The sequence below is a fragment of the Clostridium sp. UBA2485 genome (assembly GCF_002341865.1).
Classification (GTDB): Bacteria; Bacillota; Clostridia; order Clostridiales; family Clostridiaceae; genus Clostridium_J.
Window position 1 is genome coordinate 1 of sequence record NZ_DDOV01000047.1, and the last position, 54729, is coordinate 54729.

61 protein-coding genes are annotated in these 54729 nt (G+C 29.7%); 59 read left to right on the forward strand and 2 right to left on the reverse strand.

The genetic code is table 11. The annotated features are described in order from the left end of the window. The 10 genes from B3603_RS08960 to B3603_RS09005 all read left to right on the forward strand — a co-directional run. Window positions 1-448, forward strand: a 448-nt coding sequence (locus tag B3603_RS08960; protein ID WP_291563595.1) for a sigma-70 family RNA polymerase sigma factor, incomplete at its 5' end; no start/stop codon positions are given. A 333-nt stretch (window positions 449-781) separates the two neighbouring features. Continuing rightward, window positions 782-4696 carry a cell wall-binding repeat-containing protein gene (locus B3603_RS08965; RefSeq protein ID WP_291563598.1) on the forward strand — a complete coding sequence of 1305 codons (3915 nt, stop codon included), beginning with the start codon at window positions 782-784 and terminating at the stop codon, window positions 4694-4696. Window positions 4697-5081: 385 nt separating this feature from the next. Then, window positions 5082-5303: a hypothetical protein gene (locus B3603_RS08970; protein ID WP_291563600.1), complete on the forward strand. Its 222-nt coding sequence runs from the start codon at window positions 5082-5084 to the stop codon at window positions 5301-5303. 508 nt (window positions 5304-5811) lie between these two features. Further along, entirely contained in the window at window positions 5812-6705 is an 894-nt protein-coding gene (locus B3603_RS08975; protein WP_291563602.1) for a hypothetical protein, read from the forward strand. A 1186-nt stretch (window positions 6706-7891) separates the two neighbouring features. Continuing rightward, window positions 7892-11101: a cell wall-binding repeat-containing protein gene (locus tag B3603_RS08980; RefSeq protein ID WP_291563604.1), complete on the forward strand. Its 3210-nt coding sequence runs from the start codon at window positions 7892-7894 to the stop codon at window positions 11099-11101. Window positions 11102-11485: 384 nt separating this feature from the next. Further along, window positions 11486-11710 carry a DUF1659 domain-containing protein gene (locus B3603_RS08985; RefSeq protein WP_291563606.1) on the forward strand — a complete coding sequence of 75 codons (225 nt, stop codon included), beginning with the start codon at window positions 11486-11488 and terminating at the stop codon, window positions 11708-11710. Window positions 11711-11895: 185 nt separating this feature from the next. Continuing rightward, window positions 11896-12117: a DUF2922 domain-containing protein gene (locus B3603_RS08990; RefSeq protein WP_291563608.1), complete on the forward strand. Its 222-nt coding sequence runs from the start codon at window positions 11896-11898 to the stop codon at window positions 12115-12117. A 319-nt stretch (window positions 12118-12436) separates the two neighbouring features. Beyond that, entirely contained in the window at window positions 12437-13864 is a 1428-nt protein-coding gene (locus B3603_RS08995; protein ID WP_291563610.1) for a cell wall-binding repeat-containing protein, read from the forward strand. A 361-nt stretch (window positions 13865-14225) separates the two neighbouring features. Continuing rightward, window positions 14226-16856, forward strand: a complete 2631-nt coding sequence (locus B3603_RS09000) for a cell wall-binding repeat-containing protein (RefSeq protein WP_291563612.1) — start codon at window positions 14226-14228, stop codon at window positions 16854-16856. Between the two features lie 430 nt (window positions 16857-17286). Continuing rightward, on the forward strand, window positions 17287-18342 hold the full coding sequence (locus tag B3603_RS09005) for a YifB family Mg chelatase-like AAA ATPase (protein ID WP_291563614.1): 1056 nt from the start codon (window positions 17287-17289) through the stop codon (window positions 18340-18342). Here B3603_RS09005 and B3603_RS09010 read toward each other — a convergent pair. Together B3603_RS09010 and B3603_RS09015 are read right to left on the reverse strand one after the other, a co-directional pair. Then, window positions 18308-19870: a recombinase family protein gene (locus B3603_RS09010; protein ID WP_291563616.1), complete on the reverse strand. Its 1563-nt coding sequence runs from the start codon at window positions 19868-19870 to the stop codon at window positions 18308-18310. The genes B3603_RS09005 and B3603_RS09010 overlap by 35 nt on opposite strands. Further along, window positions 19870-20253 (reverse strand): helix-turn-helix domain-containing protein, encoded by a 384-nt coding sequence (locus B3603_RS09015; RefSeq protein WP_291563617.1) that lies wholly within the window; start codon window positions 20251-20253, stop codon window positions 19870-19872. The genes B3603_RS09010 and B3603_RS09015 overlap by 1 nt, the downstream gene beginning before the upstream one ends. 282 nt (window positions 20254-20535) lie before the next feature. Here B3603_RS09015 and B3603_RS09020 point away from each other — a divergent pair, with 282 nt between their 5' ends. The 49 genes from B3603_RS09020 to B3603_RS09260 all read left to right on the forward strand — a co-directional run. Then, window positions 20536-20745, forward strand: coding sequence for a helix-turn-helix domain-containing protein (locus tag B3603_RS09020; RefSeq protein ID WP_291563618.1), 210 nt, complete (start codon window positions 20536-20538; stop codon window positions 20743-20745). Then, a complete protein-coding gene (locus B3603_RS09025) occupies window positions 20735-20890 on the forward strand; it encodes a hypothetical protein (protein ID WP_291563620.1) in 156 nt (51 codons plus the stop codon). The genes B3603_RS09020 and B3603_RS09025 overlap by 11 nt, the downstream gene beginning before the upstream one ends. A 165-nt stretch (window positions 20891-21055) precedes the next feature. Then, window positions 21056-22039 carry a hypothetical protein gene (locus B3603_RS09030; protein ID WP_291563622.1) on the forward strand — a complete coding sequence of 328 codons (984 nt, stop codon included), beginning with the start codon at window positions 21056-21058 and terminating at the stop codon, window positions 22037-22039. Continuing rightward, on the forward strand, window positions 22040-22438 hold the full coding sequence (locus B3603_RS09035; protein WP_291563624.1) for a hypothetical protein: 399 nt from the start codon (window positions 22040-22042) through the stop codon (window positions 22436-22438). A 21-nt stretch (window positions 22439-22459) separates the two neighbouring features. Continuing rightward, complete coding sequence (locus B3603_RS09040; RefSeq protein ID WP_291563626.1) at window positions 22460-22783, forward strand: hypothetical protein; 324 nt, start codon at window positions 22460-22462, stop codon at window positions 22781-22783. A 72-nt stretch (window positions 22784-22855) separates the two neighbouring features. After that, window positions 22856-23086, forward strand: coding sequence for a hypothetical protein (locus B3603_RS09045; RefSeq protein WP_291563629.1), 231 nt, complete (start codon window positions 22856-22858; stop codon window positions 23084-23086). Between the two features lie 2 nt (window positions 23087-23088). Next, window positions 23089-23724 carry an ERF family protein gene (locus B3603_RS09050; protein ID WP_291563632.1) on the forward strand — a complete coding sequence of 212 codons (636 nt, stop codon included), beginning with the start codon at window positions 23089-23091 and terminating at the stop codon, window positions 23722-23724. Further along, on the forward strand, window positions 23725-24636 hold the full coding sequence (locus B3603_RS09055) for a DUF1351 domain-containing protein (protein WP_291563635.1): 912 nt from the start codon (window positions 23725-23727) through the stop codon (window positions 24634-24636). A 12-nt stretch (window positions 24637-24648) separates the two neighbouring features. Further along, complete coding sequence (locus tag B3603_RS09060; RefSeq protein ID WP_291563638.1) at window positions 24649-25254, forward strand: HD domain-containing protein; 606 nt, start codon at window positions 24649-24651, stop codon at window positions 25252-25254. Window positions 25255-25266: 12 nt separating this feature from the next. Next, on the forward strand, window positions 25267-25680 hold the full coding sequence (locus B3603_RS09065) for a single-stranded DNA-binding protein (protein ID WP_291563668.1): 414 nt from the start codon (window positions 25267-25269) through the stop codon (window positions 25678-25680). An 18-nt stretch (window positions 25681-25698) separates the two neighbouring features. Next, on the forward strand, window positions 25699-26148 hold the full coding sequence (locus B3603_RS09070) for a sigma-70 family RNA polymerase sigma factor (RefSeq protein WP_291563671.1): 450 nt from the start codon (window positions 25699-25701) through the stop codon (window positions 26146-26148). A 276-nt stretch (window positions 26149-26424) separates the two neighbouring features. Beyond that, window positions 26425-26598 (forward strand): hypothetical protein, encoded by a 174-nt coding sequence (locus B3603_RS09075; protein WP_291563674.1) that lies wholly within the window; start codon window positions 26425-26427, stop codon window positions 26596-26598. Window positions 26599-26632: 34 nt separating this feature from the next. After that, complete coding sequence (locus B3603_RS09080) at window positions 26633-26833, forward strand: hypothetical protein (RefSeq protein WP_291563676.1); 201 nt, start codon at window positions 26633-26635, stop codon at window positions 26831-26833. Window positions 26834-26951: 118 nt separating this feature from the next. Further along, on the forward strand, window positions 26952-27086 hold the full coding sequence (locus tag B3603_RS09085; protein ID WP_291563678.1) for a hypothetical protein: 135 nt from the start codon (window positions 26952-26954) through the stop codon (window positions 27084-27086). Between the two features lies 1 nt (window position 27087). Continuing rightward, complete coding sequence (gene spoIIID / locus B3603_RS09090; protein WP_291563680.1) at window positions 27088-27348, forward strand: sporulation transcriptional regulator SpoIIID; 261 nt, start codon at window positions 27088-27090, stop codon at window positions 27346-27348. Between the two features lie 16 nt (window positions 27349-27364). Continuing rightward, complete coding sequence (locus B3603_RS09095; RefSeq protein WP_396152645.1) at window positions 27365-27940, forward strand: ERCC4 domain-containing protein; 576 nt, start codon at window positions 27365-27367, stop codon at window positions 27938-27940. Window positions 27941-27971: 31 nt separating this feature from the next. Continuing rightward, the gene (locus B3603_RS09100) at window positions 27972-30533 is read left to right on the forward strand and encodes a CHC2 zinc finger domain-containing protein (RefSeq protein WP_291563684.1); all 2562 of its coding nucleotides are present in this window, start codon (window positions 27972-27974) and stop codon (window positions 30531-30533) included. A gap of 429 nt (window positions 30534-30962) precedes the next feature. Then, the gene (locus B3603_RS09105) at window positions 30963-31388 is read left to right on the forward strand and encodes a hypothetical protein (RefSeq protein WP_291563686.1); all 426 of its coding nucleotides are present in this window, start codon (window positions 30963-30965) and stop codon (window positions 31386-31388) included. A gap of 3 nt (window positions 31389-31391) precedes the next feature. After that, window positions 31392-31553: a hypothetical protein gene (locus B3603_RS09110; RefSeq protein ID WP_291563688.1), complete on the forward strand. Its 162-nt coding sequence runs from the start codon at window positions 31392-31394 to the stop codon at window positions 31551-31553. Between the two features lie 9 nt (window positions 31554-31562). Further along, complete coding sequence (locus tag B3603_RS09115) at window positions 31563-31985, forward strand: siderophore-interacting protein (RefSeq protein ID WP_291563690.1); 423 nt, start codon at window positions 31563-31565, stop codon at window positions 31983-31985. A gap of 243 nt (window positions 31986-32228) precedes the next feature. Further along, window positions 32229-33158 (forward strand): hypothetical protein, encoded by a 930-nt coding sequence (locus tag B3603_RS09120; RefSeq protein WP_291563692.1) that lies wholly within the window; start codon window positions 32229-32231, stop codon window positions 33156-33158. Between the two features lie 14 nt (window positions 33159-33172). Further along, complete coding sequence (locus B3603_RS09125; RefSeq protein ID WP_291563694.1) at window positions 33173-33694, forward strand: helix-turn-helix transcriptional regulator; 522 nt, start codon at window positions 33173-33175, stop codon at window positions 33692-33694. After that, window positions 33687-35099: a phage terminase large subunit gene (terL, locus tag B3603_RS09130; protein ID WP_291563696.1), complete on the forward strand. Its 1413-nt coding sequence runs from the start codon at window positions 33687-33689 to the stop codon at window positions 35097-35099. The genes B3603_RS09125 and terL overlap by 8 nt, the downstream gene beginning before the upstream one ends. A gap of 12 nt (window positions 35100-35111) precedes the next feature. Then, the gene (locus B3603_RS09135) at window positions 35112-36554 is read left to right on the forward strand and encodes a phage portal protein (RefSeq protein ID WP_291563698.1); all 1443 of its coding nucleotides are present in this window, start codon (window positions 35112-35114) and stop codon (window positions 36552-36554) included. Beyond that, entirely contained in the window at window positions 36544-38301 is a 1758-nt protein-coding gene (locus B3603_RS09140) for a minor capsid protein (RefSeq protein WP_291563700.1), read from the forward strand. The genes B3603_RS09135 and B3603_RS09140 overlap by 11 nt, the downstream gene beginning before the upstream one ends. Further along, window positions 38298-38465 carry a hypothetical protein gene (locus B3603_RS09145; protein ID WP_291563702.1) on the forward strand — a complete coding sequence of 56 codons (168 nt, stop codon included), beginning with the start codon at window positions 38298-38300 and terminating at the stop codon, window positions 38463-38465. Before B3603_RS09140 ends, B3603_RS09145 begins: the two co-directional genes overlap by 4 nt. Before the next feature lie 149 nt (window positions 38466-38614). After that, on the forward strand, window positions 38615-39061 hold the full coding sequence (locus B3603_RS09150) for a hypothetical protein (protein ID WP_291563703.1): 447 nt from the start codon (window positions 38615-38617) through the stop codon (window positions 39059-39061). A 123-nt stretch (window positions 39062-39184) separates the two neighbouring features. Beyond that, entirely contained in the window at window positions 39185-39751 is a 567-nt protein-coding gene (locus tag B3603_RS09155) for a phage scaffolding protein (protein ID WP_291563704.1), read from the forward strand. A 22-nt stretch (window positions 39752-39773) separates the two neighbouring features. Continuing rightward, window positions 39774-40847, forward strand: a complete 1074-nt coding sequence (locus B3603_RS09160; protein ID WP_291563706.1) for a phage coat protein — start codon at window positions 39774-39776, stop codon at window positions 40845-40847. Between the two features lie 15 nt (window positions 40848-40862). Next, window positions 40863-41207, forward strand: a complete 345-nt coding sequence (locus B3603_RS09165) for a phage head-tail connector protein (protein WP_291563708.1) — start codon at window positions 40863-40865, stop codon at window positions 41205-41207. Further along, window positions 41208-41597, forward strand: coding sequence for a hypothetical protein (locus B3603_RS09170; protein ID WP_291563710.1), 390 nt, complete (start codon window positions 41208-41210; stop codon window positions 41595-41597). Then, a complete protein-coding gene (locus B3603_RS09175) occupies window positions 41597-42031 on the forward strand; it encodes an HK97 gp10 family phage protein (RefSeq protein ID WP_291563711.1) in 435 nt (144 codons plus the stop codon). Before B3603_RS09170 ends, B3603_RS09175 begins: the two co-directional genes overlap by 1 nt. A 12-nt stretch (window positions 42032-42043) precedes the next feature. Then, a complete protein-coding gene (locus B3603_RS09180; protein WP_291563744.1) occupies window positions 42044-42475 on the forward strand; it encodes a phage tail terminator family protein in 432 nt (143 codons plus the stop codon). Continuing rightward, the gene (locus B3603_RS09185; protein WP_291563713.1) at window positions 42468-42644 is read left to right on the forward strand and encodes a hypothetical protein; all 177 of its coding nucleotides are present in this window, start codon (window positions 42468-42470) and stop codon (window positions 42642-42644) included. Before B3603_RS09180 ends, B3603_RS09185 begins: the two co-directional genes overlap by 8 nt. Then, window positions 42645-43955, forward strand: a complete 1311-nt coding sequence (locus B3603_RS09190; RefSeq protein WP_291563715.1) for a phage tail sheath family protein — start codon at window positions 42645-42647, stop codon at window positions 43953-43955. A 3-nt stretch (window positions 43956-43958) separates the two neighbouring features. Continuing rightward, a complete protein-coding gene (locus B3603_RS09195) occupies window positions 43959-44423 on the forward strand; it encodes a phage tail tube protein (RefSeq protein ID WP_291563717.1) in 465 nt (154 codons plus the stop codon). 17 nt (window positions 44424-44440) lie between these two features. Next, window positions 44441-44854, forward strand: coding sequence for a phage tail assembly chaperone (locus tag B3603_RS09200; protein WP_291563719.1), 414 nt, complete (start codon window positions 44441-44443; stop codon window positions 44852-44854). A 237-nt stretch (window positions 44855-45091) separates the two neighbouring features. Continuing rightward, a complete protein-coding gene (locus B3603_RS09205) occupies window positions 45092-45592 on the forward strand; it encodes an SHOCT domain-containing protein (protein WP_291563721.1) in 501 nt (166 codons plus the stop codon). Between the two features lie 65 nt (window positions 45593-45657). Beyond that, window positions 45658-47646: a hypothetical protein gene (locus tag B3603_RS09210; protein WP_291563723.1), complete on the forward strand. Its 1989-nt coding sequence runs from the start codon at window positions 45658-45660 to the stop codon at window positions 47644-47646. Further along, a complete protein-coding gene (locus tag B3603_RS09215) occupies window positions 47646-48308 on the forward strand; it encodes a LysM peptidoglycan-binding domain-containing protein (protein WP_291563725.1) in 663 nt (220 codons plus the stop codon). Before B3603_RS09210 ends, B3603_RS09215 begins: the two co-directional genes overlap by 1 nt. Before the next feature lie 11 nt (window positions 48309-48319). Next, window positions 48320-49294, forward strand: coding sequence for an XkdQ/YqbQ family protein (locus B3603_RS09220; protein ID WP_291563727.1), 975 nt, complete (start codon window positions 48320-48322; stop codon window positions 49292-49294). 2 nt (window positions 49295-49296) lie between these two features. After that, window positions 49297-49629: a DUF2577 domain-containing protein gene (locus tag B3603_RS09225; RefSeq protein WP_291563729.1), complete on the forward strand. Its 333-nt coding sequence runs from the start codon at window positions 49297-49299 to the stop codon at window positions 49627-49629. 3 nt (window positions 49630-49632) lie between these two features. Then, a complete protein-coding gene (locus tag B3603_RS09230; RefSeq protein ID WP_291563731.1) occupies window positions 49633-50031 on the forward strand; it encodes a DUF2634 domain-containing protein in 399 nt (132 codons plus the stop codon). Next, complete coding sequence (locus B3603_RS09235; protein WP_291563733.1) at window positions 50032-51114, forward strand: baseplate J/gp47 family protein; 1083 nt, start codon at window positions 50032-50034, stop codon at window positions 51112-51114. It begins immediately after the preceding gene. Beyond that, window positions 51107-51730 carry a putative phage tail protein gene (locus tag B3603_RS09240; RefSeq protein ID WP_291563735.1) on the forward strand — a complete coding sequence of 208 codons (624 nt, stop codon included), beginning with the start codon at window positions 51107-51109 and terminating at the stop codon, window positions 51728-51730. Before B3603_RS09235 ends, B3603_RS09240 begins: the two co-directional genes overlap by 8 nt. A gap of 2 nt (window positions 51731-51732) precedes the next feature. After that, the gene (locus B3603_RS09245) at window positions 51733-52926 is read left to right on the forward strand and encodes a phage tail protein (RefSeq protein ID WP_291563737.1); all 1194 of its coding nucleotides are present in this window, start codon (window positions 51733-51735) and stop codon (window positions 52924-52926) included. 19 nt (window positions 52927-52945) lie between these two features. After that, entirely contained in the window at window positions 52946-53302 is a 357-nt protein-coding gene (locus B3603_RS09250; protein WP_291563738.1) for a hypothetical protein, read from the forward strand. Beyond that, entirely contained in the window at window positions 53302-53466 is a 165-nt protein-coding gene (locus tag B3603_RS09255) for a hypothetical protein (protein ID WP_291563740.1), read from the forward strand. Before B3603_RS09250 ends, B3603_RS09255 begins: the two co-directional genes overlap by 1 nt. 95 nt (window positions 53467-53561) lie before the next feature. Then, window positions 53562-54729, forward strand: a 1168-nt coding sequence (locus B3603_RS09260) for a hypothetical protein (protein ID WP_291563742.1), incomplete at its 3' end; no start/stop codon positions are given.

Consider the following 54729-nt stretch of genomic DNA (forward strand, 5'->3'; position numbering starts at 1 on the left):
AAATGACGTAGAAGATCTAGAACAGGTTGGTTTTTACAGCTTATTAAAAGCGATAAGAGCTTGTGATATAACCAAATATTCTTTTACACCTTATGCAATTGCTTCAATTAAAAATAATTATTATTCACTTATAAGAAGCAAAGTAAAAGAAGGGTATAACCTTAGCTTAGAAGCAGATCATAATGGATTAAAAATACTAGATGTATTAAATTCTAGTGATAACATAGAAGAAGATTATATACTTAAAGAAACCCTACAGCAACTTAAAGGATTAATAGACAGCCTATCCCCCATAGAAAAAGAAATATTAGAAAACATATTCTTTCAAGAAAAAACCATAAGACAATATGCAGAGGAAAAGAATTTAAAATATCATAATGTGGTATATAGAAAGAAGTCAATTATAAGCAGATTAAGAAATGAAGAGCATATAGGAATTAAGAATTAAGTATGAAGAATGAAGGATTATGGTTGAAATTAGTTTTGATAAAACTAATTTCTTTAAATAGATATTTGTAGCGGCGAACACTGTTCGCCGCTACGATTAGGAAATTAATATGAATATTAATTTTTACTAGCAATGTAATTGCTAGTTTTTTTATTATAAAAAGTTACTATGTAACTTAAAAAGAAAATAAATTTACAACTTCTCCCATAAAGGAGAAGTTTCCACAATTGTCCATTGTCCATCGTCAATTGTCAATTGAATTAGTGTCATATCCTCCCATAATTTCATATATTAATTATATCGGTAAATTGATAAAAATAGGGAGAGGATATGGTGAAGAAGAGTTTTAAAATTGTTTCAACTTTGATTCTTGGGTTAACTTTTACAATGAGTAACTGTAGGGCTTTTGCTGTTCAGTCTAGGGATACAATTGAAAAGAAATATTTAGGTGGAAATGACAGATATGAAACTGCTGTTAAGGTCAGCGAAGAGGGATGGAGGTCTTCAGATAATGTGGTTTTAGTTAATGGAACTGCTATAGCTGATGCACTTTCTGCTGCACCTTTTGCTAGAGAAAAAAATGCACCAATATTATTAACAGGTAAAGATAAATTGACATGGACAACTAAAGATAGAATAAGAGAACTTGGAACTAGAAAAGTTTATATTATTGGTGGCACAGGTGTTGTAAGCAATTCTATAGTTAGAGAACTTGAGAATATGGGAATATCTGTGGAAAGAATTCATGGATTAGACAGATATGAAACTTCTGTAGAAGTAGCTAAAAATTTAAATACCAATAGAGCTTTTGTAGTTAATGGTATAAAGGGACTCGCAGATGCATTATCTATTGCAGCACCAGCTGGAGAAAATAATATGGCAATTATTTTGACTAATGGTAGTAATATAGGTAATGCTAGAAGAGTAGTTGAGGGAATGGATATTACTGTTGTTGGAGGAACTGGAGTAGTTAGTGAAGGGCTTCGCCAACAGTTAAGAGCTGAAAGAATATATGGAAATAACAGAAATGAAACTAATGGAGAGGTCTTAAAGGCTTTTTATGGCAGCAAAGAAGTTAAGGAAATATATATTACTAAAGATGGAACTTATAAGGAAAATGAATTAGTTGATGCATTATCAGCAGGACCTCTTGCCGCTAAGAATTCTTCTCCAATATTATTAGCGGGAGATAGACTATATTATGAGCAAGAAAGATTTTTAAAATCACAGGAGAAAATTAATAAGGTTTATGAAGTAGGTGGAGGAGTAAACTACAGAACAGTAAATTCTATACTTAATGCTTTAGAATATAAAGCTGTAGTGGATAAAGACGAGGTTACTTCAGTGAAAGCTACAAATGTAAAGGAAGTTATAATTACCTTTGGAGCTAGAGTAAATAAAGAAAGTGCAGAGGATAAAGATAACTATTCTATAAATAAAGATATAAAGATTGAAAGTGCAACTTTATTGGAAGATGAAAGAACAATTATTTTAAATATTAAAGAAGTGAACGATAGGGTTTTAAAAAATCAAGAAAAATACACTTTAGAACTTTCTAAGGTATATTCCTATAGTAATAGAGAAATCTATGGAAAATTTGACTTTACTCCATTAGACAACACATTACCAGCAGTGGAAAAAGTGGTCTCTCTTGGAACTAAAGCTATTAAGGTTATATTTACTGAGCCAATTAAAAAAGCTAGTTCTAATAATTTCACATTAGATGGTAAAAACTTTTATGGTTCAGTGACCAACAATGGAAGAGAGTTAATATTGACAGTTTTTGATAGGGATTTATTAAAACCAGGAGAGCATAAGCTTGCAGTTGATGGAGTAGCTGATTATGTTGGGTTAAGAACAGTTTATTCTGAAAATAGGTTTTTGGTAGAGGAAGACAATACCCCTCCAAGAGTAGAACATGTTACTGCAACCTTAGAAAGATTAGTATTAACCTTTAGTGAAGATGTAGATCCAGATACTATGAGAGCTGAAAATGTGTACTATAAATCTGGAGGAAATAAAATAAGAGCTAATAAAATGAATAAATTAGCAGGAAACAAATATGAATTTTATTTCTCAGAGAGTTCTAATAGACTTCCAGCTTATGAAGTTATGTTATATGTAGAAGATGTTAAAGATTATAGCGGAAATAAAATTAGAGAGACAAACGTAAGAGTAAAGCCAGAAGTAGATGTTAGTAGACCACAGGTTAAATCTGTTACTGTAGATTCAAATAACAAGACAATAATTGTTAGATTTAATAAAATTCTTCATAAAGATTCTAGAGATAGTAGATTTTTTACTATAAAAGATAAAGATGGAAAGGTACTTGGAATTAAGGATATAAATTGGGGAGCGGACGATTACAAAGTTTTAGAGGTAGTTATGTATGATAAGCTCCCAGAAGGTAGAAATTCAATAAGAATATTTGGCATAAAAGATGGAACACATCTTCAAAATACAATGATAGACTATAATGAAGATTTTGTGGTAGGGGATACAACTCCTCCTAGAATTTTATCTATTGCAACTAATAGGGAATATAGAAGAATAGTTATAACCTTCTCAGAAGTGATGAATTCAGCTACTTTGGAGGATAGATCTAACTATTATGTGTATCTTGATAATAAAATGACTCCATTACCATCATCAACAGATATAACTGCTGTGCAAAATGGAAGAGGAGTTATGATAACTTTACCAGAGAGAATAGATGGTAAAACCGTATATCTAGGAGATAATCTTACAGAGATACAAGTTATGGCAGNNTTGGCAGGTAATATATTGGAAGATATTTATAAAAGAGAACCTATCGATAGAGATTCAAAGGGAAAAGTAGCGGAAAGATATTCAGAGACAATTAGAGAGGGCAATGCTGTTGCGGAAGATAGAAGAACTATAAAGGTTAGATTTGATAAATCAATTGAGAAAGCATATAGTGATGCCTTTAGATTAGATGTAAGATACAATAATGAAGATATAAGAATATCAGAGGTTTATACTGATGGTACAGATATCGTAAAAATTCGTACTAATAGAGACATGCCAACAGATATTAGAGAAGATGCGTTAATAATAACTGACGGATATAAAATTAAAACATCAGCAGGTAGTTCAGTAGATACCTCAAGACCAATTAAAATTGTAGATAAAATTTCTCCAGAAGTAGTTTTAGAATCTTCAAGAGGATATAGAATAGAAAATGGTAATGAGATAATCATACCATTTAGTGAAAACCTAGATACAACAGTAAGTCCTCTTTTCATAAAAACAGATTTGGATATTTTCTCACAATATGAACCTAACTATCCTCTTAAAGTAACAGAATTTGAAGTGGACTTTATTAAAGATAGTAATGGTAACTCAAATAAACTTAAAGTTACAATAAACCCGAGTGAAAGTGCAGTAAAAGCAAGATATGTAATTAAGTTTAATAAGGATGATAATGGTAAAGTGAGAGTTATAAAAGATTTAAAAGGTAATAGAGCTTTAGCAAAAGAACCAACATCAACAGATGGAGAAATTGCAGGAACACATTTAGTAAACCTAATTACCAATTATAAAGTCTTACCTGGCAGTGGCAATGGAACAATAAAAATTGATTATAATGTTATAAATAGCAGAAATAAATTGGCCTATGAAATAAGTGATAATCCGCTAGCAACACCAACAGTAGGTAGTAAAAAGATAGTAGGTAATAAAGGAGTAATAGGATATAATAGCGGAGACAATATAAAAGTTAATTTAGGTAAATATGTATCTCTATATGAACTTGATTTAGAAAATAAAATAACTAAATTTGTATGTTTTAAAGTAGAAGATGTTCACAGAATTCCAAATGTTACAATAACTAAAGTAACTTATGAAAATGGAAATATCCAAAATCCAAAAGGGATATTAACTATAACAGGAACAAATTTTAATGAAATAGGTACTGTAGGTAAAGATATAAAATCTCAAATAGATTGGAGTAAACTTTTAATAGTAGCTAATGATGGAACAAGAGATGTTAACCATAAATTTAATTTTTCTAACAATGGAAATGTTGTTAATCATATAGAAGAAGCTAAAATAGAAAATGAAACAACAATTAAAATAACGTTAACCATTGATAAAACTATTTTGCTAGATACAGATTTAGGTGTTTTAGATGGAAAAAATAAAGTCATTATAAACTCTGGTTTCTTAAAAAATACGAAATTAATACCGACCTTTGTCAATGGAGAAACTATGATAATTAAGAATTAAGTATGAAGAATGAAGAATTATAGTTGAAATTAGTTTTGTTCAAACTAATTTCTTTAACTGATTTTTAACTAGCAATGCAATTGCTAGTTTTTTTATTTCACCTCTGGGGAAGTTTATCAATGGAGAATGGAAATTTGACAATTGACAATTAATGATGAAATTACTTTTAAACAAAATAATTTCTTTAATATATTCTTGTAGGGGCGAACATCGTTGGCCTTTTCTTATTAGGAAAGTAAATGTCAACATTAAAATAATGATAGTCAAAAGATACTCATGTACGTGAGTATCTTTATATGTTATTACAAATCAATGATGTATTTATTGGTTGGGATGTAATATAATGGTCTTAGGTTTCACAACTAATACAAATGGGGGGATCACATTGAATACAAATTTCATGAAGATAGTTACATATATACTTTTTGGTGTTATGTTTTATTCTAGTAAAAAAGATTTTGAAAACTTTAAGAAAAATGAATGTGATTTAGATTCAAATAAAAATGAAATAATTAGATATATCCATAGATGTGAAATGAGGATAGGTATTATATTATTTTTCATTATGCTAAATATAATGGTTATAACAGTACAAATATCTAAATAAATCTTGAATCGAACAAAGTTATACCATCCATATTAAACATGTTCCTTTCAAATAAATTATTTAGAGCTATTATATGCTCTTGCAGAAAAATTTGTAGATGATGAAGAAAATATGATAATTAAAAATTAAGTATAAAGAATGAAGAATTCTGGTGAAAATTAATTTCTTCAACAGATTTTTGTAGCGGCGAACATTGTTCGTCACTTTTTTTATGCAAAATTACTTTGTAAATTTAAATAAAGAATCAATTTTAAATTTCTCAGTTTTAACTGAGAAATATCCACAATTGTGAATTTTGTATTGTGAATTATGAATTAAATTAAGTTCGTCTCTACAGTTAATCAATTTAAAATTTCTTAGCTTTTATTGAGAAATATCTATAAACCCTTCATTCTTCATTTTTATTATCTGCTTCTATAATATAATAAACTTTCCATAATTTTTCACGATATAAGAAGTGTAACAAGATATATTGTGATTACAAATTTATAGGAAAGGGTGGCTATATATGAGAATATCTTTTTCATCACAACAGTACGTGAGACCAGTAAGTTTACGTCATTCTTCTAATAGTAGTTTTATTAAAAATTCTAATGATAACAATGGAAGAACTGAAAAAAATAATACTATGAATAAAAGTAGTATGGCTGTATCTTTAGGACAAAAGTCAAAGAAAAACAATATGCTTGAAAATCTAATTGAGCGGAAAGTAAATTTAATGGACAGAAAAAATGATATTATTGAAAAAGCTTTAGAGAATGGTGAAAGTCCGTCAGCAACAAAAGAAAAGCTACATGATATTAATAAGCAAATTAATGAAATCAATGAGCAAATAAGTAAAATTCAATGTGAAGAACAACGTAAATCACTTGGTACTGAGGATGTAAGTAAGAAAAAAGAGAAACTTAAAGAAAAATCAAATAAACTTTCTGCTAAAGAAAGTAATGGAGATAACTCTGAAGAAAAAATGACTAGTGTTTTAAGTCTTTCTAATAATTTATCTCAAGCTAAAGCTTTATCTTCTCAAAGAACTTCAATGTCTGGTGAGGTAAGAGTTTTAGAAAATGAGATAAAGCTAGATGAGTCAAGAGGAATTGAGACTATTGAAAAGAGAAAATCTGTTGCTAAGATAAAGGAGAACATTGAAAATATTACTGAAAAAATTAATGACAAATTAACAGATACAAATAATAAATTTGAGAATAGTGTAGGAAGTAATAGATTAAATAATATTACCTACAAAAGCGAAGAAAGTAAGAATACTAGCAACAATGATAATACACAAAATGATGATAAGCTATTAATAAAGCAACAACAAACTGCCCAAAATATTAAGCATTATAGTGAAAATATCAATGATAAAGATAAATATGAAGGAGAAAAAATTGATGCTATAGCTTAAAAGGTATATAAATATGTACTTTTTAAATTTTGATTAAATTAATTTTTTACTGACTTTTAACTAGCAATAGAATTGCTAGTTTTTTTATTGTAAGGAAACTTAATCAATGCACAATGCACAGTTCACAATTCACAGTTAAGGAGGAAATTAAATCTTTGTGAATTAATTTCTTTAAATAGATTTTTTAGCTGGCAATGCAATAGATGGTCTCTTTTATTAAGGAGTTACTACGTAACTTCAAAAAGAAATCAATTTTAAATTTCTCAGTTTCTACTGAGAAATGTCCATAATTCTTCATTGCCAATCGTCAATTCTCAATTGTATAAGGGTTCCCCTGAGGTGCAGTATAGTTTGGAGAAAAAACCAGTGAATCTATCTGTCATTATGGAGATAACCAATGTAATTAGAATATTGTTTAATGATGTAAGTAGTGTGGCATATCATACTGTACCCCAGGGGTCTACATAGAAATTAGTTACAGATTTAAATTTCGTAGATGATTTAATTTTATTTCAATTCTATAGTTTTCATATAGACCCCAGGGGTGGAAATTAATGCTGTGAAGCATCCTTCAGACTTAAGGAACAGTTACCAATGAAATAATAGTATGGCCAACATTGTTCGCAGCTACGATTAGGTAATTAAAAAATTAAGAATAAAGAATTATGATTGAAATTAATTTCTATTTAAAATTAGTAAAAAATATAAAATTTTAACTATTTCTTAATAAATTTCAAAGCTTTTATGAGTATACTAAAAGAAATTAAATTATTTATATAGAATGCTTTAATTAAAATTTATATACTTTATTAAATTTTTGTAGTGAATCTTTAGCAGTAACTCTATGAAATTTACATTTAATTACAGTATAACATAGTATATTTTCGTATTTTTTGGTATAATTAAACTGTTAAAAAATTATATCATTGGGAATAAAATCATTAAGTGCAGATGATGATAAATTACGATTTTAAATTTTAATTTAAAGTAGAGATTATAATAATTTTTTATTGATTAAATAAGATAGACTTTTAATAAAAAGCAGATTATTTATTACTTAAATAAATGTGTAATTTTAATTACTTGGTAGGTTTATATAGTGAAATTAAATAAAAGATTAATATATAAATTAATTAACTATATATTACACATTTGAATTTAAAAAGATGAAAAGGAGAATAAAAAGATGAAAAAGAGTTCAAAGGTTATTTCAGGGTTGTTACTTGCTTCTACTTTTGCAACAATGAATTCTAATGTTTTTGCTGTAGAGACAAATAAGACTATTGAGAAAAAATTATTAGCTGGAAATAATAGATATGAAACAGCTGTAAAAGTTAGTTCAAAATGGAGCAAAAGCGATAATATAGTTTTGGTTAATGCTATGGCTATTGCAGATGCACTTTCTGCTACACCTTTTGCAAAACTAAAGGATGCACCAATATTACTAACAGACTCAGGAAAATTAACAGAAGCTACAGGAAAAAGAATTAAAGAATTAGGTGCTAAGAATGTTTTCGTAGTGGGTGGAGAAGGTGTAATCTCTAAGGATGTAGTTAGAGAATTAGAGCAAAATGGATTAAAAGTTGAAAGAATATCAGGAGCAAATCGTTTTGAAACTTCTGTAAAAGTCGCAGAAAAACTAAATCCTAAAAAAGTTGCTGTTGTTAATGGATTAAATGGTAGACTTGCAGATGCACTATCTGTGGCAGGAGCGGCAGCTGAAAATAATATAGCAATACTTTTAACAAATGGTACAAGCCTTGGAGAAGTTAAAGATATGGCTAAAGGCAAAGAAGCTATTGTAGTTGGAGGAGAAGGTGTTGTTTCAAATTCTATAAAAGATGATTTAAAAGCTGAAAGGCTTGGTGGAGCTAATAGAAGTGAAACTAATGCTGAGGTTGTTAGAAAGTTTTATGGTGGAAAAGCGCTAAAATCTGTTTATGTAGCTAAAGATGGGGCAGTTCAAGAAAATCAATTAGTTGACGCATTAGCAGCAGGACCAGTAGCTGGAAAAGAAGGTGCTCCAATAATATTAGCAGGAAGTAAACTATCTCTATCTCAAGAAACATTCTTAAAGTCTCAAAGTAAGGTAGAAGAAGTTACATTAGTAGGTGGAGGTATAGGTGATAATACTACAGAAAGTATTGCTAGCGCTTTAGGTGGCAAGTTTAGAGATCCATCTCAAGTTGTTGAGAAGGCAGAAGTTAGTTCAGTAAAGGCAACTAATTTAAAAGAAGTAGATGTCACTTTTGGAATTAAAGTAGATAAAGATTCTGCAGAGGATGTATCAAACTACTCTATTAATAACAGTGGAGAAATAGAAAGCATTGAGTTGTTAGAAGATGAAAAAACAGCTAGATTAACTATGAAAAAGCCACTAGCAAATCAAGAGAAATATAAAATTAAAGTGGAAAAAATTCTAGCTAAAAATAATGAAATGATATATGCAAAGGATATTGTGTTTACTCCAATAGATAGTACCTATCCAGAAGTAAAACAGGTAATAAATTTAGGTACTAAAGCAATTAAAATAGTGTTTAGTGAGCCAGTTAATACAGTACCTATAAACAACATTCAATTGAATGGAAAGAAATTTTCAGGCTCTGCCAATATTACTGGAAGAGAAGTGGTGTTAACTCCATATGATAAAGATTTATTGAAACCAGGTGAGTATAAGTTAACAATTGAGGGAGTTACAGATTTTAATAGCTTCAAGTCAATATATTCAGAACATAAATTAAATGTAGTTGAAGATAAAACACCACCTAGAATTGATAAAGCTGTTGCAACTTCAGAGAAGTTAGTTATAACTTTTAGTGAGGATGTGGATCCAAGCACTGTAAAAATAGATAATGTTTATTATAAAGTAGCTGATCGTAAAATAAAAGCTAATGATATGAAAAAATTATCAGGAAATAAATATGAGTTTTATTTCTCAACTTCAGCTAATAGGCTTCCAGGTTATGAAACTACAATGTATATAGACTATGTGGAAGATTATAGCGGAAATAGAATAAGAGAGAATACTGTAAAGGTTAGACCAGAGTTAGATCAAACTAAACCAGAGGTTAAAAATGTAACCCTATCTCCAAATAGAAAGCAAATAACAGTTATTTTTAATAAAAATATGCATGATGATTCTCAAAGTACAAAATACTTTACTATAAAAGATGAAAAAGATAATGGGGTATCAATTAAAGGAGTTAAATTTGCAGATGGTGATAGAAAAATTATAACTATTGAACTATATAATGAGTTACCACAAGGAAAAAATATAATTAAAATTTCTGGTTTAAGAGATGCTACTCAAAATCAAAATTTAATTAAGGATTATAGTAAGGAGATTGTAGTTAGAGATACTACTCCTCCAACTTTAGAGTCAATATCAAGTGATGGAAGAACTAGAACAATAGTTTTAACTTTCTCAAAGAAAATGGATATTTCAACTCTAGAGAGTACTTCAAGTTACTTAATTAATTTTAATGGCATAATGATACCTTTACCTGGAGATACTAGCATAACTCCTATACAAGGTGGTAAAGGGGTAAGATTAATATTACCTGAGGAAATAGATAATCAATATGTTAATTTTGGAAGTAATCTTACAGAAATCCAATTGACTACTCTTAAAGACGAAGCAGGAAATATATTAAAAGATTATATGGTTAAAAAGCCTGTGGTTAAGGAATCAAAGGCTAAGGTAGCTAATATATATTCTGAGGATATTAAAAACGGTAATGCAATTACAGAAGATAAAAGAACTATAAAGGTTAAATTTGATCAAACTATACAAGGTGCTTCTAAGAATGACTTTAAGCTGAATCTTAAAGGAATAGAGATACAAGATGTTATAACTAATGATTCAAGTATAGTTACAATTAAAACTGATAGAGATATGCCAACGGATACACAAGATTTAACAGGTAATGATTTAATACTAAGAATTAATGATGGTAATAGCATTAGGACTTCAGCTGGTTCAGGAGTAGACAATTCTAATAAAATAAAAATTGTTGATAAAACAGCACCAGAGGTGCCAGAAGATAGGAGAGAGTATAGTGTTGATATAGCTAATAGCGATAGAGCTGAGGTATGGATGCCGTTTTCAGAAGAGTTGTATAGAGAAAATCAAGTTTTATTTGCTCACGACTTAATTATAACTAGCTCTTTAGATGAAAAGGTAAGATTAACTCCAACTATTGACTATACAACATCATTAAGCAGTGATGGAAAGACTATAAAAGTACTTATTAAAAATACAGAGGCAACTAAAGGAAAGCAAACAAGATATAAAATAGAAATAAAAGAAAATGCAAACTTTATACAAGACTTAAATAAGAATAAGGCAAATAGAAAAGAAGCATTAGAAACAGATAGAAACATAGATTTTTCATAGTCCTTAAAAACTAGCAATTTTGTATTGCTAGTTTTTTCATTTTCAACTCTGGGGATTTATCAATGCACAATGCACAGTTCACAATTCACAATTGAGGTGGAAATTATTTTTTAGCAAAATAATTTCTTTAATGTACTTTTTGACTAGCAATGTAATTGCTAATCATTCATGAAAAGTTACTTTGTAACTTCAAGAAATAATCAATTATAAATTTCTCAGTGGTAACTGAGAAATATCCACAATTGTGAATTATGCATTGTGCATTGTGAATTAAGTTAAGTTCGCCACTTTTATATATTACATAAAAAACATAAAATCTTTAAATTAACTTTATAAACTTCACTAATCTATGCATATTTAATTAGTGAAAGGAGTGATTAGAACATGGCAATATCGTCAATTAAAACAAGTTCATCAGTTTTATTAACTTATAAGGATGGCCTTAACTCAAAGGGGGAGGATCTTTACAAGAATCAAAGATTTTCTAAAATTAAAGTTACAGCTAAGGATGAGGAGGTTTATTCTGTTGCTGGTGTTATGGCAAATTTACTAATGAATGATGTAACAGAAATAACTAGAGAAGATAAAAGTAAGCTTATAGAGGCATAGACTATGATAAAGAGGATAGTGGAGTTTTTAAATAATATTCTATCCTCTATAATAGCAAAAACTTTTCGAACTAATTTTTCTTATGAAATTAATCATGAAGGAAATAAGATCAAAAGAATGATTTTTTTCTTAGGAAAACATGTAAAGATTATTATTATGTTATAGAAAGAATAGGGGGAATTTTTATGGCAAAAGATTTAGTTATGACATTTATAACAACTAAAGGTAGTAAATCTAATATGACAGTTAAAAATGTTAAAGATAGTTTAACCACAGAGCAGATTAGTAATGTTATGGACTTAATTGTAGGAAAAAATATTTTTGAAACTAAGCAAGGAGATTTTATTTCTAAAAGCGGTGCTGTCTTAGTTGAAACGACTAAAACAAAATATAATATAGAGAATTAATTAGTAATAAAGGCCTCTAAAAAGGGGCCTTTTTTTAATTGAGAATTGACAACGGACAATTGACAATTAAGGAGGAAATTATTTTTGATAAAAATAATTTCTTTAAATATGTTTATAACTAGCAATGTAATTGCTAGTTATAATGTGGCGAACACTGTTCGCCGCTACAAAATCAATTCTAAATTTCTCAGCTTCTGCTGAGAAATATCCACAATTGTCCATTGTCAATAGTCCATTCTCAATTGTATAAGTATGGAGTTATAATGTTCAATCTCACTAATTTATAGTATAGTAGTATATTGAAGGAGGGATTAATACAATGAAAAATAAGAAAGTTCGTACTTTCTTTTTTCTTGCTTTGATATTAATATGTTTTAGTATTAAAACTTATGGTTTTGGAGAAAGAGTGGATTATATTATTGGTATGGATAGATATGAAACATCTGCCCTATTAAGTGAGGCTAACTATGCAAATTCTCCATATGCTGTTATTGCTAGTGGAGAGAGTTATATAGATGCTCTAGCTTCTTCACCTTTAGCCTTTAGTAAAAAAGCACCAATTTTATTAACAAACAAAAATAAGTTAAATGAATTTACTAAAGGAGAAATTTTAAGATTAGGAACTAAAAATGTATACATAGTTGGTGGTAATGGTGCTGTATCTGAAGGTGTCGAAGAAGAAATTAAAAATTTGGGGATTCAAGTTACTAGATTAGGTGGAATAAATAGATATGAAACTAGTGTGAAAATTGCTAAAGAACTTGGTGATATAGAAAATATTATAATATGTAGTGGAAATGATTATAAGGATGTGACCTTAATTTCTAGCCATGCTTCTATGAACAAAAATCCAATTATTTTATATGATGATGACAAAAGTTATTTAGAGAATTATATGAATGAAAAGGGTATTAATAGTGGATACATTATAGGAGATTTAAATTTGAATTATGATATTTTTTCTGCCTTTAAAAAGGTAGATAATAAAAGGACTGGAGATATATTAAAAAGTTTTTATGGAGATATAGATGTTGAAGAAGTACTTTTAACTACTTCCTCTAATTTTGCAGATGCATTATCATCAGCTCCTATTGCAGCAATGAAAAAATCCCCGGTAATACCTTTAGGACAATATGCTGAAAAAGAAACAATTAATTTTGTGAAAAATAAAGGATATTTTGATGTTATTGTAGTTGGTGGAACAGTATCTAAAGATGCGGTACAAGCAGTAGTTAACAGAACATATATACCACCAGAATTTACTGAAGAAAACTCTAAGATAAAACCATTACCAGATAAATATGAAATGGTATATTTAGAACAGTTAGAAAAAGAATTATTTAATTTATGTAATAAAGCAAGAGAAGAAAGAGGCCTCACACCATTAGTTTGGGATGAGGAATTATATGAGATATCAAAATATAAATCAAGAGCAATGATGCAGTTAGAATACTTCGGACATAACAATATAAATTATGATAATAGAATGGCTCAAGCATTAGCTGAAGCTTTTGATTACACACCTACATCCATAAAGGAAAATATATTATATACTACTAAATATTTATCAGAAATTGATGCTAATCATATATTTAATCTTTGGATGAACTCTGAAAGTCATAGAGAAAATATACTTTATTCCAAACATACTAAAACAGCTATATCTGTAGCTTATAGCGATAAATATTATAGTAAGTACAAAAGAAATAATATATTATTTGCAACACAACATTTTTCTAATAAATAGTTAGGCAATTGAGAATTGACAATGGACGATTGACAATTATGGTGGAAATTAGTTTTAATCAAACTAATTTCTTTAATTGATTTTTAACTAGCAATACAATTGCTAGTTTTTTCATTATAAGAAGTTACTACGTAACTTCAAAAAAAGAATTAATTTTAAATTTCTCAGCTTCTGCTGAGAAATATCCACAATTGTCCATTGTCAATTTTCCATTCTCCATTGTAAAAGTCTAAACTGTAAATTATTTAAAAATAATTTACAGTTTTTTTAGTTATTTTCAAGTATAATTTTAACATTAATTACCATATGTGTTAAAATTAAAATATATGAAAAATTTTAGTTGAATAGTGGGGGAGAGGCTGTGTTTAAAGGAAAAAGGTTAGCTATGATAATAGCGCTATCCTTAATATTATGTAGCAAGAAGGTTTATGGAAGATCTTTTGAAAAGCTTGAGAATATGGATAGATATGAATTATCTATCACTGTGGCAAAAGAGCTTTGGGATAATGCCTATAAGGGTGAAAAAACAGCAGTTTTAGCTTTAGAAAAGGATGAAAATTTAGTTGATTTACTTTCTATTTCTACTTTAGCCTATAAGAAAAAAGCTCCTATTATATTAATCAATAATGGGGAAAAAATTGAAGATGAGCTTATAGAAAAGTTAAAAATTAAGGGAGTTAATAAAGTTTATTTACCTTCTGGTGAAGGAATTTTAAAAGAGGAATTGGCATTTCAATTGAAAAGTCATGGAATAGATGTAATGAGGCTAGGGGGGATGAATAGAATTGAAACAAGTATTAATATTTCAAAGGAATTAGGAGAATATAAATCAGTAGCAGTTATAGGATATAACGGCTTGCCAGATTCTATTTCTTTAGGTCAAATTGCAGTAAGAGAAGAAACGGCTATTTTAGTTTCAGATAATAATGGGAATATAAAAGAGAATTTTTATTATGATAATAAAAATAATTATGTAGTTGGTGGGGAAAAGTTAGTTAGTAGTGAAAGTGAGAACAAGTTAAAAGCAAAACGGATATATGGAGAAAATAGGTATGAAACAAACTTAAAAGTAGTTGAACATTTTAAGGACAAGCTAAGTTTTAATAAGATATATATTTCTAATGGACAAGATAATCAATTAGCTCAAGCTCTAATAATAGGACAATTAGCTACTGTAGATAAAGCACCGTTAATTCTCTTGGATAAAGATAATGAGGCTAAAGCAGAGAAATTATTTAAAAATAGTATTAATAAATATACAGAAATAAACTTTTTTAATTATGAAAATAAGAATTTGTTTAAAGATATATTAAATAAGCATAATTCATTTGCAGATAGGAAAGAAGTGAACAATAAAGATGGACAAGATATTGGTCCAGTTAAGGATGATGAAAAAAGTATAGACAATAAAAATGAAGAAAAAGATAAAGAAATTGAAAAAGATAAATTAGAGAAGCTACCTTATAAAGGGTATAAAAAGATTAATGATAATGAAATTAATATAGAGTTTGATAGTGAAATAAAAATTAATAATAAAGAAAAAATTGAAGTAATAACAAAAAATAATAAAGAAATAAAAGAGTTAGCTATAGAAAAAGAAAACTTATTGATAAGTTTACAAGAACAAGGAGATTTTAGTGGAATAAGAATTAAAGATGAAGCTATAGCATCAAAGGATGGAGCAAAAGTCTATAAAGGAGTAGATGTGATTTTAGAAGACGATAATACACCAGAAGAAAATTTAATAGCACCTAAAATGTTAAATTATAAAGTTCACGATGGAGAAATTGCATTAGAATTTGATAGGGAAGTTGAAATAGATAAAAATATAAGTGAAGAAATTTGCATAGATGGAGAAGATATAATTATTCAGCAAGTTAAAGTTGAAGGTAAAATAGTTACAATAAATTCTAAAGGAGAAGTGAACTCTTTAACTATACCTAAAGGATTGATAAGATGTGGTAATTTAGCTTCAGAAGAAATAAAGATATGTATAGAAAATAAATATATTAGAAATCCTAGTATAACAGTAGTAGATAAAACTATTAAATTGAGTTTCTCTGAAGATATTGAGCTAAATACAAAGGACTCATTTTGGAAATATATATCATTAACTTTTAAAGAGAAAGAAGCAAGTAATGATATTATAGTAGACATTGTAAAAAATCAATTAGTTGTAATAGTAAAAACAGGTGGTATAGTTGAAAAAATTAATATTAAAGAAGGTTTTATAAAAGGTAAGAATTCTAATAAAATAAATAACAATATTGAAGAAAATGTTAAGGTTATAATTCCTTACAATGAAGTAAAGATAAGAAATAAGGAAGAATTTGAAAAGGCTATCAATAGTAAAGTGACACAAAAAATACATGTGGAAAACGATATTGAAGGCTTAGGAGAAATAATTTTGGACAGGCCTATGATAATTAGTGGCAATAGAAATAATCCTAAGATAGAACTAGAGAATTTGATAATTACCAATAAATCTGTAGTATTAAATCAAATCACTGTTAAGGGGACAAATAATGAAAAGCCTACTGTAAGTATAAATAACGTAGAAATGACTAAAAATGAAGGTATTATGTTCAATACTATTAAAATAGAAAGTAGTGGCACAGCATTAGAAATTAATAATTCAATAATAAGATTAAAACATGTAAATTTAGAGTATGAAGAAATTGGATTAATTATTAATAATTCTGATGTGCGTTTTTTAAGATATTCAGATGGAAACTATTTTTTAACTAAGAATACATTGGAGAATAATCGCAATCCTGCAATAATGATAAATAGAGATAAAAGATTTAATAATTATATCTTATTTTTAGCTGAAAAAACAATTCATGAAGGCATAAATAATAATCCAGTTATTATAATACATGCTTCTTCAACAATGGATATCTTAAATGGTAATATAGATAGCTACACTGAGCTGATAAAGGAAAATAATTTTGATGAAAAGAGAGAGTATAAAATACACTTAGTCAATTGANNATTGACAATTATGGTGGAAATTAATTCTTTGTGAATTAATTTCTTTGAATAGATTTTTGTAGCGGCGAACAGTGTTCGCCATTTTTTTATATTTAATATTATCAAGTTTTCCACTCAATTGGACAAATATGATTTGGAATATAATATATTTATCAATTTTGATATTAGGATAATATTTTGAAATATTATTTATTAAAATATTAACTATCTGTCCGACATCTAATAATGGAATGGATTTGGACCTTATGGCGAACACTGTTCGCCACTACAGTTAATTAATTCTAAATTTCTCAGCTATCGCTGAGAAATATCCACAATTGTGAATTTTGCATTGTGAATTGTGAATTGAGTAAAGTTGTCTATTGAATAAATAATTTAAGAGTGGATATAAATTACATATAAGATAGGGTTAAAGGAGGAGTATAGGAATGGCTTCAGTGGTTAATAGTTTTGCTATAAGCGGCGTTGATGGATATTTAGTAAATATAGAAACGGATGTTATAGGTGGGCCAGCATCCATAAATATTGTAGGTCTAGGTGATGCTGCAATTAAGGAAGCTAAGGAGAGACTTCAAGCATCAATTATAAATTCTAGATTTCATTTTCCTAATAAGAAAATTATTATAAATTTAGCTCCAGGAGATATTAAAAAAAGTGGTTCTCATTTTGATTTAGGTATGGCAATAGGATTAATAGTTCAAAGTAAACAGGTTACATTTCCCCACCTTGAAAGCTATGGATTCATTGGAGAACTTTCATTGAATGCAGATTTACGTCCTTGTAGTGGAGTATTGCCTATGGTTATGGAGGCAAAGAGAATAGGAATTAATAATATTATTTTACCTAAAGAAAATATAAGGGAAGCATCTTTAGTTAGTGATATAAATATATTTGGCTTTAATAAGCTTTCTGAAGTTGTTGATTTTCTTCAAGGGGTCAGCACTTATACAATGGAAGATTATAAAGATGAACATATTATAAGATCCGAAAGCATTCTAGATTTTAAAGAGGTAAAGGGACAAGATGATGTTATTGAGTACATAATTGCAGCGGCAGCAGGAGGACATAATATATTGATGTCAGGTACTCCAGGTTGTGGAAAGTCCATGATAGCAAAGCGATTTCCTACCATATTACCTACCCTTTCAGAAGAAGAAGCTTTAGAAGTTACGAAGATTTATAGTGTAGCAGGGCTTATAAAAAGCAAGGGAGACTTAATAAAAGAAAGACCTTTTAGATCACCACACCATAATGCTTCTACAAACTCTTTAATTGGTGGTGGGAATAATGCTATTCCTGGTGAAATATCTCTTGCTCATAATGGAGTTTTATTTCTAGATGAAATTGCGGAATTCAATAAGAAAACTTTAGAAGCATTAAGGCAACCTATGGAGGATAAAGTAGTTACCATATCGAGAGTTAAGTATACTCATACATATCCCGCTAGCTTTATGCTGGTTTCTGCCATGAATCCATGTCCGTGAAGGTTTCAAGTTTGATTAGGTTGTAAACTACACGGGTCTTAGGTAATCTTTCACCATTTTCTACAATAGTCTCCACTTCTATCCCTTTAACAAGTAACCTAATTAAATCATGTTTATCTTCAAAGCTTAAGTCGATTAATCGCTCAGCATATGATTTAAGTTTATTTGACATGCTGCTTATTAGTTCATCCTTATGTTTTACTTCGTTAAATCTATTATTAAAAGCTTCAATTAGATTTGAAATTTTTTCTTCCTCTTTTCTAATATCTTTTAGCTGCACTCCTAATTCATCTTCTGTTATTAGGCTTTTTCTAAAAAGAGTTAATATATTATTTTTTTCATTCTTTTTATCATTTAGGGATTTATTTAATTTATTTAAATCTTCTTCAATATCTGTATTATTGTCTTTACTATCATTTTCAATTGCATCTATATATTTACTATAATTTTTTAATATATCTAAGCAATCTCTCCAGATATCTTCTTCCAACAACTCTGCTTTAATATTTAAACTTTCACACTTCCCAAATATTTTAACAATGTCACCTCGTTTACCGCTGCAAGAATATACAGAACTGCTATTTTTATAACTTATACCATAAAAAGAGCGACCACAATGTTTGCATTTAATTAGTCCTTTTAGCAAGAAAAATCTTCTTTTAGTATTTCTTTTACACATTATCGTGTTTTCTTTTCTTTGTCTTTGTGCTTCTTCCCAAATTTCTTCTTTTATTATCGCGGGTACTTCTCTTAATATAGGTTCTTTTCTCCTAGTGGCACGTTTACCGTATAAATGTATCCCTTTATAGGTTGTACTGCTCAAAATTCTGATTATACTATTAGCTCTCCATTTTTCAGTAGGGTTTTTACGATGCCTATTGTTATATTTGGACATCGAACTGGTAGGAATATTTAAATTATTTAAGTATACAGCTATATCGCTAGAAGGCATTTTTTCTTCTATGTATAATGAGTATATTTTTTTTATAATTTGTGATTCCTTTGGGTCTATTTCTAAATAACCATCATCATTTACAATGTATCCGTATGGCACTATGCCGCCCATCCACTTACCCTTTTTTGCCGCTCTGCTAGCACCCATGTACATTCTATCCAGTATATTATTTCTTTCTAATTCTGCCATATTCAAATAGTTTATGAATTGGTATCTTCCTATCGGTGTATTTAGGTCGAATGGTTCAGTTACACTAATTATTTCAATGCCATATTCTCTTAATACCTCAACTGCTTGCAATCCAGTTAAAGTATCACGACCAAATCTATCGACTTTCCATACAAGTATAATATCAAATAATTTGTTTTTAGCATCTTCCACCAATGCACTACCATATGGTCTTTCATAGAGTGGTATAGTTCCAGTTATACCATCATCCAAATACGTATCATAAATTTCAAAATCTTCTTTAAAATCTATATAACTTTCAAGGATCTCCACTTGATTTTCTATTGTTTTTCTTTCTTTTTGTTCATCGGAGCTAACCCTACCATATAGGGCAACTTTTTTCATTAATTATCACCCTTTCCCCTTTGTGTTCTTATAGAATTTAAAGCTATATCAACAGCCATTTTAAGTTGATTTTTTTCATCTTTAGTCATTTCTATATCATCAAGAACTAGCTCATCTGAGCTTAGAATCAGATTTATAGTTTGTTCTATATCAGTAACTATATATTCTTTATTATCTTCTGTTGCTAATAATTCATCAATTGTCACTTCTAAGGCATTTGCTATCTTTTCTATTGAGATTGAGTTTAAACTTTGTCTCTTTCCGCTTTCTATTTCACTTATTGTAGCTCCTCCAACTCCAGCTTTTTTTGCTAATTTATATGCACTAAATCCTTTTTCTTCTCTAATTTTTTTTATATTTAAGCCTAAAATACTTGTACTCATATCGTTAACTCCTTTTAAAATTATTTCCGTTTACAGAAATAATTATATACATATTGTTGCCTAAAGTCAAAGGATTTATTGAAGAAAGTTCCGTTAGAAGAAAGAAAATGTTTAAATTACTTCCGAAAAAAGAAGAAAAAACAACAAAATATAGTAATATATGAAGTAAATAGAAGGTAATTTCCGTAAACGGTTAAATTTAGTTAAACTTTAAGTTTGAATGCTTCTGCAATCAGAATTATACTTAACTTGTACTTCCGAATACGGAAAGGTGGTGGAAAAATGAATTTGAAAGAATTGATTGAGGAAAAAGGAATGACAATGTACAGAGTTGCGAAGGAAGGGAATATAGGTCAGAGTACAGTGAACGAAATTGCAAATGGGAAAAGAGAGCATATTGAATTAGGCACTGCTGTTAAGATTGCAAAAGTTTTAAATGTAGACGTAGAAGAGATATATAAATGCATAGGGGGAAAGTTAAATGCAAATTAGAACAGAATTAGTTGATGGGAAAAAAAGAATAATTGTAATTAAAGAAGCTTCAGGAGTGGACAAGACTAAAGAGGCAGTACTAAGAGTAATGGGACCAGGATGGAGATATAAAGAAGGCTTCTTAGAGGGAGAAAAAGTTATATAAAAGTGATTTGCTAGACAAGCACTGGTAAAACAGCATATCCCATACCAGGCTGATAAAGGGAATGTGTAGGAACGGTATTGGAAAGAGTAAATAAATTTAAAAAAGAACATTCAATTTTAAATACATCCTATATTAAGGTGTATAAAACAAGAAGGAGGACAGAAATTGAATTTAAAAATAAATGAAGAATTTAAAAATCTAATTCCACCTTTAACAGAGGAAGAAAAAACAGGGCTAGAAAAAAGCATATTAATGTTTGGGTGCAGAGATAAATTAATTAGTTGGAATGATTTTATAATTGATGGTCACAACCGTTATGAAATCTGTATAAAAAATAACGTAAGTTTTGAAGTGCTTAAGATGGATTATGATTTTGAGAATGAAGAAGAAGTAAAACAATGGATTATTAAAAACCAGTTCGCAAGAAGAAATATAAGCAGTTATCAGAGGTCAATTTTAGCTTTACAGCTTAAAGAAAGTATTTCTAAAAAAGCTAAGGTAAATCAATCATTGGCAGGAGGTGATAAGAAAAGCGAAGGTGTGAAATCACTTTCACAGAAATCTGAGGAAGCGATAAAAGAGAATGAAGAATCAGTTTTGGAAACATTACCAAAAGCGATAAAAAATAAAGGAGAATCACTTTCGTCAACACTGGCAGAAACAGAAAATCAAAAAAGAAAAAGAGTAGAAGAACCTATAAATACTAGGGAAGAAATAGCTAAAATAGCAGGAGTATCAGGACGTACAATTAGCAAAGTAGAAACTATAGAAAAGGAAGCTCCAGAAGTAATTAAGGATGCAGCAAAGGAAAATTTTATAAGCATAAATAAAGCTTATAAAATTACTAAGGAAGTTAAGGACTTGGAGGAAGAAGAAAAGGAAAATAAGGCGGAGGAGCTATTAAACAAGCAGTATGAAGAAAAAGCAAAACAGATAGATAAGGAATCAAAAATAGCAGGTAAAATAGCTGATGCTATATTTGACATTCTAACATTAAAAGTAGATGAAGAAAGAATAGGTTATTATTTAGAGTACTCTCCCAAAGAGCCACTAGAGAAGCATATTAAAAGATGTGATGAAGCTATAGAAAAGTTAGAAGAAATTAAGAGTATCTTAAAAGATATGAATAAAATCAAGGTGGTGAAATAAGTGGCATTGGACAAAAGAATAAAAGAAAAAATTAATGAAATTATGGATAACAGACCTAACATTACAGTTGATGAACTCATGGAAATAGTAAAAGAATATGCACCAAAGCCAGACATAGAAAAGCTTATTAAACAAGAATATAGAAGAATGGCACAAAGAATAATAGCTTCTTATAGGGATGAAAAGGGAGTAAGGGAATGTTTTTCAGTTAAATCAGATACAGGAAATTTATATGTAAATATATCTAATACAAAAGATAAAGAAGACTTAAAGAAAGTGAGACAGCAGCTCTCTAAGAAGTACAGGGGATTAAATAATTCTTTAAGAAAAATTGACATAAGGGAGCAAATCCTGGATGGGCAGATAGCAATGGAGGATTTAATAGAGAATACAAATTAATTCTGAGAGGTGGTGATAACGTTGAAAAATTTATTACAGGATAGAGGAATAAATTTAACACCAGAGTTATCAGACATAATTATAAAAGATATTAAATTTAATAACATTGGCTTTAACAAAAAGACAACTTTAAAAGAATTTTTAGATATAGCAGAAAGATGTAATAAAACACTTAAAAAGTGTGTTCAGAAAGGCGGTGCATACATGGAAGATAAATATGTAAAAGCACTTGAAGAAGTTTTATGTAATTTAAGATTAATAGAGTCACCTAATCCAGATGATGATTATATAGATGATTCTATAAAAATAATACAGAATGTTTTAGAAATAAAAAAGATGGCCTAAGCCACCAAAAATAAAAATTTGTTAATTAGATTTTAGAATAAATTCAAAGAAAATGCAAATGGAGGAAATAGCATGAAGGAATTAAATATAAGTTCTGACAATGTAGTAATTGAGAGAGGTACAAACTCATTAAAAATAAATGGCAGAGGATTAGAAGATTTGATATGTGAGAAGCTTCCACAAGAAATGAATAATTATAAAGGATATTCAGCAGGCATAACATTAACCCTTAAAGTATACGGATTTGATCAAGACTTATTAATAACAACAACTTATCCAGTAGAAGAAAATAAGGAGGATTAAAAATGAGTGAAAATAAAGAAAAGAAATCAATGAATATATACCAAAAAAGGCAAGAGTGTATTGTCGGATTACAAAAATCAAAATTAAAAATGACTGGTAAAAATACGTACTCTCATTATGAATACTATGAATTAGGCGATTTCTTACCACAGCTCAACCAGCTTATGAAAGAAAATAACTTAGCAGCAGTGTTTAAATATACCAATGAACAGGCCACTTTAACGATAATAGATACAGATAAGACTGAAGATAAAATCGAGTTCTCGACCCCAATTGAACTGACACAGCTTAAGGGCTGCAATGGTATGCAAAACATAGGAGGAACACAAACATTTGCTAGAAGATATTTATACATTATGGCATTTGAAATTTCTGAACCAGACACATTAAATAATGCAGAAGTTGATGAAGAAGCGGAATTAAAACGTAAAAAGATAGATCCAGTTAAAGTTAAAATAATAAAGGATTTGATTGAGAAATCCAATACAGATGAAGCTAGCTTTTGCAAGTGGGCCAAAGTAAAAAAAGTAGAAGATATTACAAATGGTAATTTTAACACATGTATAGAAGTTTTAGATAAAGCAGTTAAAAAATATGAGAAAGAAAATAAAATAAGTGAAATTGATAGGGTGATTTAAATGAAAAAGATTGAATTAAATAAACAATTACCAGTTATAACAATGAATTTTGAAGAGGTAAAAAACTCATTAGCTGATACAGTAGAAAAATATAAAGGAATTATAGTTACTGAAGAAGGCTTACAGGATTGCAAGGCTACACAAAAAGAGCTTGCAGGATTAAGAATAAAAATTGATAATTACCGCAAAGAAATTAAGAAAGAAATGTCCAAGCCTATAAATGCCTTTGAGAATCAGTGTAAAGAACTAATAAATCTAATAGCAGATGCAGAAGAGCCTATAAAAAAAGGTATATTAGTTTTTGATAATGCTAGGAAAGATGAAAAAAGAAAAGTCGCATTAAGTATAATCTCAGAAGTCGCTAAAGAGCACCAATTAAACGAAAAGTATGTTAGTCAACTAAATGTACTAGATAAGTATATGAACCTTACAGCGAAGCCTAGTGACGTTAAAAAGGATGTAGAACAAAGGGTACTTATATTGTTACAAGAACAAAAGAGAGAGTTAGAAATGCTAGAGATTATCAAGGACACTATAGAAAATGCTAATAAAGATATTAAGACACATTTAAAACTAGAAGATTTTCAGAATTTAATAAATATGAATATACCTACTAATAAAATTATCCAAGAAATAAATAAGAGAGCTGAAATAATTAGAGAAGCGGAGAAACCAAAACCAATTGAAATTCCAAAAGTTGAGAACGAAGTTAAACAAGAACCAGCAAATCAACAAGTATCTATACCTATAAGTCCAGACAAAGAGGATCTAGTAAAAGAAAAACAAGAAGAACCATTATATTGTATAGAATTGCGTGTAGTTGGAACGAGAGAATATATAGCACAACTAGGTCAGTATTTAAAGGACAACAACTATAATTACACCAAATTAAAAGCCGGACTCGTTAAATAGCAGGAGGTAATTATGAAAGATATAAAAGAGGTAAAAGAAAGAATAATTAACTTGCTAAATAGTACAGAAAGAAAAGGTATAGATAGAGTAGTTAAGTACATGGAGGAGACAGATTTCTTTGTAGCTCCTGCAAGCACAAAGTACCACGGAAATTATGACGGTGGACTTGCAGAGCATAGCTTAAATGTGTATCAGTTATTTCAAGAAAAAAACAAGAAATTTGATTTAGGATTAAGTAACGATACAGTAACAATAGTTTCTTTGTTACATGACTTTTGTAAGATTAATTTTTATAACAAACAAGAGTGCTGGAGAAAAAATGATAAAAATAGATGGGAGAGCTACGAAGGATACAAAGTTATAGATGATTTTCCAATTGGACATGGAGAAAAGTCAGTAATAATGCTTCAAAACTTTATAAGGCTAACTAAAGAAGAAATGCTAATGATTAGGTGGCATATGGGAAATACGGAGCCTAAAGAACAGATGATGAATATAAGCAATACTTATAATCTAGTACCAGCAGCCGCAGCATTACACACATCAGATATGGAAGCAAGCTATTTATTAGAGGAACGTATCGAACCAGGACAAGAACAACTCAAATTTAAGGTTTAATGGAGGATATATATGAATAAAACAATACTTATAGGAAGACTAACAAAGGATCCAGAACTAAATTTTTTACCTAACAATGGGACCGCAGTAACAAAGTTTACATTAGCAGTTAATAGACCAAGACTTGATAAAAACAAGCCGCAGGAAGCTGATTTTATTCCATGTGTATGTTTTGGTAAAAGAGCTGAAGCTATAGCAAACTACGTTAGAAAAGGACACTTATTTAGCGTTACTGGAAGGCTACAAATAAATAAGTATGTCGATAGAGATGGCAACAACAGATGGAGTACGGATGTGTTGATAGAAGACTTCGAGTTCATACAAAGTAAGAATAGTAATGTAGCTACAGATAATATGAACACAACTCAAAATCAAGAGTATGAAGATTTAACACCGATTGATGATGGTGAAGATATTCCATTTTAGATTAAATGTGAGGTTACAATGAAAACAAAGCCAATTAAATTAAAAGATGGCATTAAGGATATGACAATAGAAGAAGTATATAAGCAGTTTGAAAAATTTATATATAAGGCTTGTCAATCATGGAGAAATACCTATTCTATAGATGATTTAGTACAAGTAGCTTTCATAGGTCTTAATAAGGCTTATGAAAGCTATGACATAAAAAAGGATGTGTTATTTCTAACATATGCAGCACTTATTATCAATAATGGACTTAAAATGTACAACAGAAAAGAGAGAAAACATCAAAACAATATAAGTATGAGTAACACTTTTAATGACGATGATAGCTTAGAATTAGGAGATATAATTCATGATGACACAGACTATGAAGAAGTTGCAATAAAGAATATTGAATGTGAGAAATTGAAGGCTGCAATACTAAAGCTAGATGATAGAGAAAGAAGGATTATAGAAGAAGTAAGCTAAAAAACAAGTAAAAGGAAATATAAATAAAACTATCATAGATAATAATCAAAAAATAGATGTTCCAAAGAAAATACTAGTTCCAGTATTATTTAGAGGAACTATAGGAGAATATGAAATTCAAGATAAAGAAGTCAGTATAAAATTCAGTGATAGCTCTTGTGTAACCCTAATGAAGAAAAACATATTAGGGTTAATTAGAGAACTAAAAGAATTAAGTGAAATTTTAGCATAAACATTAAGGCACAAAAATTAAATAGTTTATGAAGGAGAATGTAAATGGCTAAGAAAAAAGTTAAGTGTATTTATACAGGTGGTGGATATTACGGAACTTTTTTAGAATATGGAGAAACCTATGAAGCAGAACAGGGAAAAGATGAACACAGATATTACATTTATAGTAAGTATGGCTATATTGGACAATTTAATAAAACAAGATTTATAGATGTGTAGTTCAAATAGAGCACGAATTAGAGGAGAGGTTAATATGAAGGAATATGCTCTTTATAAGGGCGAAGAGATACTTTGTATTGGAACAGCTAAGGAAATAGCTAAGAAGCTAGATGTACTTCCTGAAACAATTATGTTTTATGGTACAAATACTTATAAACGTAGATTAGCTAAAAGAAAGAATGTTAGAAATGCAAGAATATTAGTCATTTTAGGCGAAGAAGATTGTGAGGAATGATACTTCACAATTCAAATAATTGCGGAGAAAAGTTTCTTATTGGAGAAGTTATAAGTTTAGTGTATTAGTTTAATATGTAAGTAATACAGTAAATGTGCTACTTACTAAGGAGGTTACAATGCAAGTAATTATAGTTGAACCTTTTAAAGATTTTAAACACAGGATAAGAGTTACTAAACAGTATGAAAGAATGAAAGCAAAGATAGAAGTATTCAATCATTATTTATATATAGAAGTTAAGGAAGGCGATTAACGTGAAAGCAGATTATACAGATTATATAGAGTCAAGAGCATTAGAAGCTGCATCTTACATTATTGATACTAAAGCAACAATAAGATGTACAGCAAAGACATTTGGAGTAAGTAAAAGTACGATACACAAAGATGTAACAGAAAGATTATTAAGAATTAATCCAGGTACAGCGAAAGAAGTAAAAAGTGTACTAGATTTTAATAAAGGAATAAGACATATAAGGGGCGGAGAAGCAACTAGAAGGCTATATAAGGATAATTAGAGGTGGTTAAATGCAAATACAATATAAATTTACAGATACAGAAATAAATAAGCTGCTTAAAGAAAACTTTGTAATTCTGTATGACACGAGAGAGCAGGTTAACAATCATGTGTTAGATTACTTTGATAAAAAGAATATAAAATATAAAAAACAAAAAATTGATGAAGGTGATTACACAGCAATAATAACAAAAGAGCCTAAGATGGGAATTCATAGAGATTTATACTTTAAGGTGGCAGTAGAAAGAAAAAATAGTGTTGATGAATTAGCTAGCAATTTAGGAGAAAAGACTGAAACTAGAGATAAGGTAAGATTTGAAAGAGAGCTTATAAGAGCTAAAGCAAAAGGTATAAAAATGTTTTTAATAGTAGAAGAAGCAAGTGGGATGGAACATATAAGAGAAGGAAAGTACAGAAGTTTATACCAACCAAAAGCCTTTATAGGAAGGTTAACAAGCATACAAGACCAATATCTCCAAGGAACGATATTTAATAAGAATGTAGATACTGGATTTCATATATATAGAATTCTTTATTACAGTATAAGAAATTATCTAAAAGAGCTTAGTCTAGATATGATTCAAGAGAATTAATACAAATCAAGCAAAGGAAGAAGGTGAGAAATTGGAACTGCAAGATATAGACTTAAAAGAATTAATATCACAGGAAACAGGAGGAAAGTTTAATAGAGAGGGATATATTAAATGTCCCTTTCATGCAGAAAAAACACCTTCCCTAAGTATTAAGTTTTTCCCAGACAAGAACAAAGAAAAATATAAGTGCTTTGGATGTGGAGAATCTGGGGACGCAATAGACTTTATTATGAAATATAAAAATTTAGATTATATACAAGCTAGAGAATACTTAGGATTAGCAGTAGAAAAAACAGAAGAAGAAAACCAAATAGATAAAGTTAAATCTTATATAGATTGGGAATTAAGCAAATTTAGAGAAAAACAGGAGTTGCTAGGCATATTTACATTTGTAAATAGCGACAATAATCCAATTTACTATAAGGCTAAGTTTATGGATCATATCAAAGGACGGAAAGTATGTGGTTACTATCACCTAGAAGAGAATAAGGTAATTGCTAAAAGAGGAGTGGAGGAGCTTCCATATAATCTATATAAGACGCTACAAGCGCTTAATGATGAAAAGGTAGTAATTATAGTAGAAGGAGAAAAAGACGCTAATAAACTTAATTCTATGCTTAAGGGAATGGACTTCCAAGCAACTAGCCTTAAAGGTGCTAAAGATTATTCTATACTTCAAGGCGGAAGAATTTACATTGTTGGAGATACAGGAAAAGCAGGAGAAAAATATAAATGGGAAGTTCACAGGCAGTTATTTAACAACAGCGAAGAATTTAAATTTATAAATCTTCCAGGAATAAAATCCTTAGGAGATAATAAAGACGTTACTGACTGGATAGAAGCCGGCAATGGAAAAAATGAATTACTAAAGGCTTTTAACAGAAGTTTAGATTTAAAAAATAAGCATGAGCTGCAACAAGATAGTGGAGGAATTTACAAAACTGTCTACGATAAAAAACAGGAAGAAGATAAGAAGGTCTATTTAACAAATTTTAAATTAGTAAATGCGACTAGAATTAAATTCGTAGATGATGACCAAGAAGGTATAAATTTAGTATTAAAATCTTCTACTGGTGAACAAATAGAGAGAATTGGCCCGGCAACAGTTTTTGACGATACAAAGACTTTTAAAAACTTCCTTGGAACAATAGATTTAGCTTTTAAGGGAAGAATTGAGGACCTTACAGAATTAAAAACATGGATAAATAAATACTTTGCATTAGAGTGTGAAGAAATTTATCAAGGAGTTAAATTTATAGAAAAAGATGAAGAATTGATTTTCATAACTAATGATGGAGCTATGGCCAATAATAAAATAATGAAAAATGTAAAAGCAGACGGTAGAAATAATGCAGATGTTTTAGATATTCAATCTATAACTAAAGAAGAGTTGAAAGAACTAAAAAAATATATTCTTAAATTTGCGAGTCCAGAGAAAACAATATCCATAATTGGAACTGTAATAAATAACTTAGCAGTATATCAAAATCAAGAATCAAAACAGAAGTTACATCATTTGCTTATAGTAGGTGAGAGTGGAAGTGGTAAAAGTACCATTTTAGAAAATGTTATTGCACCAATATTGAACTATCCTAAAAAAGATATAAAATCTATTGGACTAATAACTCCATTTGCTCTTATAAAAGGGCTAAGTGATGGGAATTATCCAATTCTATTTGATGAATTTAAGCCTTCTAGCTTAGATAGGTATAAAATATCAAAGCTTAGTGAAACTTTAAGGAATCTTTATGATAGGTCAACTATATCTAGAGGAGATAAGTCTTTTAGGTCAAAAGATTTTCAATTAAGTAGGCCTTTGATATTAGTAGGGGAAGAGAGCTATCCCAATCAGGAAAAAGCATTAATAGAGCGGTCTTGTATAGTTTATCTAGCAAAAAGAGAACGTACTGAGGAGCACTCAAAGGCTATGAGCTGGCTAATAGAAAATGAAATGATGCTCAACAAACTAGGAAGAAGTCTAATAGAAGTAATATTAAATCTAAGTGTAACAGAATATGAAGATATAAGAAAAAAATCAGAAAGTAAACTAAGTAAATTAAGCAATAGACCACTAAATACTGCAATTAATATATGTAGTGGAATAGAAATACTAAATATTCTTCTAAGGGCTGAAGGATTGAAAGAAATCGAAAAATACACAACACATATAGTAAAAAATATTGAAGTTGAAGTATTAGAAGATGGAGAAGAGACTCATTCTGTAGTTGAGCAGATGTTAATTCTATACAATGACATGATAGAAGATGGAAGAGCTTACGACTATGAAGAAGTAGTTAAATATAGAGGAGACGGAATTTTCATAAAAACATCAGAGATGATTAATCAGATATATGAACATGTAAATAAAGTAGGAACAGATATAATACCATTGAAATTAAAAGATTTTAGGAAACAGGCACAAAAATCAGGGTATTTAAAAGGCATGTCTGATAAGGTAATCAAGGTTGGGCTAAAGACAACAAGATATGATACCTACGATGAAGATAGATTAAGAAATCTAAATATAGATGCGATAATACCGCCACTTATACAGGAAGTTATCGGCGAAGAAAAAATCATTCCATTTAAATAAATATGCTTGGTTACATTTAGTATTCAAAATGTAACCAAGTGTAACTAAAATGTAACCATGATAAATGGCTAATTTAAGCCATTATATATATATAAGTTACAAAGTTACATTAATATAAATATATATATACACACACGTAGAATATTTTAATATATTTATATTTATAAAAGATAGGCATATAGTTTTTACAAAAATGTAACCAAAGAAAAAAGTGCTTTAAGCCTTGATATATCAATGCTTTAGGGGTTTCAAATATATGTAACCTAAAATGTAACCAAGAATTAAAAATCAAGATAAAAAGTTTAGCAAACATAGATATATCAACGGTTTATATAGATGGATTGTAAAAATATAAGAAAACTATAAAAATCAAAATTTAGAGCAAAAAATGATAAATTTTAAAGAATTTAGTGCTTAAGGAGGGTAAATATGAGCTATAAAGAGCTTAAAAAAGCATATTCAAAAGAGCAATTAGCAGTATTTTTTCTTAAAGAGTATCTAAAATATGGAACGTTAGTAAAGATTGGGAATAAATATAATGTTTCGCACATGACTTTATATAAGATAATTAATGATAATTTAGAGTATATAGAGAAAAATCATATTAATTTACACAAAAAATATATAAGTAAAATAGAAAAAAATAAAAGGATAGGCAAGGGAAGAAAATCTTATTCAAGTAGTAGTTCTAATAAAAGGCTTTTAAAATTACTAAGCAAAGAAATGGAAACATTACCTAAAGAAATTAGATATAAAGATTTCTTAGAGTGGTGCATTAATCATAGCACTGAAAATCTTACAGGTATACAGCTAATAGAATTAGCAAAGATAAATGGAGTAAAGGTGGTGGGGTAGGTAATGGCCAGAGCTAAAGTAAACTTTAAGGAAGCGTATGAGGATAGATTAGCACAGGTTGATATAGATATAAGAAAAGCAGGGAAACAAAAGAATTGGACATTAGTGGACATGTTAAGAGCAGAGAGAGGAAAACTTGTAGATATAATTAACAGGATTAAGTAGGTGAAATTTATGGATTTATATAAAAAAGCTGAACAATTACTAAATTCATATGTAGAAATGAAGGTTGAAATAGAAAATTCAATATTGGAAATCGGAGAAATTAGAAGAGATAATGATATAAAGTCTATCAATTTTAATGAGAAAAGTTCAAAAACAAATAAGGTTAATAAAGAAGTAGAAAATAGAGTTGTCAATAAAGAAGATAGAATAAGTTATTATCTATATATAATAGATAGGAATGAAACCATAATTAAAAAAATAGAAAACTCAACTAAGGTATTAAGTCAGCTGGAGAAAGATGTTATAGAGCTAAAATATTTTCATAATCCAATATTAAGTAGAAAAGAGATAAGTAGAAAGATACAGTTAACTCCAGCAGCTATAGATAAAATTAAAATCAGAGCAATTCAAAAGATGATGAAGTTCTTATAATAATACTAAATGTTTAATACAAAAGTAATAAATCTGTATAACCAAAGTATTAAAGAAACGTGTTATTATAGTATCATAAAGAAATATTTATTAAGGCACTTACTTATGTAGGTGCTTTTTTAGTCCCCTTCTTTTTATAGCACTTAGGATAGTCTAGGTGCTATTTTTATACAATAATTGACTCAAATGAAGGAATTATCTCCTAAAATGTAGAAATTTAGCTATGTGAATGGAGGTAAAAGTATGACTTATAATGGTTTGTATATTTGTATAAATTCTGAAGAAAATCCATATAGAGTAAGGTTAGGCTTACCAAGAAATAAGGGGATTACGATAGATGATATTTCATTTATTTATAATTGGGATGAAGAAGGCATTTACTTAAAAGAATGGAAAAATAGAGCATTAGAACGCAAAGATGTATTCTCTAATTTCTATGACTTTAATAGAATATTTTCTTTTTTATATAAATTTAATATCGGTTTAATAAATGATGAACGCATTTATTATTATAATGAAAAAATGACTGACGTAGAAGAATATACTGGAAAAAATCAAAATATGTATAAATTGAAAGACTTCTTTGCAAAGTATAGATCACTGCCAATGAGACAAAAGAGAAGATTAGATTGTTGTATAAATCTTTTTAATAAATCAGTATACTTTTCAAATGAATTACAATTAAGAGAAGAAGCGTATATATATTTATATAAGATTATAGAAATAATATCAAATGAAGTTGTAAATAAAGAATTTATATCCCAAAATTTAAAGGGTATTAATAACGATAATAATCTTGATATGCTAATAAAGAAATACTTGTGTGAGGAAAATGGAATCAATAATTATCAAGATATAGTAGCAGCTATTAAAAAGAAATTAGAAGAAAGGTATAACTCAGCTACCATAAAAATCTATCATTTAAATAAAAATATAAAAACTAATTACAATATAAATGATATGAATAATATAAGGGATATTGTTAAGCTAAGAAATAATCTTTCACATGAAAACCCTCAAATAGACAATGAGGATAAGTTTAATGAAATATTTCATAAGGTTTTTCAATATGTACCAGAATTAATATGTAGTCATTATTTAGGAGTTAATTATAAAGATATATGTTGTAGTCTAAAAGTTGAATTTGATGATGATGTTATTTTTGGTGAGTAAAAGGAGGTGAGCTCATGGCTAAATCAAAATATGAAACTAATGTTAAAGATAAACTTATGCTAGTTGAAGGGTGGGCTAGAAATGGGCTCACTGATGAACAAATAGCAAAGAATTTAGGAATAGCATATTCAACATTTAGAGAATATAAAAAGAAATATTCGGCACTTTCAGCGGCCTTAAAAAAGGGAAAGGAAGTAATAGACTTTGAAGTCGAAAATGCACTTCTAAAAAGGGCATTAGGATACGAATATGAAGAAGTTACTCAAGAAAGAGTATTACGAAAAGATGAAAGAGGTCAACCAATTACTGATATACATGGATTCCCTTTATATGAAATGGTAGTTACTAAGAAGGTTAAGAAAGAAGTAACTCCAGATACCACAGCCCAAATATTTTGGTTAAAGAATAGAAAGCCACAAGAATGGAGAGATAAGAGAGATATTGAACATAGTGGAAATATGAAAGTTAATAATCCATATGAAGGACTTACAAAGGAGCAATTATTAAAATTAGCAAATAGTGATGAAAATGGATAAAGAATTAATAAAGCTAGGAGCAAAAATAGAACTTGCAAGACGTGAGTTCTTTTTTTATTGCAATTTAAAAGCGCCGGACTTTTATAGAATTAATAGAAAATACTTAGTGGACTTATGCAATGAGTTCCAGGACTTTTATGAAAGTGATGAAGATGAAGTATTAATTGTCAATGAACCTCCTCGTCATGGTAAGAGTAGAACAGCAAGCCTATTCGTTGAATGGGTATTAGGTAAAAATAAAAATGAAAAGATTATGACAGGATCATATAATGAAATTCTATCAACTATGTTTTCTAAGAATGTACGGAACTCTATCCAAGAAGAAAAAGCGGATAAGTATAAACCTGTATTTAGTGATGTATTCCCAAAGGTAAAAATAAAACATGGTGATGGAGCTATGAACTTGTGGTCTTTAGAAGATGGATATAACAACTATTTGGCCACTTATCCAACAGGTACAGCTACAGGGTTTGGAGCTTCATTGTTAATTATAGATGACTTAATTAAAAATGCTGAAGAAGCCTATAACGAAAGTGTTAAACAAAAACATTGGGATTGGTTTACTAATACAATGCTTTCACGTTTAGAAGAAGGCGGAAAAATAATAATCATAATGACTAGATGGGCTAGTGATGATCTAGCAGGTAAAGCATTAGATTATTATAAAGAGCAGGGACTAAAAGTAAGACATGTAAGTATGAAAGCATTGATTGATAAAGAGAAAAAACAAATGCTTTGTCCAGAGGTATTAAGCTATAGAAGCTATATAAATAAAGTAAAAGCCATGGGTGAGGATATAGCAAGTGCCAACTATCAACAAGAGCCTATAGACCTTAAAGGAAGGTTATATAGTAGATTTAAAACATATACTGAACTTCCAACGGATGACAAAGGAAATCTTTTATTTACTGCTATTAAATCCTATTGTGATACAGCAGACCAAGGAAATGATTATCTTTGTAATATAATTTATGGTGTTTATAACAAAGAGGCCTACGTGTTAGATGTTTATTATACAAAAGATTCTATGGAAACTACGGAAACTGAGACCGCAAAACGACTTTATGAAAATGGTGTAAATGTAGCTGATATAGAAAGTAATAATGGTGGTCGTGGTTTTGCAAGAAGCGTAGAGAGAATATTAAAAGAAGTCTTTGGCAGCAATAAAACAAAAGTTAAGTGGTTTCACCAGAGTAAGAATAAAATTGCAAGAATATTGTCTAATAGTACATGGGTTATGGACCATATATATTACCCTGTTAACTGGAGGGATAAGTGGCCAGAGTATTATAATGCTATGCTCAAATATCAAAGAGAAGGTAAAAATAAGAATGATGATGCTCCAGATGCAACAACAGGTGTAGCAGAGAATATAGGAAAAGATAAATCAATTTCATTTGATTAAGGAGGTGTTCGAATGTTTTTTATAGATAAGATACTTAGTAAGGGAGCTAACTCAGTAATGACTTTAGAAGAAATTATCCAGGAAGAAATTAAGGGATGGAATAGTTCTAAAGAAAGACAATTAATGTTAGATGGCCAGAGATACTATAAGGGTGACGCTGATATACTTAAACGCAAAAGAATGGCTATAGGCGAAGGTGGAGAACTTGAAGAAGTTAAAAACCTAGCAAATAATAAATTAATTCATAACTTTGTAAGAAAGCTTACAGACCAGAAGGTAGGATATTTATTATCAAAGCCTTTAAGTATTCAGACTAAAAATAAACAGTATAAAAAGATATTAGATAATGTATTTAATAAATCTTTCATGAGGCTTATTAAAAATCTAGGAAAAGATGCAGTTAATAAAGGAATAGCATGGGCTCAAATCTATTATAACGAAGAAGGTCAGCTTAGATTTAAGAGATTACCAAGTGAAGAGATAATACCTCTTTGGAAAGATTCAGAACACACAAAGCTTGATGCACTTATTAGGGTGTATGAGGTTATAGTCTATGAAGGTAAAACTAAAAAGACAGTACAAAAAGTTGAATATTGGGATACTAAGCAAGTATTAAGGTATGTAGAGCATAAAGGTAGATTAATACCTGATGTTGAAGCTCCAGAAGATACAGGGCATTTTAGTGTGGTAGATGATAAAGAGAATAAACAATCATTTACATGGTCTAAAGTGCCTTTTGTATATTTCAAATATAATGATGAAGAACAGCCACTAATTAAGTTTGTTAAGTCTTTAGTAGATGATTATGACAGAAATAAGAGTGGCAATAGTAATAACTTAGAGGATTTGCCTAATAGTATTTATGTTCTTAAGGATTATGACGGTGAGAATCTAGGTGAGTTTAGAAGGAACATGAGCATTTATAGGGCGGTTAAAGTTACTGGTGATGGTGGAGTTGAAACAAGGAACTTAGAAATTAATGTTGAAGCTTATAAAACTCATATTGAACAGACAAGGAAAGATATATATGAGTTTGGAAGAGGTGTCGACACCCAATCAGATAAGTTTGGAAACTCTCCAAGCGGAATAGCTCTTAAGTTCTTATATAATGATTTAGACTTAGATTGTAACATAATGGAAACAGAGTTCCAGGCAAGTTTGGAATATTTATTATGGTTTATTAATCAACATTTAATTAATACTAATCAAGGTGACTTTACTAATGAGAATGTAGAGTTTATCTTCAATCGTGATACATTAATAAATGAAACTGATAGTATTAATAACTGTAAATCTAGTGTTGGAATTATTAGCGATGATACTATAATATCTAATCATCCATGGAGCACTAAGGACGAATTAGAGAAAATAAAGAAGCAGAAAGAAGAACGTGAAAGAGTATATCCTAACTTCCCTTTAGAAGAACCGTCAGAAGGTGAAGGAAATGAGGAGTAAAGACTATTGGAAGAAGCGCTCAGAACAGGTAGTAAGGCAACAATTTAAGAAAACTGATGATTATATTGTAAGGCTACAATTAGAGTATATGGAGGCATTAAACAGTATACAAAAAGATATAGAAGTGTTTTATGCTAGATTTGCAGAGAATAATGAAATTACTTTAGATGAAGCTAGAAAATTATTAAATTCTAACCAGCTCCATGAGTTTAAAATGTCTTTACAAGAGTTTACTAACAAAGCTAAAAATAATAAAAATCTACAATGGGAAAAAGAATTAAATAATGTATCTTATAAAGTAAGAGTAACAAGGTTACAGGCTTTGCAGACACAGATAAAGAATAGCATAGAGGGTTTATATATAAAGCAACAAGAAGGCACTACAGGAACTCTAGGGAGCATTTATAAAGATACTTATTACAGAAATATATATGAAATTCATAAAGGGCTAGGTATTGGTATTAATTTTGCACAAGTTGATAAAAGAGCAGTAGAAAAAGTTTTAAGTGAGCCATGGCATGGTGGAAATTATAGCAGTAGAATATGGAACAACAAAGAAAAATTAATTATGGAGCTACAAACAAATCTTGCACAGGCTTTTATTCGTGGTGATAGCATAGATAAAACTTCTAAAATAATTGCTGAAAGAATGGAAGTAGGTAGAAATAGAGCTAGGACGCTGGTTAACACAGAAAGTGCTAACATTATTTCTAAAGCAACCTTTGATGGCTATAGTGGTAGCGGTGTTGTAAAACAATATGAAATACTTGCTACTTTAGATTTACACACAAGTAAGATTTGTAGGTCTATGGATGGCAAAGTATTTAAGGTAAGCGAAAAGGAGATAGGGGTTAATGCTCCACCGTTTCATCCCAATTGTAGGACTACTACTGTTGCTTATTTTCCAGATGCAATAGACGAAGAAAGAATTGCTAGAGATAACAACGATAAGATTCATTATGTACCTGGTAATATGAATTATGAACAGTGGTATAATAAGCATGTTGTAAATAATGGCAATAGTGATATAATAAAAGAAAAAGTTGTTAAAGAGTTTAGGTATCCAGATATAAAGAGTATTAATGAAGCTGAAAAATGGGCTGTAGATAATCTTAATCTTAGCACAGTTAGTTATAAAGGGATTAGTGTTGATGTAGCTAACTATGTAAATAAATCAATGAATGAAATTTATCAGGAATACCCATTATTGAATGGGTTTGTTCAGGAGATAAAAACAGATGGAAGGGCTAAAGCTCCAGCAAGTGCCATATTAAGCTTTAAAGATGGAAAATTAAATACAACACTTAATTTATCTAAGAATCATTTAGCAGACTTAAAATCTATTGACAATATGATTGAAAGATGTGTAGATGATAAATGGTGGACACCTAAAGATGGAGTAAAAGGAATAATAAAGCATGAAATGGGGCATATGATAGAATACGCTACAACCTTAAAGAAATATGGTGTAATAAATAAAAACAATAAATTAGATGATTTAGATAATTTAGGCATAGCTTTTAATGGCATAAAAAACGGAGTGCTATCTAAAGAGATAAAAGTGAAGGCCTTAAACAATCTTAATATAGCGAATACCAAGAAGAATGTTAAAGAGAATTTAAGTGATTATTCTAATCATAGTACACTTGAATTTTTAGCGGAAGCTGTTTCAGAGCACAAACCTAGATTTCTTGCTAAAGAAGTAGTAAAACTATTAAAAGAAAAGATAAAGGAGGTATGGAAGTGATAGCATTACCAAAAGAGCTTGTAGGAATAACTGATTATGATGAAAATGATAACTGGATTTTGAAAGATGGAGCTACAGAAGAACAAAAGAAAATATTTGAAGAATTCAAGAAAAGTATGGAGTCAGAAGAATTGACGGATGCCATAATTGAATTTAATGAGTAAAAGCACTTACTAATTAAAATAGTAGGTGCTTTTTATGTACTGAAAATAGTAAGATTGGGTAAACATTTATAGAACATAAAAACAGTTGATTCTTACTTTGGAAACTTATATTATGTTTATTAAATAATGTAAGTTAAAGGAGAGATTTTATGAATTTAATAATTTATTCAATATTACTAGGAGTACTTTTTGGTCTATTAAACAATCACTTATTTAATAAAAAAGAACTATATAACAATAAATTTGCAGTTACAGTGATTATTGCAGTTACGATAATTGGAGGATTATGTTATCCTATTGGGAATGTTATAAATAATATTGTAATTGATTCAAATGCGGGGTATATGCCAAGTGATATGAATATAGTGAATGAGCTTGGAAGAGAAGTAATAGAAGATAGAAAACATAGAAATGTATACAAAGAACCGTTTTATCCAGAATGGATTGATAAATATTATTTACCAAATGTATCTACTAACAATTTATATAGTAATGGAGATTTAATTGGCTCAATAGGATTTTTCTTATTTTTTTCAACAATAATTAGTTCTATGAATTGGCTTCTTAGAAAGCGTAATCCTAAAAATAAATTATAATTTTAAAGTCTTAGAAATAAGACTTTTTTATTTTGCTCTTTTTAGTATTTATGAGTCTAAACTGAAAGACCACAAGCAGGAGCCGACCTGTATAAAAAGGTTAGCAGGAAAGGAGATATATAAATGGATTTAAAAGAAATCTTAGGAGAAGAACTTTATAACCAAGTGATACAAAAGGTAGGTGATAACAAGATAGATATAGTTAGTAATGGCAATTGGATACCTAAAGATAAGTTTAATGCTCTAAATGACCAACTAAAAACTGCAAATGCAACCATTGGAGATTTAAAGAAAAGCAATAAGGATAATGAGGAGCTTCAAACTAAGGTTACAGATTATGAAACAAAAGTGAGTGAATATGAAAAACAAATACAAGATATGCAGTTTAATTATGCATTAGAAGGAGCTTTAAAAGGGGCAAATGTAAGAAATACAAAGGCTGTTAAGGCTCTTTTAAATTTAGAGAATGTTAAGTTAGACGGGGAAACTCTTATAGGTATTAATGAGCAAATAGAAGAATTAAAAAAGAGTGATGGCTATTTATTTATAGAGGAACAAAGCCAACCACAGTTCTCAGGGGTGAATCCTGTAGATAGTGCAGCAAATAAAATAAAAACAGAAGATATAAGTAAAATGTCCTATGCTGAATTATGCAAATATATAGAAGAAAATCCAAATGCACAAATTTAAATAAAGAAAGAAGGAATGTAATATGGCAAAATTTAATTCAAAAAGTTTTAACCCACAAGCATTTGGCGCTTATGTAGAAAGAGTACCAAAATTAAAGAAAAATGAATTATTAAAATCAAGAGCATTAAAAGGAAATACGGAAATTAAAAATGCTTTCAGTTCACAAACAGGCACAGCCTATGCAGTATTACCTATGTATGGTCGTATTGATGGAGCAGCATTAAACTATGATGGGCAAACAGATATTACAGCAACTACAACAACTACATTTGAAAGAGGTGTTGTGGTTGTCGGTAGAGCTAAGGCATGGGTAGAAAGTGATTTTTCAGAAGATATAACTGGTGGAGTAGACTTCATGGATAATGTGGGAAATCAAGTAGGAGAATATTGGGATGATATAGACCAAGGCACATTATTATCAATATTAAAGGGTATATACTCAATGACAGGTGCTAAAAATTTAGAGTTTGTTAATAATCACACATTAGATATTTCAATATTAGAAAATGATAAAAATGTTGTAGGGCCAACTACATTAAATACAGCTATTCAAAAGGCTAGTGGCGATAATAAATCTAAATTTACTATAGCTATTATGCATAGTGTGGTTGCTACTAATTTAGAGAATCTTAAATTACTAGCATATCTTAAATATACAGATGAGAGGGGCATTGAAAGAGAATTACAACTTGCAACATGGAATGGAAGAACTGTTCTAATTGATGACTCAATGCCAGTGGAAGAAGTTGCAGAAAGTGCAGACGGAGCAGGTGATGGATACACAAAATATACGACTTACGTGCTAGGTGATGGAGCATTTGATTATGAGAACATCGGGGCTAAAGTCCCATACGAAATGTCCAGAGATCCAAAAACAAACGGTGGCCAAGATACTTTATATTCACGCCAAAGAAAATGTTTTGCACCTTATGGAATTTCTTATATAAAGAAATCTCAAGCAACATTATCACCAACAGATGAAGAACTTGCTAATGGCGCTAACTGGGAACTTGTTAATGATGGTGGCTCAGGAAGTTCTAAAAAGTATATAGATCATAAAGCTATTGCAATAGCAAGAATTATTTCAAGAGGTTAGATTGGATGTGAGTTTATGACTCAATTAGAAAAATTAAAGAAACTTTTAGGTATGACCTTAGAAGATGATTCTAAGGATTTTTTATTAGAATTTGCACTAGAAGATGTAGAACAAATAGTAAAAGATTATTGCCACATAAAAGAGATACCAAAAGAATTGAATACTACAGTTTTAAAAATGGCCATGGACATGTATAGAAATGAGAACCTAGGGGAAGAAGAAAGTGCCTTAGGTTCTATTTCTTCCATAACAGAAGGTGATACATCTATAAGTTATAGGAGTGCAGCAAGTGAATTTAAGGATAGTTTATTAAAAGACTATAAGGGTCAACTTAACAAGTATAGAAAGCTGGTGTGGTAATTGTTTAAGGGGATAGAAAGAGCTAGAAAACAAGCAAGAAAAGCTATTGAAAGCCTGTATGATTCTACTTGCAATATTTGCAGATATGAAAAATATAAAGACCCTATAACTAAGGAAACTAAAACAGGAATTAATCCAGTTCCTAAGTACGAAAAACAACATTGTAAAGTATCTAAAGAAAGTCTAAGTAAAAATAATCAAACTGATACTATAAATCAAATTTCTTATGAGCTTAAGCTTTTTATATCTCCAGAGATAAATATAAATCAAGGGGATGAAATAGAAGTAACGAATAGGACCTTAAGTATAACTACTAAATATAAAGCTGGAGAAGGATTCCCCTATAATACACATCAAGAAGTTATTTTAACAAAGGAAGATAAAGCGTAATGGGAAGAATGGGAAGTTTTGATTATTCTGAGTTCAAGAATATGGCCAAAAGCTTTAAAAAGGCACTTGATGAAAGAGTAATTGAAAGATGGATTAAAGAATTTTTACTTGAAATGGCTTTTAGAGCTGAGAGAAAAATTAAAAAACGCACTCCACTAGGCGTTTACCCTAATAAGACAGGAGGACATTTAAGACGTAACTGGCAGGTAGGAAATGTAGTAAGGCAAGGAAATGCGTATATAGTAGAAATATTTAATAACGTGGAGTATGCAAGTTATGTAGAGTATGGTCACAGAACTAGGGATCATAAGGCATGGGTAGAAGGAAGATTCATGGCCACAATATCTATGCAGGAAATAGAAAGAGAATTACCTAAGTTCTTAGAAAGAAAGCAAGTAGAACTATTAAATCAAATACTTAACGGTAGAGCTTAAGGAAGTGATAATATAGCAAGTATAAACGATTTAAGAATAGGAATTAACCAGGCATTAGACAAAGAATTTCCTAACATAAATATATATGGAGAAGAGATTAAACAAGGTTTTGAGGAGCCTTGTTTTTTTATTAAGATTTTATCTTCAGCACAGGGTAAAGAGTTAAATACAAGATATAGCAAAAATATATCTTTTGATGTGCATTACTTTAGTGATAAAGAAAGTTCAAATAATGATTGTAATGATATGACTGACAGTTTATATGAAATTCTTGAATATGTACAAGTAGGAAATAGTTTATACAGAGCTACAGGGATGACACATGAGGTTATAGACGGAGTTCTACATTTCTTTTTACAGTTTAATTACAAAGTAATTAGGGAAGTAGAAAAAACACCAAAAATGCAAACCTTAGATAAGGAGGTTGGATTTAAAAATGACTAAAAAAGAAGTTAATTACGAAGTTAAATTTACTAAAGAACAGATTATCAATTCTAGTAAATTTACACAAATAGAAAAAGATATTTTAAAGGCTTTACTTGATGATAAGCAATATTCATTAGAGGAAGTTAAAAATATTATAGATGATTTTAACAAGAAAGAGGTGAAATAGATGGCAGGAGGAACATGGACTTCTCAAAATAAAACAAGACCAGGAGCATATATAAATTTTAAATCTAAAAAAAGCGCAATAACTCCAATAGGAGAAAGAGGAATTGCAACATTGCCTTTAATTTTACCTTGGGGACCTGAAAAAGAAGTTATTACTATACACGCTGATGATGATTTATCAAAAGTATTAGGTATTAATATAGCAGATGATAGCGCCTTGTTAATTAGAGAAGTATTTAAGAGAGCTAAGACACTTTTGTTATATAGACTTAATGAGGGTAGTAAAGCTACTGCAACATTAGAAGGATTAACTATAAATGCAAAATACAGTGGAACTAAGGGAAATAACATTACTGTAGTAATTCAAAACAACATAGATGATACAAGTAGATTTGAGGTTATAACTACTTTTGAAGGTAACAAAGTTGATAAACAATTAGTTAAAACTATAGATGATTTAAAGTCTAATGATTATGTTGATTTTAAAGGTACTGGAGAATTAAAAATAACTGCTGGATTACCACTTAAAGGTGGAATTGATGGCACTGTTACTAATCAAAACTATACCGATTATTTGGCAGCAGTTGAAGTTTATGAGTTTCATACTATAGGAATACCAACTAAGGATTCAAGTATAAAAGCAGTTTCAACAGCATTTATAAAAAGATTAAAAGAAGATGGTAGACAGGTTCAATTAGTGTTAGAAAATTATCCTGAAGCCGATAGCGAAAATGTTATTAGCGTTAAGAATGGAGTTATTCTAGGAGATAATGTAAAAATAACATCCGACAAGGCAGTTGCATTTGTAACTGGAGCTACAGCAGGAGCAAATGTAAATCAATCTAACACATATCTTCAATATGAGGGTGCTATTGATCTAGATATTAAATATACTAACAGGGAAATAGAAGAAGCTTTAAAGAATGGGGAAATAGTATTTACAACTAATAATGGGAAAGTAGTTATAGAACAGGATATAAACACCTTTAAGTCATTTACAGAAGATAAAGGAAAAGATTATAGAAAGAATAGGGTAGTAAGAACTCTATTTGAAATAAACAATGGTATAAAATCACTATGGGAAACTAATTACATTGGTAAAGGTGACAACAGTGTGGATGGGAGAAATCTTTTTAAGAAAGATATAATTAAATTTTTGGAGGGACTTCAGGGGATAAATGCTCTTGAAAATGTTGTTCCAGAAGATATTGAAATCGAAAAAGGAAAAGATAAAGATTCAGTATTGGCAAAGATTGAAGTACAACCAATTGATGCAATGGAGAAATTATATATGGATGTGGAGGTGCGATAATATATGGGATTTTTTAAAGCTGGAGATACCATTAGCGGGCAAGAAGCTAGAGCTTATATAACTATTGATGGTAGAAATGAAGAGTTATTTTATGCAAAGAAAATTGAATCTAAAGTTGAAAAGCAGAAAACAGAAGTAAAGACACTTGGAAGAAGAGGAACGCAAAATAAAGCAGCAGGTTGGAAAGGTACAGGGACACTTACTGTTTATTATGCCACATCTTTATTTAGGGATTTAATGCTTAGATATATGAAAGATGGTATTGATACTTATTTCGACCTTGCTGTTACAAATGAGGACCCAACGAGTAATATAGGTAAGCAGACAATTGTTTTAAAAGATTGTAATTTAGATGAAGTAAGTATGGCTTCATTTGACGTCGATAGTGAAGTATTAGAGGAAGATATGAGTTTTACATTTGAAGATGTTGACATGTTAGATAAGTTTAATAAACCGGTATTAGGATAGTAGGAGGAATATAGACAATGAATAAATTTGAAGATTTTTTAATGGATAGTTTTGAAGAAGTAGAAGAAATAGAAAGGGAAATAACTATAGGTGGAAGAAAAAGAAAAATGAAGTTTAAACCTATAGGAGCTACTGTAGGAGATGAAATAAGAAAGAAATGCAGAAAAGTTACTTTTACAAAAGGTCAAAAAGTAATTGATACAGATCAAGATAAATATATGGCAAGATTAATTATAGAAACAACAACTTATCCAGACCTTAAAAATGCAGAATTGCAATCGGCTTGGGGTGTAATTGGAGAAGAAGCATTACTCGAAGCTATGAAATGTAAAATGAAAGATGGAGAGTATGGTCAATGGTCAGGTGTTGTAAGTGAGGTAAATGGATATGATAGGAGTATGCAGGAACTTATAGAAGAAGCAAAAAACTAGTAAAGGAGGGTGATAGTGAAGCAAATTATGCTCACTATGCTCTCCATAGACTTAAAATTCTCCCTAGCACATTAGCAACTATGAGTCGGAATGAGAGGGCTTTTATATATGCTTCAATAGATTTACATGTGGAAAAGGAAAAGAAAGAAATAGATAAGTGTAAAAGGAAATAGTTGAAAGGAACGTATATTTTAGGATATCATAGTATTTGTAAAATTATACTATGGAGGGGATTGCATGGGAGCAAAGAATAAAGTTATTGATGGGGAATATAACGGTAAAAACGTTATAATAACTGCTTTAGGTATTACTATTGTAACTGGACTATTTAAAAAGGTAATGATAGATGAAAACACAGTTGAAAAATATGAAATATTCGATAGTGAAAAGAAAACTAGTGCAACCAGTGCAATTGGGAGAGGTGTAGCAGGTAGCTTATTTTTAGGACCAGTGGGATTATTAGCAGTTGCTTCAGCTAAAAAGAAGGGTGTATATGTAATTGCTATAGAGTTTAAGGATGGTAAAAGAAGTTTGCTAGAGGTAGATGAGAAAATATATAGAAAGATGCTATTACTAAATTTCAGAAATGAAGATAGAGCAGATGAAGTTAACTTATGCAATAGTTCTCAAGAAGATATATTAGAGCAAATTAAAAAATTATCTGAATTAAAAGATCAGGGAATTTTAACAGAAGAAGAATTTACAACGAAAAAAACAGATTTATTAGCAAAACTTTAATGTATTAAAAAAGCGTTTAGAATTGTCTAAGCGCTTTTATTATGCCTTGAAAGCGAGGTGAACGCATGGCAACAGTATCAACAGCTTTGAGAATGTTTGACCAAATGACTAACCCTTTACAGCAAGTAACACAAGCATTAAATTTAACTATAAGTGCTATGAATGATATGAATAATAGCGCAAATAGAGATATACGAATTACTAATACGTTAAATACAGCTAGAGAAAGCATTAGTAGGGCTTCAGCGGGACTACAAGAATTAGTAAGTTCTCAAGATAGGACAAGGAATAGTCAAGAAAATTTAAACAATTCTTTTAATAGAGGTTCAAGCTCTACGGATAGTTTAGCTGGTAAAGTAAAAAATCTTGTAGGTGCTTATATAGGGTTTCAAACAATTAAGAAAGGCATTGATTTAACTATAGGTGGAGCTAGTAGGCTAGAACAACAACTTATTACTATTTCTGGTATGCTAGGTAACAAAGAGGTTGGTAAGCAATTTTTTGGAGATTTGAATGATTATGCGAATATAAGCGTTTATGGGTTAAAAGAGTTTAGTGGAATTACACGACAATTTATTCAGTTTACAAAGAACACTGACAAACTTATGGATTTAAATAAAACTGCTGAAAGACTTGCATTTTTAGATCCAACGCAAGGATTAGAGGGTGCAGGATTTGCCTTAAAAGAAGCACTGGGGGGCGACTTTATGTCTTTAAAAGGTCGTTTTGGTTTTGGAAGCGCTGACAGAGAAATCCTACAAAGTGCTGAAAGCATGGAAGATTTTATTAGTAAGTTTAATGAATTATTAGATAAAAAGGGTGCCACCGAGCAGGCTCTAGAAGAATTTAATAACTCAGCCATAGCACAATTTAACAACCTAAAATCTAATATAGAAACTTCTTTTGCACAAGCCGGAGAAAAGGCTATGGAAGCCTTAAAACCATTGCTAAGTACATTAAATGAAGCTTTTAGAGAAGGTAAATTTGAACCATTCTTTGATGGAATAGCAATTGGATTAGGCTTAATTTCAGATGGTCTATTAGGAATTATAGATATTTTCAATTGGATAGGCCAAACAGTACAAAATAATTGGTCTATAATACAACCAATATTGATTGCGATATTGCTATATTTTTTAGTTATGCTTATTCCTACAATATGGAATACAATAACATCACTAGTAGCTATGGCTATAGCATGGATAATGGTTAACTGGCCTATTATGCTAGTTATAGGAGCGATAGCTTTATTTATCTACATCCTTATGAAATGTGGGGTTACTGCTGAACAAATTACAGGATTTATAGGTGGAGTATTCGGAGTTTTATATGCCACTGTTTATAATATAATTGCTATGATATGGAATAGATTTGCAAGTCTAGGGGAATTTTTAGCTAACCTTTTTATAGACCCAACATATGCAATTAAAAAATTGCTATATGATTTAGCCGTAGACGCTTTGGGGTTCATAGGTTCTATAGCTAAAGGACTTACTGATCTAGTGAATATGATTCCTGGTGTTAAAATTGATTTATATAGTGGGATAGATAACCTAATAGACAAGATACCAGAACCTAAATCCGATAAGAATGTTGTAAAGTTTAAGAGAATGGAATTGAAAGATTATTCTCAAGAGGCTACGAAAGGATATAACAAAGGTGCTAACTTTGCAACAGGTATAGGAGATATATTTGGAGGGATGGGTAAAGTTCCTTATGGTCCTCCAGAACCACCAACAAATGTGATGGATAATTGGAATAATGCCCAAGTTGACAATTTTGGAGGTGCAGGGGACTTAGGTAAAAATGCAAAAGGAGCTAAGGACCATCTTAAAAACATTGATGATAAAATTGATGTAAGTAATGAACACTTAGAAATGCTTAGAGATTTAGCCGAACAAGAGAGCATTCAAAACTTTGTTACTTTAACCCCAACAGTACAGGTAACTACAGGAGACATTAAAGAAGAGGCAGACATAAATCAGATAATCTCTAAGATAGAGAATTACATGGAAAATGAGTTAGTTAATAGTGCAGAGGGGGTGTATGCTTAATGTATAAAATGTATTTAGGTATAAACAATGGTGAAGAAGGATTTACCCTTCCAGTATTACCAGAAAAAATAGAACTTAACGAAAGTGGAGATAACAAAACTTTTGATGTTATTAACTTAGGAGAAGTTAATACAATAAATAAACCTAAGTTGAGTGAGATAAGTTTTGAGAGTTATTTCCCATTAAACAAAGGACCATATGTGAGCTCGGAGCAGTTATTGTCTCCGAGTTCTTATATTGCAAAGATTAGAGAATGGAGAGAGAAGAAACAAAAGATAAGATTTATTTTTACTGGGGGTAGCCCCTTAGAAGTGAATGACTTATTTACTATAGAGAACTTTAAACTAAGTGAAAAAGGTGGAGAAGTTGGAGACATATATTATTCTATAGACCTTAAAAGGTATAGGCCTTATGCAGCTATAAAAGTAGTTGTAGAAGCTAAACAGAATACTAAAGGTAAGACCACAACGACTAAAGCCCAAGCACCAAGACCAGTAGAAAAACCAAAACAAAAAACACATACGGTTGTTAGTGGAGATACATTATGGCATATTTCTAAAAGGTATCTTGGCAATGGTGCTAGATATCCCGAAATAGCAAAATTAAATAATATTAAAAATCCTAATTTAATATACCCAGGCCAAGTTTTTAAAATTCCATAGGTGGTGGTGCAATGCAAATTGAATTATTGTTAGATAATAAGAATGGAAATATGTTTAACATATCTGAGATCGTTACAGAGGTTACATGGAAAACTAAAAGAAAAGGTAAACCAGCTAGCTTAGAATTTAAATTTATAAAGGATAAATCCATATCTATAAATAGCGGTGATGTAGTAAGTTTTAAGGTAGATGATAATAAAGTTTTCTATGGATATGTTTTTGAAAACAGTGGTAGTAAAGATATAGAAGTAAAAGCAACAGCCTACGATCAAACAAGGTATTTATTACACAATGATACCTACGCATTTACAAATAAGAAAGCTAGCCAAATAATAAGCCAGATAGTAACTGATATTGGGCTAAAGGTAGGTACAATAGAAGATACAAAACACGTAATACCATCTCTTTTAGAAGATGATAAAAAGTTATTAGATATAATGTATAGTGCATTAGAAAAGACTTTAATGAGTACAAAACAAACCTACACATTGTATGATGATTTTGGCTTTATATGTTTAAAGAATATAAATAATATGAAGCAACGAATCATAATTTCGGACGATAGTAATTTAGGTGATTATGACTGGAAAAATAGTATAGATAATGATACCTATAACAGGGTTAAAATAGTTAGAGATAATAAAGATACTAAGGGTAGAGATGTTTATATAGCGCAGGATAGTAAAAATATTGCTAAATGGGGAAGGTTACAATATTATAAAAAAGCAGATGAAAAGATGAATAAAGCACAAATACAAGAGATGGTCAATAATACATTAAAACTTAAAAATAGAGAAACCAAAACATTAAAATTAAAAGATGTTATTAGTACAGATATTAAAGAGGATTTAAAGCTAAGAGCTGGTAGTGGTGTTTACGTGGATATAAAAGAAAAAGGAATTAAACAATACTATTTAATAGAAGATGCTAAACATAAGTTTGAAAAGGGTAATTTAGTTATGGACTTTGATTTAAAGGTGGTGTAGATATGGGAATGTTAGATACAATAAAAAAAGCAAGTATAGGGGCTTTTGATGCAAGTAATCCAGTTAATATTTTATTTGGAGAAGTATTAAGCGTAGATAACTTTAAAATAAAAGTAGATCAGAAACTTATACTACCAAAGGAATTTTTTATTATCCCTGAGGGCTTAACTAAGTATGAAATAGATTTATCCCATAGCCATAATTATACCAATGGTTCAACCTCCAACGCTTTAAATAAAGTTATTATAAGAGAAGGACTTAAGCAAGGTGACAAGGTTTTATTATTAAGGATGCAAGGCGGACAACAATACATTGTATTAGATAAGGTGGTGTAACAATTGAGTATATTACCACAAGGAGCAATAATAGAAAATGATTTAGAAGTAGAAGAAGTAATTGAGCCGACAAAAACTTATAGAATTAAAGATAATAGAATAGTAGGCTTTACAGATGGTAAAGAAGCCTTAAAGCAATCCATACAATTAATATTAAATACAGAAAGATATGAGTATCTGATATATTCTTGGAACTATGGAAGTGAACTTAATGGACTTATAGGACAACAAAAGGATATAGCAGAGAGTGAGTTTAGAAGAAGAATAAGAGAAGCTCTAAGCCAAGATGATAGGATTAATAATGTAGATAATTTTATATTTAGATATGATAAAGACGGTGTAGAAGTAAGTTTTACCGTCTTTTCTATTTATGGAGAATTTACTGAAAGTGTGGTGAAGTAGTTGTTTGAAGCACATACAGAGGAAACAATTTTAAATAGGATGCTAGAAAGAGTACCAAAGGATTTAGATAAGAGAGAAGGCTCTATTATCTATAATGCTTTAGCTCCTGCTGCAATGGAAGTTGCAAGAATGTATTCTGATATGGATAGATTTTTAGAATATACTTTTGCTAGCCCTAACATGCCAGATGGATTTTTAGATTTAAGAGTGGCAGAAGAAGGGCTTAAAAGGGAAGAAGCAACTCATGCAATTAAAAAAGGATATTTCTATGACCAAGATAATAATTTAATAGATATTCCTATAGGTAGTAGGTTCTCCATAGATGATTTTAATTTTGTGGCCATAGAAAAAGTTTCTAATGGTACTTATAAAATGCAATGTGAATCTACAGGTATAGAAGGCAACTCCATAACAGGGCAATTAATACCTATAGATTATATAGAAGGCTTATCTACTGCTAACTTAGGAGAACTACTTATACCAGGGCAAGAAATAGAAAATAATGAAAGTCTTTTTAATAGATATGTTGAACATTTAAATGAAAAGCCATTTGGGGGAAATATAGCAGATTACAAAATTAATACTAGGGCTATAGATGGAGTTGGAACTGTAAAAGTATTTCCTATATGGAATGGCGGGGGTACAGTAAAAGTTGTATTTTTAGATAGCAGCTACAACGTTCCTACTAAAGAATTAATTGATTTAGTTCAAACTACTTTAGACCCCGTTCCTAACAATGGGAAAGGGTTAGGTATAGTTCCAGTAGGTCATGTAGTTACTGTGTTAGGTGCTAAAGATATAGAAATAACTATAGATACTAAACTTGTATTAAGAAGGGATGTTACTATAGGTCAAGTTCAAGAAGACATTAAAAAAGTGATAAATGAATATTTACTGCAATTAAGAAAGCAGTGGTCTGAGGAAGAAAATACAATAGTTAGAATAAGTCAAATTGAAGCAAGGATTTTAAATGTAGAAGGTGTGGCAGATATACATACCACTAAGATAAACAATAAAGAAGAAAATTTAATATTAGGAGCTGAAGAAGTTCCAATATTGAAAGAGGTGGTGTTAGGTGAATAAGCTAATAGACTTTTTACCACCAGAGATTGCTAATATAGAAGAGTTTAAACAAATCACTTCTACAGAAGATAAAGAACTCCAATTATTAGAAAAGGGACAACAAAGAATTTTAAATGAAAACTTTATTGATAAGGCAACAGAGTATGGAGTTAAGAAATACGAAGCTCTATTTAAAATAAGAGCAAATAGTTTAAATGAAAGTCTAGAATTTAGAAAGTTAAGGCTTAAAAATAGAAAATTAGATAAAGTTCCATTTAGTTATAATTTCTTAAGTAATAAATTAAAAAACTTATTTGGAGAAGGTAACTATAAATTAGAAGTAATAAACAATGAATATGTTTTAAAAGTAGAAATAAATACTTTTGATTGGAATATGTTTAATGAAATAATTGATAACTTTAGATACATTATTCCTTGCAACATGATATTAAATTCTACTTTAGTACAAAAGATTAAATCAAATATATACTTTGGAATTTGTACAGCTACAGGTGAAGAAGTAACTGTTTATCCATGGAGTCCTAAAGAGATAAATTCTAAAGGTACTGTTAAAGTAGCACTTGGAAGTAATACAGGTGTAGAAAATATAACTATATACCCTAAAAAGGAGGTTTAGTAATGGCAGAACAATTTTATACTATATTAACTAAAGTCGGAAAAGCAAAAATAGCTAATGCAACTGCACTCGGCACTAAGGTTAATTTTTGTAAGTTTCAAGTAGGTGATAGTAATGGAACTTACTACAATCCAACAGAAGAACAAACAGAGCTTAGGCATAAAGTTTGGGAAGGAAATATAAATAACATAAGAATAGATGAAGAAAATCCTAATTGGATAATTATAGAGGTATTACTACCTAGTAACGTTGGGGGGTTTATGATAAGAGAGGCAGCAATACTCGATGATGAAGATAATGTTGTAGCTATTGCAAAATATCCAGAAACCTATAAACCTCAAACACAAGATGGAAGTAGTAAAGATATACTTATAAGAACAATTCTAGAGGTTAGTAATACTTCTAGTGTAATTCTTAAAGTAGACCCAACGGTTATATTAGCAACTAAAAAAGATATAGAAGTATTAGAAAATAAAATTAGAGATTTAAAAGGAGTCTATGCTGAAGACCTTTTAGATGAAACAGTTATAATCGAGGGAGAAATGCATCCTATAATTAAAGAAGAATTTGAAAAAGTTGAGTCGCAAATGGCTGAAATGACGAAGGAAATAGAAAACATAGATTTATCAGCTAATAAGGTTAAATTAAATAAAATTTCAGGAATGAATGCAACAGAAGTTCAAACAGCTATACAAGAACTTTTTCAATTTGCCGATAATGGTAAGAAGAATATATCTTCTGTTATCGGCTCCCCATTAACTAGCAGTGATACTTTTGACAGCATGAAAAGTAAGATACAAACTTTAAAAAATACCTTTGCTAGTAATTTGACTGCAAAAGGACAAAGTAGTAGTGGTAGTGACACTTTAAATAATTTAATAAATAAAATAGTTAATATTAATACTGGTAAAAAGTTTGCTAAAGGAACAGTTGGCAGTAATCAAACGATTAATTTATCGTTTAAACCATCTTATATAATTCTGTCACAAACAGTTGAAATTGATGAATATAATAATGAAAAATTTACAATGCTTATTTATGGATTTACTAGATATACGATATATTTGTCAGGGAACATATCAAGGGGTGCAGGCGGCGGAACTGTTATGGGAGATTCATACCGCCTTAAAGTATTTGAAAATGGTTTCAGTACTGAAAGCGCAGGAAATGGACATTCATATTTAGCATTAGAATAAGAAAGGGGTAAATAGCAAAATGAAATTAGGAAAACGGATAGTTTATGACAAAAATACAGGTTTAATTCTAAATGGATATTTAGAAGAGAGGTTTGATAGTGGATTAAAAGTAGAAATGATAAAACAAGTAAGACCTTTAGAAATAGATTATTTAGACTTGCCTTATAATTACAACGACAATAATTTTAAAGAAGCAATAAATTATTATATAGATACAACAAAAGATAAAAATACAACGGAACTAAAAGACTTAATAGTTATTACACAATATATCCAAAAGGAAGAAACAGAAGAAGAAAGACTTAGAAGAGAAAAACTAGAATTAGAAAACCAACTATTATTGAAAGAAAATGAAAATGTAGGAGGAATTTTATAATGATTAATGAGGTTATTGTTAGAATTTTAGCTGAAAGAATAATAAATAAGGGGATAAATCCATTAAAGAACAGAACTTTTGAATTGGATGATGTTACAAATAAAGATTATAGAAAAGCAGTAGAGGATTATATAATAGTAAACAGTGGAGCAGTTGCAGAATAGATAATTTTTGCGACACAATTAAATAATTTAAAAGGTAAGATATTAGGGCATATAGCCTTTTTATTTTGCCTATTTTTAAAATAAGAGGTGATAATATGCAAGGAAGAATAAAGATATTAAAAGATGTAGATAAAAGCAATATATTACCCATAACACATGCAAAAGCGGTGTACGTAGATGAAAAAAATACATTAGATGAAAAACTTAATAATATTGAGTCACAAATAATACAACAAACAAAAACCTATGATGAGTTAATTGCAATGAGAGATAATGAACAACTTATAACAGGAAGAAAGTACGCTCTAAGTGACTACAGAACAAAATACTTACAACCTACCACTGAGGTCATTAAAACTGCTACAGAAACAGAAGTGTTAGTATTAACTGCAAGTAGCCGAAAAACATTTGAGCCAATTGTTGCAAGTAGAAAGTACCCAAAAGATATTGTTTATTATGATATAGATAATAACTTATGTGAAGATAATGCAACACCAAGAAAGGGCTTCATATTAAGAAGATATGACCCTATAAGTGGAAATGACGCACCGCAGGACTGGCGTTCTATGTTATGGGCGAGGTATAAGCCTAGTAAAACATCTTATTATAGAAATGGTACAGCAATGGTTTATCGAATTTGGGAAGCTAGTTTAAAGCCGGCGTTAGATGTTGTTTATATAGCAGACAATAAACTATGGATGGCTAAAAACACAAATGTTCCAACATCTCCAACAGATAATAATGTTTTCTTTGAAGTCTATCCGGATTTGGACACTCCACTGCTTATGGATGAAAAAACTACATGGGGTGATGGTATTGAGTTAATGAGGGGAGAACTGGTTGAAGTTCCTACATTTAGTGAAGAATGTAAGAATAATATTATAGAAACTTCAAGCACTCAAAAGCCTCACAATAATGTTTTTCTTGATAATTGCACAGGTAATTCAATTAATAAAAATTGTTCTAGAAATACCTTTGTAAAAAAATGTAACTTTAATTCGATAGGTAAGTTTTCAATAAGTAATATATTTAGTGAATGTGTTCATAACACTTTATCAAACTCATGTGATAATAATATTTTTCTCAAAGGTTCTAATTATAATACTTTAAGTAATTTTTGTTCAGGCAATATATTTTTAAATAACAGTTACCAAAACTTTTTTGGAATTAGATGTTCTAACAATATACTTACTTCTCTTTGCATAAGAAACAATCTAGGCAATGAATGCAAAGCAAATAAATTTGGTCATGCTGGTTATAGTA

What these genes read in the sequence shown, in the direction of transcription:
- B3603_RS09225 (WP_291563729.1), top strand. Translation starts at nt 49,297, where the DNA reads ATGGGAATGTTAGATACAATAAAAAAAGCAAGTATAGGGGCTTTTGAT.
- B3603_RS09015 (WP_291563617.1), bottom strand. Translation starts at nt 20,253, where the DNA reads ATGAGTACAAGTATTTTAGGCTTAAATATAAAAAAAATTAGAGAAGAA.
- B3603_RS09115 (WP_291563690.1), top strand. Translation starts at nt 31,563, where the DNA reads ATGGATTTATATAAAAAAGCTGAACAATTACTAAATTCATATGTAGAA.
- B3603_RS09055 (WP_291563635.1), top strand. Translation starts at nt 23,725, where the DNA reads ATGAAAAAGATTGAATTAAATAAACAATTACCAGTTATAACAATGAAT.
- B3603_RS09060 (WP_291563638.1), top strand. Translation starts at nt 24,649, where the DNA reads ATGAAAGATATAAAAGAGGTAAAAGAAAGAATAATTAACTTGCTAAAT.
- B3603_RS09140 (WP_291563700.1), top strand. Translation starts at nt 36,544, where the DNA reads ATGAGGAGTAAAGACTATTGGAAGAAGCGCTCAGAACAGGTAGTAAGG.
- B3603_RS09200 (WP_291563719.1), top strand. Translation starts at nt 44,441, where the DNA reads ATGAATAAATTTGAAGATTTTTTAATGGATAGTTTTGAAGAAGTAGAA.
- terL (WP_291563696.1), top strand. Translation starts at nt 33,687, where the DNA reads ATGGATAAAGAATTAATAAAGCTAGGAGCAAAAATAGAACTTGCAAGA.
- B3603_RS09185 (WP_291563713.1), top strand. Translation starts at nt 42,468, where the DNA reads ATGACTAAAAAAGAAGTTAATTACGAAGTTAAATTTACTAAAGAACAG.
- B3603_RS09125 (WP_291563694.1), top strand. Translation starts at nt 33,173, where the DNA reads ATGGCTAAATCAAAATATGAAACTAATGTTAAAGATAAACTTATGCTA.
- B3603_RS09075 (WP_291563674.1), top strand. Translation starts at nt 26,425, where the DNA reads ATGGCTAAGAAAAAAGTTAAGTGTATTTATACAGGTGGTGGATATTAC.
- B3603_RS09165 (WP_291563708.1), top strand. Translation starts at nt 40,863, where the DNA reads ATGACTCAATTAGAAAAATTAAAGAAACTTTTAGGTATGACCTTAGAA.
- B3603_RS09245 (WP_291563737.1), top strand. Translation starts at nt 51,733, where the DNA reads ATGGCAGAACAATTTTATACTATATTAACTAAAGTCGGAAAAGCAAAA.
- B3603_RS09135 (WP_291563698.1), top strand. Translation starts at nt 35,112, where the DNA reads ATGTTTTTTATAGATAAGATACTTAGTAAGGGAGCTAACTCAGTAATG.
- B3603_RS09065 (WP_291563668.1), top strand. Translation starts at nt 25,267, where the DNA reads ATGAATAAAACAATACTTATAGGAAGACTAACAAAGGATCCAGAACTA.
- B3603_RS09070 (WP_291563671.1), top strand. Translation starts at nt 25,699, where the DNA reads ATGAAAACAAAGCCAATTAAATTAAAAGATGGCATTAAGGATATGACA.
- B3603_RS09190 (WP_291563715.1), top strand. Translation starts at nt 42,645, where the DNA reads ATGGCAGGAGGAACATGGACTTCTCAAAATAAAACAAGACCAGGAGCA.
- B3603_RS09255 (WP_291563740.1), top strand. Translation starts at nt 53,302, where the DNA reads ATGATTAATGAGGTTATTGTTAGAATTTTAGCTGAAAGAATAATAAAT.
- B3603_RS09195 (WP_291563717.1), top strand. Translation starts at nt 43,959, where the DNA reads ATGGGATTTTTTAAAGCTGGAGATACCATTAGCGGGCAAGAAGCTAGA.
- B3603_RS09220 (WP_291563727.1), top strand. Translation starts at nt 48,320, where the DNA reads ATGCAAATTGAATTATTGTTAGATAATAAGAATGGAAATATGTTTAAC.
- B3603_RS08975 (WP_291563602.1), top strand. Translation starts at nt 5,812, where the DNA reads ATGAGAATATCTTTTTCATCACAACAGTACGTGAGACCAGTAAGTTTA.
- B3603_RS08985 (WP_291563606.1), top strand. Translation starts at nt 11,486, where the DNA reads ATGGCAATATCGTCAATTAAAACAAGTTCATCAGTTTTATTAACTTAT.
- B3603_RS09025 (WP_291563620.1), top strand. Translation starts at nt 20,735, where the DNA reads ATGCAAATTAGAACAGAATTAGTTGATGGGAAAAAAAGAATAATTGTA.
- B3603_RS09250 (WP_291563738.1), top strand. Translation starts at nt 52,946, where the DNA reads ATGAAATTAGGAAAACGGATAGTTTATGACAAAAATACAGGTTTAATT.
- B3603_RS09010 (WP_291563616.1), bottom strand. Translation starts at nt 19,870, where the DNA reads ATGAAAAAAGTTGCCCTATATGGTAGGGTTAGCTCCGATGAACAAAAA.
- B3603_RS08990 (WP_291563608.1), top strand. Translation starts at nt 11,896, where the DNA reads ATGGCAAAAGATTTAGTTATGACATTTATAACAACTAAAGGTAGTAAA.
- B3603_RS09155 (WP_291563704.1), top strand. Translation starts at nt 39,185, where the DNA reads ATGGATTTAAAAGAAATCTTAGGAGAAGAACTTTATAACCAAGTGATA.
- B3603_RS09150 (WP_291563703.1), top strand. Translation starts at nt 38,615, where the DNA reads ATGAATTTAATAATTTATTCAATATTACTAGGAGTACTTTTTGGTCTA.
- B3603_RS09020 (WP_291563618.1), top strand. Translation starts at nt 20,536, where the DNA reads ATGAATTTGAAAGAATTGATTGAGGAAAAAGGAATGACAATGTACAGA.
- B3603_RS09080 (WP_291563676.1), top strand. Translation starts at nt 26,633, where the DNA reads ATGAAGGAATATGCTCTTTATAAGGGCGAAGAGATACTTTGTATTGGA.
- B3603_RS09105 (WP_291563686.1), top strand. Translation starts at nt 30,963, where the DNA reads ATGAGCTATAAAGAGCTTAAAAAAGCATATTCAAAAGAGCAATTAGCA.
- B3603_RS09210 (WP_291563723.1), top strand. Translation starts at nt 45,658, where the DNA reads ATGGCAACAGTATCAACAGCTTTGAGAATGTTTGACCAAATGACTAAC.
- B3603_RS09120 (WP_291563692.1), top strand. Translation starts at nt 32,229, where the DNA reads ATGACTTATAATGGTTTGTATATTTGTATAAATTCTGAAGAAAATCCA.
- B3603_RS09050 (WP_291563632.1), top strand. Translation starts at nt 23,089, where the DNA reads ATGAGTGAAAATAAAGAAAAGAAATCAATGAATATATACCAAAAAAGG.
- B3603_RS09160 (WP_291563706.1), top strand. Translation starts at nt 39,774, where the DNA reads ATGGCAAAATTTAATTCAAAAAGTTTTAACCCACAAGCATTTGGCGCT.
- B3603_RS09005 (WP_291563614.1), top strand. Translation starts at nt 17,287, where the DNA reads ATGGCTTCAGTGGTTAATAGTTTTGCTATAAGCGGCGTTGATGGATAT.
- B3603_RS09110 (WP_291563688.1), top strand. Translation starts at nt 31,392, where the DNA reads ATGGCCAGAGCTAAAGTAAACTTTAAGGAAGCGTATGAGGATAGATTA.
- B3603_RS08995 (WP_291563610.1), top strand. Translation starts at nt 12,437, where the DNA reads ATGAAAAATAAGAAAGTTCGTACTTTCTTTTTTCTTGCTTTGATATTA.
- B3603_RS08980 (WP_291563604.1), top strand. Translation starts at nt 7,892, where the DNA reads ATGAAAAAGAGTTCAAAGGTTATTTCAGGGTTGTTACTTGCTTCTACT.
- B3603_RS09205 (WP_291563721.1), top strand. Translation starts at nt 45,092, where the DNA reads ATGGGAGCAAAGAATAAAGTTATTGATGGGGAATATAACGGTAAAAAC.
- B3603_RS09045 (WP_291563629.1), top strand. Translation starts at nt 22,856, where the DNA reads ATGAAGGAATTAAATATAAGTTCTGACAATGTAGTAATTGAGAGAGGT.
- B3603_RS09215 (WP_291563725.1), top strand. Translation starts at nt 47,646, where the DNA reads ATGTATAAAATGTATTTAGGTATAAACAATGGTGAAGAAGGATTTACC.
- B3603_RS09175 (WP_291563711.1), top strand. Translation starts at nt 41,597, where the DNA reads ATGGGAAGAATGGGAAGTTTTGATTATTCTGAGTTCAAGAATATGGCC.
- B3603_RS09085 (WP_291563678.1), top strand. Translation starts at nt 26,952, where the DNA reads ATGCAAGTAATTATAGTTGAACCTTTTAAAGATTTTAAACACAGGATA.